At 41.4% G+C, this 57671-nt stretch carries 40 protein-coding genes, 1 pseudogene and 1 riboswitch (2 of these 42 only partly in view); of the genes and pseudogenes, 25 read left to right on the top strand and 16 right to left on the bottom strand.

What is annotated here, in order from left to right; genetic code table 11:
* Positions 1–463 carry the 3' portion of a LysR family transcriptional regulator gene (locus L2730_RS03555; RefSeq protein ID WP_248973338.1) on the top strand. The gene continues 416 nt to the left of window position 1, outside the view, so 463 of the gene's 879 nt are visible here — the last part of the coding sequence; its start codon lies off the left edge, out of view; it ends in the stop codon at positions 461–463.
* An 81-nt stretch (positions 464–544) separates the two neighbouring features.
* Here L2730_RS03555 and L2730_RS03550 read toward each other — a convergent pair whose 3' ends face one another.
* A complete protein-coding gene (locus L2730_RS03550; RefSeq protein ID WP_248973337.1) occupies positions 545–1747 on the bottom strand; it encodes a YibE/F family protein in 1203 nt (400 codons plus the stop codon).
* Between the two features lie 116 nt (positions 1748–1863).
* A complete protein-coding gene (locus L2730_RS03545) occupies positions 1864–3996 on the bottom strand; it encodes a bifunctional metallophosphatase/5'-nucleotidase (protein ID WP_248973336.1) in 2133 nt (710 codons plus the stop codon).
* Positions 3997–4810: 814 nt separating this feature from the next.
* Here L2730_RS03545 and L2730_RS03540 point away from each other — a divergent pair.
* Complete coding sequence (locus L2730_RS03540) at positions 4811–5752, top strand: alpha/beta hydrolase (RefSeq protein ID WP_248973335.1); 942 nt, start codon at positions 4811–4813, stop codon at positions 5750–5752.
* A gap of 164 nt (positions 5753–5916) precedes the next feature.
* Positions 5917–6960, top strand: coding sequence for a flavin-containing monooxygenase (locus L2730_RS03535; RefSeq protein ID WP_248973334.1), 1044 nt, complete (start codon positions 5917–5919; stop codon positions 6958–6960).
* Between the two features lie 127 nt (positions 6961–7087).
* Here L2730_RS03535 and L2730_RS03530 read toward each other — a convergent pair whose 3' ends face one another.
* From L2730_RS03530 to metH, 3 genes are all read right to left on the bottom strand, one after another.
* Positions 7088–7285 carry a hypothetical protein gene (locus tag L2730_RS03530; protein WP_220740119.1) on the bottom strand — a complete coding sequence of 66 codons (198 nt, stop codon included), beginning with the start codon at positions 7283–7285 and terminating at the stop codon, positions 7088–7090.
* 89 nt (positions 7286–7374) lie between these two features.
* Positions 7375–7734 (bottom strand): hypothetical protein, encoded by a 360-nt coding sequence (locus L2730_RS03525; protein WP_248973333.1) that lies wholly within the window; start codon positions 7732–7734, stop codon positions 7375–7377.
* Between the two features lie 416 nt (positions 7735–8150).
* Positions 8151–11894: a methionine synthase gene (gene metH / locus L2730_RS03520; RefSeq protein WP_248973332.1), complete on the bottom strand. Its 3744-nt coding sequence runs from the start codon at positions 11892–11894 to the stop codon at positions 8151–8153.
* 243 nt (positions 11895–12137) lie between these two features.
* Here metH and L2730_RS03515 point away from each other — a divergent pair, with 243 nt between their 5' ends.
* From L2730_RS03515 to L2730_RS03465, 11 genes are all read left to right on the top strand, one after another.
* Complete coding sequence (locus tag L2730_RS03515) at positions 12138–12773, top strand: histidine phosphatase family protein (protein WP_248973331.1); 636 nt, start codon at positions 12138–12140, stop codon at positions 12771–12773.
* Positions 12774–12856: 83 nt separating this feature from the next.
* A riboswitch (cobalamin riboswitch) is annotated at positions 12857–13003 on the top strand.
* Between the two features lie 57 nt (positions 13004–13060).
* Positions 13061–13900: an ABC transporter ATP-binding protein gene (locus tag L2730_RS03510; RefSeq protein WP_248973330.1), complete on the top strand. Its 840-nt coding sequence runs from the start codon at positions 13061–13063 to the stop codon at positions 13898–13900.
* Positions 13893–14942, top strand: coding sequence for a FecCD family ABC transporter permease (locus tag L2730_RS03505; RefSeq protein WP_248973329.1), 1050 nt, complete (start codon positions 13893–13895; stop codon positions 14940–14942). Before L2730_RS03510 ends, L2730_RS03505 begins: the two co-directional genes overlap by 8 nt.
* 52 nt (positions 14943–14994) lie before the next feature.
* Entirely contained in the window at positions 14995–16023 is a 1029-nt protein-coding gene (gene cobT / locus L2730_RS03500; protein ID WP_248973328.1) for a nicotinate-nucleotide--dimethylbenzimidazole phosphoribosyltransferase, read from the top strand.
* Positions 16023–16802 carry an adenosylcobinamide-GDP ribazoletransferase gene (locus tag L2730_RS03495; RefSeq protein WP_248973327.1) on the top strand — a complete coding sequence of 260 codons (780 nt, stop codon included), beginning with the start codon at positions 16023–16025 and terminating at the stop codon, positions 16800–16802. The genes cobT and L2730_RS03495 overlap by 1 nt, the downstream gene beginning before the upstream one ends.
* On the top strand, positions 16799–17350 hold the full coding sequence (cobU, locus tag L2730_RS03490) for a bifunctional adenosylcobinamide kinase/adenosylcobinamide-phosphate guanylyltransferase (protein WP_248973326.1): 552 nt from the start codon (positions 16799–16801) through the stop codon (positions 17348–17350). Before L2730_RS03495 ends, cobU begins: the two co-directional genes overlap by 4 nt.
* A 64-nt stretch (positions 17351–17414) precedes the next feature.
* Entirely contained in the window at positions 17415–18971 is a 1557-nt protein-coding gene (locus L2730_RS03485) for a cobyric acid synthase (protein WP_248973591.1), read from the top strand.
* A gap of 50 nt (positions 18972–19021) precedes the next feature.
* Positions 19022–19663: a cob(I)yrinic acid a,c-diamide adenosyltransferase gene (cobO, locus tag L2730_RS03480; protein ID WP_248973325.1), complete on the top strand. Its 642-nt coding sequence runs from the start codon at positions 19022–19024 to the stop codon at positions 19661–19663.
* Positions 19664–19884: 221 nt separating this feature from the next.
* On the top strand, positions 19885–20514 hold the full coding sequence (locus tag L2730_RS03475) for a TnsA endonuclease N-terminal domain-containing protein (RefSeq protein WP_248973324.1): 630 nt from the start codon (positions 19885–19887) through the stop codon (positions 20512–20514).
* Positions 20514–22358: a transposase family protein gene (locus L2730_RS03470; RefSeq protein WP_248973323.1), complete on the top strand. Its 1845-nt coding sequence runs from the start codon at positions 20514–20516 to the stop codon at positions 22356–22358. Before L2730_RS03475 ends, L2730_RS03470 begins: the two co-directional genes overlap by 1 nt.
* Positions 22358–23350 carry a TniB family NTP-binding protein gene (locus L2730_RS03465; protein ID WP_248973322.1) on the top strand — a complete coding sequence of 331 codons (993 nt, stop codon included), beginning with the start codon at positions 22358–22360 and terminating at the stop codon, positions 23348–23350. Before L2730_RS03470 ends, L2730_RS03465 begins: the two co-directional genes overlap by 1 nt.
* Before the next feature lie 2 nt (positions 23351–23352).
* On the opposite strand, the gene L2730_RS22035 is transcribed toward L2730_RS03465, so the two are convergent.
* A complete protein-coding gene (locus L2730_RS22035; protein WP_248973321.1) occupies positions 23353–24747 on the bottom strand; it encodes a DEAD/DEAH box helicase in 1395 nt (464 codons plus the stop codon).
* A gap of 4 nt (positions 24748–24751) precedes the next feature.
* Positions 24752–25276, bottom strand: coding sequence for a hypothetical protein (locus tag L2730_RS03455; protein WP_248973320.1), 525 nt, complete (start codon positions 25274–25276; stop codon positions 24752–24754).
* A gap of 220 nt (positions 25277–25496) precedes the next feature.
* Between L2730_RS03455 and L2730_RS03450 the strand changes: the two genes are divergently transcribed.
* Positions 25497–25814, top strand: a complete 318-nt coding sequence (locus L2730_RS03450) for a helix-turn-helix domain-containing protein (RefSeq protein WP_248973319.1) — start codon at positions 25497–25499, stop codon at positions 25812–25814.
* Positions 25815–25832: 18 nt separating this feature from the next.
* Here the strand turns inward: L2730_RS03450 and L2730_RS03445 are convergent, their stop codons facing one another.
* The 7 genes from L2730_RS03445 to L2730_RS03415 all read right to left on the bottom strand — a co-directional run bounded on the left by L2730_RS03445 (position 25833) and on the right by L2730_RS03415 (position 43653).
* Entirely contained in the window at positions 25833–28514 is a 2682-nt protein-coding gene (locus tag L2730_RS03445) for a DEAD/DEAH box helicase (RefSeq protein ID WP_248973318.1), read from the bottom strand.
* Positions 28515–28530: 16 nt separating this feature from the next.
* On the bottom strand, positions 28531–36015 hold the full coding sequence (locus L2730_RS03440; RefSeq protein WP_248973317.1) for a sacsin N-terminal ATP-binding-like domain-containing protein: 7485 nt from the start codon (positions 36013–36015) through the stop codon (positions 28531–28533).
* A 166-nt stretch (positions 36016–36181) separates the two neighbouring features.
* Positions 36182–38794 carry an EcoAI/FtnUII family type I restriction enzme subunit R gene (hsdR, locus tag L2730_RS03435; RefSeq protein ID WP_248973316.1) on the bottom strand — a complete coding sequence of 871 codons (2613 nt, stop codon included), beginning with the start codon at positions 38792–38794 and terminating at the stop codon, positions 36182–36184.
* Positions 38795–38828: 34 nt separating this feature from the next.
* Positions 38829–40028 carry a restriction endonuclease subunit S gene (locus tag L2730_RS03430; protein WP_248973315.1) on the bottom strand — a complete coding sequence of 400 codons (1200 nt, stop codon included), beginning with the start codon at positions 40026–40028 and terminating at the stop codon, positions 38829–38831.
* Positions 40028–41512, bottom strand: a complete 1485-nt coding sequence (locus L2730_RS03425; protein WP_248973314.1) for a type I restriction-modification system subunit M — start codon at positions 41510–41512, stop codon at positions 40028–40030. Before L2730_RS03425 ends, L2730_RS03430 begins: the two co-directional genes overlap by 1 nt.
* Before the next feature lie 108 nt (positions 41513–41620).
* Positions 41621–43366, bottom strand: a complete 1746-nt coding sequence (locus L2730_RS03420; protein WP_248973313.1) for an N-6 DNA methylase — start codon at positions 43364–43366, stop codon at positions 41621–41623.
* A gap of 14 nt (positions 43367–43380) precedes the next feature.
* A complete protein-coding gene (locus L2730_RS03415; protein WP_248973312.1) occupies positions 43381–43653 on the bottom strand; it encodes a hypothetical protein in 273 nt (90 codons plus the stop codon).
* 202 nt (positions 43654–43855) lie between these two features.
* On the opposite strand from L2730_RS03415, the gene L2730_RS03410 reads away from it, so the two are divergent.
* The 8 genes and pseudogenes from L2730_RS03410 to L2730_RS21935 form a co-directional block, all read left to right on the top strand.
* The gene (locus L2730_RS03410) at positions 43856–44902 is read left to right on the top strand and encodes a hypothetical protein (protein WP_248973311.1); all 1047 of its coding nucleotides are present in this window, start codon (positions 43856–43858) and stop codon (positions 44900–44902) included.
* Positions 44903–45081: 179 nt separating this feature from the next.
* On the top strand, positions 45082–46317 hold the full coding sequence (locus tag L2730_RS03405; protein ID WP_248973310.1) for a TniQ family protein: 1236 nt from the start codon (positions 45082–45084) through the stop codon (positions 46315–46317).
* On the top strand, positions 46311–48416 hold the full coding sequence (locus L2730_RS03400) for a type I-F CRISPR-associated protein Csy2 (RefSeq protein WP_248973309.1): 2106 nt from the start codon (positions 46311–46313) through the stop codon (positions 48414–48416). The genes L2730_RS03405 and L2730_RS03400 overlap by 7 nt, the downstream gene beginning before the upstream one ends.
* Before the next feature lie 9 nt (positions 48417–48425).
* On the top strand, positions 48426–49523 hold the full coding sequence (gene csy3, locus L2730_RS03395; RefSeq protein ID WP_248973308.1) for a type I-F CRISPR-associated protein Csy3: 1098 nt from the start codon (positions 48426–48428) through the stop codon (positions 49521–49523).
* Position 49524: 1 nt separating this feature from the next.
* Complete coding sequence (gene cas6f, locus L2730_RS03390) at positions 49525–50136, top strand: type I-F CRISPR-associated endoribonuclease Cas6/Csy4 (RefSeq protein WP_248973307.1); 612 nt, start codon at positions 49525–49527, stop codon at positions 50134–50136.
* A 797-nt stretch (positions 50137–50933) separates the two neighbouring features.
* Positions 50934–52328 carry an HNH endonuclease gene (locus L2730_RS03385; protein ID WP_248973306.1) on the top strand — a complete coding sequence of 465 codons (1395 nt, stop codon included), beginning with the start codon at positions 50934–50936 and terminating at the stop codon, positions 52326–52328.
* A gap of 60 nt (positions 52329–52388) precedes the next feature.
* Positions 52389–52649 carry a hypothetical protein gene (locus L2730_RS03380; RefSeq protein ID WP_248973305.1) on the top strand — a complete coding sequence of 87 codons (261 nt, stop codon included), beginning with the start codon at positions 52389–52391 and terminating at the stop codon, positions 52647–52649.
* 11 nt (positions 52650–52660) lie between these two features.
* Positions 52661–52780, top strand: a pseudogene (locus L2730_RS21935) (antitoxin Xre/MbcA/ParS toxin-binding domain-containing protein); the annotation flags it as partial.
* Between the two features lie 296 nt (positions 52781–53076).
* Here the strand turns inward: L2730_RS21935 and L2730_RS03375 are convergent.
* Positions 53077–53496, bottom strand: coding sequence for a hypothetical protein (locus tag L2730_RS03375; protein WP_248973304.1), 420 nt, complete (start codon positions 53494–53496; stop codon positions 53077–53079).
* 915 nt (positions 53497–54411) lie between these two features.
* On the opposite strand from L2730_RS03375, the gene L2730_RS03370 reads away from it, so the two are divergent.
* Positions 54412–55236, top strand: coding sequence for a cobalamin-binding protein (locus L2730_RS03370; RefSeq protein WP_283105637.1), 825 nt, complete (start codon positions 54412–54414; stop codon positions 55234–55236).
* A 71-nt stretch (positions 55237–55307) separates the two neighbouring features.
* Here L2730_RS03370 and L2730_RS03365 read toward each other — a convergent pair whose 3' ends face one another.
* A complete protein-coding gene (locus L2730_RS03365) occupies positions 55308–57116 on the bottom strand; it encodes a hypothetical protein (RefSeq protein WP_248973303.1) in 1809 nt (602 codons plus the stop codon).
* Between the two features lie 365 nt (positions 57117–57481).
* Here L2730_RS03365 and L2730_RS03360 point away from each other — a divergent pair, with 365 nt between their 5' ends.
* Positions 57482–57671, top strand: the 5' end (the start) of a protein-coding gene (locus tag L2730_RS03360) for an MAPEG family protein (RefSeq protein ID WP_248973302.1). The gene runs 194 nt beyond the window's last position; only the first 190 of its 384 coding nucleotides appear in the window; its start codon is at positions 57482–57484; its stop codon lies beyond the right edge, outside the window.

Here is a 57671-nt window from a genome sequence, read left to right as displayed (position 1 = left end):
TAAAGTGGATTTGGGCTTAATGTTTGCCAGCAGCGAGTTTCCACAGAAAGTCGATGTTTGTTATGTTGGAAACATGCCATTTAATGGTGTGGTCAGTCCCGGGCATCCTTTGGCTGAGCTTAAGATGGTATCTGTTGCTGATCTAATCCCCCACCGCCAGCTGTTGATCCGTAGTCTTGATGGGCAAGCGTTAGCCCACAGCCCAAATGTTTCTTCACATATCTGGTGGGGCAGCAGTTTTAATGCAATCAACGCCTTGGTTAAACAAGGGTTAGGCTGGGGATATATTCCGGCTTACATGGCAGAGCAATATGAGCGTCAAGGTGAGATGGTACGCTTGCAACTTAGCTTTGATCATAAGCCATGGCGTGTGCCCATTGACCGAGTGATTGCTAAACAAAAAGCCAAAGGGCCGGCGTTAAGCTGGTTGGCTGATGCAGTGACAGATCTACTTGACGACTAGTGAGAAAAATCAGCTGCTAGCCTGACCCCATATCGCAATATGTCTTTGCTACATGAGGCCAGTTTTGCGACTCCATTTAGCTCAACACTGGGTCTCTGCAGTTAACGTTGGTGTAGACGGGTTTGCTGGTGCTGGCGTTGCTAATGCTTGGCTTATTTCGCTTGTTTGGATCGTATCGTTGAGCATATACCTTGCTAACCAAGCCGTTAGAGGAATGGTTAGCACTATACCAACACTGCCAGCTAGCGCATGAATAATGCTTAAGGCGATAACGGGAGTATTGATAAACTGCGTGAGCGGCATATCTAAACCCCAAACCATCATAATGGTGGTTAAAGAGCTGCCAGCAAAGGCGAGAATGAGCGTGTTAGTCATGGTACCCATAATATCTCGTCCGATATTCATACTGGCTTTCATTAGCTGTTTTGGGCTGAGTTTTGGGTCGGTGATCTTTAACTCGTTATAGGCCGATGCAATGGAGATCGCGACATCCATGACTGCGCCCAATGCTGAAATCATGATGGCAACAAACATTAACCAGCGGATCTGAATAGGCTGGGTAGCAAGGTAGATCACATCCTCGCCTTTATCTAAGTAGATGCCAGAAAGGTTGGCAAATTCACCAAACACCTGCGCCATAATACCGGCCGCAATGACCCCGAGTAAGGTGCCACCCATGGCGCAAAAACTTTTGCGATTGTAGCCGGAGACTAATATGAAATTGACGACGATTTTCAGTCCCATCAGGATGATGGTAATGACAACTGGATTCCAGCCTGCAAAAATTGCAGGGATTAACACGCCGACAATCAGCGCGGCGGTAAAATAGAGTGAGATAACTGAATTCAATCCCTCTTTCTTGCCGAATGACAGCAGTAATAATAGAAAGGCAAAGCACATCCAGTAGATAGCGGTGGAGCGTTTGTGGTTATAAGCCCAATACACCGTACCGTTTGGCGTCTCTCTTATCATCATGATAAAGATGTCTCCTTCAGCCACAAGCACATTATGCTGTCGGCTGAGAGGATTCTGAACTTCGACGATTTTACCTGTTTCATTGCCTTGTAAGATCTCTGCGGTTATAACCTGTAAGCCCGTTAATATAGAGGGGACACGGGGATCTGGAGCAAGGTTATTAGAGATAACTGAGACTACACTAGCCTCTACGAACTGCTGTTGTAGCGGTGTCTTTGGTTTTAAACTGTCGCTTAAGCTTGGAGAAACATAAAAGATAAGTGTTGAAACCAAAGCAATAAATAGGGTGAATCGATATTTTTTTAGCATAGGGTATTAGTCATTCGTTGGCGCTAATATTGTTAAGTTAACGGCGAATTTGTCGGTAGGAATTCGCCATTAACTTAAACAGAATAGGCCTGCGAACAGGCCTTTTTTACTGCGATTTACTCAGTAACACAACCAGCATAATCTTGGGTTGGATTCACAGTATATGAGTTCACGTCATTGACATTGACCGCATCCAAAATACCTGGGTATTTAGGGTTATCTGGATCAATGTTGACACAAATTTCTTTGCTAATCAGTCTATTCCATAGAGCCTGACCTGAACCATTATCGGTGCGGAGTAGGGTAATAGCACCGTTATCTTGGTACTGCTTAATTTCCCAGTTAGGGTTAGTGAAATCACTGGCATTTACGCCTTTGTTGTCTGCCACGTACTCAGTCAACATATCGCGGATAGCGTAAACAGGTTCATTCACTGAATCATAGAAAACATCTTCACCGCTTGCCCAGCCAAACTTCTTAATGTTTGAACCCCAGCGATAGCTGTTTAGCGCAACCTTGTAGATAGCCGTTGCATCGAATGGTTTACCATCAATTTCGATGATCTCGATGCGATTACCTTCATTAGTGACGGTATAGTTGTCATCCATTGCGAATGAATCACCAGCTAAATCAACCACGAACTCAATTTTTCCATCGAACTGATCGTACATGTACGCTTTAGCACCTTTGCGGAACGATACGGTAATGTCACCGTCTTTGTAGGTATTGAAGTAAGTGTAAGACCACTCCATATAACGCTTAAGGTTGGCGCCTGTCATATTAATACCGATAAGGGTATTGTCATACTTATACAGGTTAGTTGAATCTTTCTTAGCGTACTCTTGACCGTCAATGAGATTAGAGCTATCTGAGAACAAAGACGCGGCAGAGACGACTGCTCCAGATTTCTCTAGCTGGATTTGGTTAATGAAATCCATTAACGCAGTATCCATTACTTTAGCAGTATGAATGGTTGAATACAGGCGGCCTGATTCATGGTCGTAATCTTCATGAACCGCTTCGTCTGCACCTGTGCCCGGTGTAAAGTCGCCACCGACAAGGCCTAGAACCAATTGAGCGTCCGCTTTAGAGATGTCATGAACATACTGGAACTGTGCAGTGGTAATTTGGCTTTCTTCGATATTCTTTGAGGTGATATTGCTCAGAGTGGTATCGACCATTTCCCATTTACCATCGTTTTTCTTAAGCTTAATATCGGCCTTAGCTAGCGCCCAGCCCCACTTGCCTGGTTCAATGATTTTAACGCTCTGAGCACGATTGCTTTCATCATAAGTGCCAGACAAGGTTTTATCTTCAGTGGTATCAGCACCTTCAATTGAGATATCTGTAGAGGCTATCTCTGCACCCTCAGTAGCTTTTTGGATACTTTCAATATAAGTCGCGTGTTCATGTCCTGCTAAAATCACATCAAACTTATCGGCCATTTCTGCAGCAATTTTATGCACGCCAGCGCCGCCTTCGGAGCTACGTCCGATATGGAAAGCACCGATGATGACATCAGGACTGAATTTCTCGATCAACTCATCAACTGCTGCACGCGTTGAGGCAAGTTCTTCATCAAACTTAAGACCTGCAAAGTGGCCTGGTGCAGAGGCTTCCCAGTTAGGTACGTTTGATGGGCTTACACCCACGATTGCTACTTTGGCACCATCAACTTCGAAAACTTGGAAGGCACGGATGTAGTTGGCATCGTTCTCTTCCCATTTGATGTTGTTTGATACAACAGCACCATTGAAATGGTTTAGGTTACGATCGATGAAGCTTCGCTCGAAGTTAAACTCATGGTTACCTGGAACCCAAAGGTCATAATCAAGTGAATTTAAGGTTGCAACGACAGGGTGAGTAGGATCGTCGTTGAAAAGTTGTGCTGAGTTGCCTTGAACGGTATCACCGATATCAATCAAGATCATGTTTGGATTGTCCGCTTTTGCTGTTTCAAGCAAAGTGGAAATACGTGTTAAACCTGCATCTGAATCTACTGCATCTAGCGCATAGTCATAGCCAAAAATTCGGCCGTGAAGATCTGACGTTGCCCCAATAGTAATGGTGACTTCGTCGACTTCATTTTGACTCTTTACGATGATGTCTGGTGTATTGGTTAGTGTTTTTCCCTGCGTAACAACAGGTGCATAGCCGCTATCGGTATTAATAATTGTTTCATCATCCGAACAGCCAGCTAAAGCCGCTAGTACTGCTAAGCACAATACACTGCGAGTAGTTTTTTTCATGTTCAACCCCGTATTATTTTAAATAGCGCATTATTTGCACCAATATGAATAAGGCTAATTCTTATGGTTTAAAATATTAGAATTAATGGGTTATCCTAATGCTTTATTAAAGCCAAATCAGAGTCGTGTTATTGAAACTATATAATCTCTTTGTAAATAGATAAGAGATAGAATGTTTCGCTCTGTTTTTTCTTTAATAAGATTCCTTAGCCTTTAAGTAAATTACGAAATAGTTAATTAGATACTTTATAGTAACTTTTAATTAACTCTGTTGAATTGTATCGGCTTTAATATTAATGGTCGTGATCAGCTTCACACATAATGCGTTACAAATGGATACATGTTGGTTGTAAAAGAACATTTTCGAAATGCAGTGACAAAATCTCAGTGTTTACAACGAGTAATGAAATCCATAAGCGGTTAGATTAGATTTTATCTGTTTTTACTGTAATTCGTTGACCGTTTATCATTATTTACAATCTCATTTAAAATGAAATTATCGACTAATATACTTACTGCTGATGTAGTAATACTTAACACAAAGTTTATAATGTCGATGCCTTTAGAATATTGCCAATATTTACGCTCGCTAATAAATAGTTCTCTAGATATCCTATAGCTCAGTATATAAATACTATGGTGTAAACAGATGGGTTGAGTCAATTGTATTTGTGAATATGAGCATTATGTCTTGACTGTTTTCGTTAAACTTTATAGGGAGAGTAAAGTGAAAAAAATATCGAATATAATACTGACGGCATTCCTAATCAGTTTTTTGCTGTTTACTTTTAGCATAAAAGCTAATGGGGAAGTTGTGGATGATAATAAGCCCAGCGATTTTTTCTCCCTTAATGAAATAAAAAAAGTCCCCGCTGCGACAGTTCCTCCACTTGAATTTATCGCTGCCAGCGATGGTGAAACTCTGGCGCTACGCAGTTATATTCCACAAAAGCCTAAAGCTGTCGTTCTCTTTTATCATGGGGCTGGTGCTCATAGTGGCTTAATCTATCCACATGTTGGCGTGGGGCTGCGTGATAGTTATAACATTGCGGTATTGACTCCTGACATTCGTGGACACGGTTCATCATCTGGCCCTAGAGGCGACGCTCCTGAACCAGAACAGGTTTGGCAAGATATCAACAGCATTATCGAACATGTGCGTAAACGCTACCCGAGTTTACCGCTTTACTTGGCTGGCCACTCTTCAGGTGCAGGGCTAATCCTTAACTACTCAAGCTGGGAGCAACAAAAGAGTACTGCTGGTTATTTCTTTGTGGCCCCTTATTTAGGATTTCGCTCAGAGACTGAACATGATGAACCCAAGCTGTACTCCTTTAGCTCTGTCAGTGTTTACCCGTTTGTGATCAATGCTATGAGTGGTGGCTTACTTATGGGCCATTCAAAGGCTGTTCAATATCATTTTCCGCAGCAAGTGCTGGATAGTAATCCTAAAATTGTATCTTTCAATACGGTTAATATGTCTAACGCACTGACTCCTGAAGCGCCAGATGAACAGCTGCAACAACTGCAAAGTTACGACTTATGGATTGGTGATAAGGATGAAGCGTTTGATGCGAGTAAGGTTATTGCATTTGCTGAGGCTAATCGGCCAAGGCTTGCAGGAAGTTCTTTAAAAAAATTAGCTGATGAAAATCACTTTTCTATTTTACTCGATATTCACCAATATATTGGCGATGCAATTCAACAGCAAACAAATGAGCGTAAAGCCGAGGCTAAAACACAGCAGCAAAAGTAATAATGGCTACCTGCTTTCGATTCATAACGTCTTGAATAACTGGTTAAATAAGCCAATGTTTACACTAGTGCTTATACTTCATTTACTGCAACGGTCAGGCCTAGAGGTCATATTCTGTTAGAATAGCGCGCATAATAAAAACAATATGCACGCATTTGGGAACCATGAAAGAATTTATTATTATCGGCGCAGGTCAATCTGGGCTGTCTATGGCTTACAACCTATCAAAAAATAACAAAGATTACCTGATTTTAGATGCCAACGAACATATTGGTGCACCTTGGCTAAAACGGTGGGATTCACTAAAGCTTTTCACCCCTGCTGAATACAACCACCTTCCAGGAATGCCTTTTCCATTCCCTAAAGGCTATTACCCGAATAAATATGAAGTTGCTGATTATCTAAAGAGCTATGTAGATAAATTTTCGATGCCGATTGAGTTCAATCAAAAAATTAGTTCCGTAAAAAAAGTGGATGGTATTTTTGAAATCAGCAGCGATAGCGCAAGTTATAAAGCTAAGCAGTTGATTATTGCCACAGGTCCGTTCCATACCCCTTATACCCCCGCTTGCCATGTTGATATTGCGCCAAATATTACCCAGCTTCACAGTGAGAATTATAAGAGCCCTGAGCAGTTACAAGATGGCGATTGCCTAGTGGTTGGAGCGGGTGATTCTGGGGTACAAATCTTATCGGAGATTGCCGAAACTGGGCGCAAAGTGCACTTTTCTGGGACTGATAAAATAGCCTCTATTCCACAATCGTTTTTGGGGAAAACCTTATGGTGGTGGTTTACCAAGATAGGCTTTTTATCGGTTTCTCGTTTTAGCAAAATAGGTAAGTGGCTAAGCACCGGTGTGCAGCCAGTAATTGGCACTGATGTGAAGTCCGTTTTGGCTAAAGACAATGTTATCCATATGGGTAGGACTTTATCCGCTGATGAAAGCAGCATCAAGTTTCAAAAAGGCAACGTGAGTAGCATCAAGAATGTCATCTGGGCGACAGGTTTTAAACCTAATTTCTTTTGGATTGAAGATATCTCTTTTGATGAAATGAACTACCCGAGTAACTATCGCGGCGTGAGTAATGACGTCGATGGCCTCTATTTCATTGGCTTGCCTTGGTTATATACCCGCGGCTCTGCAACCTTAGGCGGTGTTTGGAAAGATGCCAAATACTTGATGAGCCATATTTTGGAGCAGCGCTAAAGCGCTTAGCGTTAGAAGGGCTGCAGTTGTTTATGGTGTTTTCTGAGGTGTCAATAAGCAGGTAGATAGATAATCATGAGCTGATTTTTCATTCCATCAGCTCATGAGACATATTAACGGGGCAATGCTAGTTCATCTGGCAGTTAGTACCTGAAGCACTCACACATTGTCTAAATTGGACTAGGCATTGTCTAGCACCATTTTCCTGCATTAAGCAGTCGTCAAACTGATTCGCACATTGCTGACAGCTCATTGCATAAGCTGATGCGGCGATAGATAGCCCCAATCCAATTAAACCCACTTTTGCTATATTTTTAAATTTCATATCAAATCCTTTGAATGTGAATAGCCTATATTGGCACTGGTTAAGCTATGGCTAAATTATGTCCATCGCAATAGCCTAAAAGCATGACTTTAGCTGGGCTGACTTTCTTGGCCTTTTAGTTTGGCATTATATGACTCTACGATGGTGCGTAGCGGTAGAGATTTTATTTGCGAAATGAGTAAGCTGACAAGTTGAATCACCGCTACTGAGATAAACAGTGACCCCATAAAAAGGCTTTGTGTTTGTAATAAATATATTCCATAGCCACAAAAATAAGCGATTGTAATACTTAGGTAAGTATCTTTATCTGATAGCCGAAATCGGTTTAAGGCTATGTCCCATTTGATATGTGCGGAGTTAGTGAGTCCACCAAGCTTAACCTTAAGCTGGTCATTTTTTAATTCAGTTCTATAGCCATTCAACTGGATCTCTTTTTGTAAGTTTTCCACCGTACCAATATCCTTATTAATCTCGATGCTTCCTATCTTAATCTACACTCTACGTTAAATCGATTAGTGAATATAGTTAACTTGTTTTTACTTTAGCTAAATTCAATTCAGAGCCGTTTAGTGAATTGAATACATATGCTGTAGCACTCTATCAATCTATGCGTCAACGTGAGGAAAAGGTTTAGTTAGGAGGGATAACGCGTGCCGAGTAAACCCTATTACCGCGCGCAAGGTTTGTTTTTCAGCTGGATAAATGAGCCCGCTGTGAGGTTGCTACGTTTTAAAGGATTTAGCGAGGCTGCGTGGCATAGCTAAAAGGGGAAAGCGCTTTCCCCTTTTAGTGAGTGCAAGATGGATTCTTGCACTCTGCGATCATTGAGTAAACAAGTTTTCCATGCCGCTTAAGGCTGGGCTTTTTATTCTGGATCGTAATCCAAAACTGGCATTAACCAACGCTCAGTCTCTTCGATGCTCATGCCTTTACGCGCGGCGTAATCTTCTACTTGATCGCGACCAATATTGGTCACGCCAAAGTAGCGTGATTTAGGGTGAGCAAAGTACCAACCGGATACTGCTGCGGTTGGGAACATGGCATAGCTTTCGGTGATGTTTAGTCCGATAGTTTCATCTGGCTTTAATAAATCCCATAGCAGGCCTTTTTCGGTGTGATCCGGACATGCAGGGTAGCCAGGTGCTGGACGAATCCCTTTGTATTTTTCACGAATAAGCGCTTCGTTATCAAGAGCTTCATCACTCGCATAACCCCAGAACTCTTTACGTACGCGCTCATGCATCCGCTCGGCAAAAGCTTCGGCTAAACGATCGGCTAAACATTTGAGCATAATGGCGCTGTAGTCATCGTGATCCGCTTCAAAGCGTGCCACGTGTTCATCAATACCGTGGCCAGCAGTAACCGCAAAACCGCCCATGTAATCGGCAACGCCTGAGTCTTTTGGCGCTACAAAGTCCGCTAAACAGAAGTTATCGTTACCTACACGTTCTATCTGCATCCGTAGATGATGAGTGGTCATCTCAAGCTCGCTGCGAGTTTCATCGGTATACAGCTCAATATCATCGTGGTTAACTGTATTGGCTGGGAACAGTCCGATAACGCCTTTGGCTGTGAGCCATTTTTCATTGATGATTTTTTGCAGCATGGCTTTACCATCTGCAAACAGTTTACGCGCCTCAATACCGACCACTTCGTCCTCTAAAATACGTGGGAAATGACCATGTAACTCCCAGCTTCTAAAGAAGGGCGTCCAATCTATACGTTCAACTAAATCTTCCAATGGATAGTCATCAAAGACTTGTCGTCCAAGTTGATTCGGCACGAATGGCGTATAGTTTTCCCAGTCATGCTGACAACGGTTTTCACGGGCAGCTTCGATAGAGGTGATAATTTTGCGTTTGGTTTGCGACAGACGCTTTTCGCGCATTACATCATATTCTTGATAGGCTTCATCAATCGTTGCTTGGCGGGTATCGTTATTAATCAACTTCGACACCATAGGTACGGCGCGTGAAGCATCGGCGATATAGATAGCACCTTCAGGTGAGTGAGGCGCTATCTTGACGGCTGTATGGATTTTAGAACAGGTCGCGCCGCCAATAATCGATGGAATAGTTAAGCCCGCTTTATGGAAGCTTTTAACGTTATGTACCATCTCATCTAGACTTGGGGTGATTAGCCCTGACATGCCAATAATATCGACATTTTCAGCCTTGGCGACTTCAATGATCTTCTCAACTGGTACCATGACGCCTAAATCAATCACTTCATAGCCATTACAGGCGAGTACCACACCAACAATATTTTTACCTATATCGTGCACGTCACCTTTAACCGTCACCATCAAAATTTTGCCGTTGGACTGGCTGGCGACCTTTTCAAGTTCGATATAAGGGTTGAGGTAAGCAACGGCTTTTTTCATCACTCGTGCAGACTTGACCACTTGCGGCAAGAACATTTTGCCAGAGCCAAATAGATCGCCGACGATATTCATGCCATCCATTAACGGCCCTTCAATCACATCGAGTGGTCGACTGGCTTGTAGGCGTGCTTCTTCGGTATCTTCATCAATAAAGTCGGTAATACCTTTTACCAGTGCATGAGCTAAGCGTTCATTAACTGGCTTTGTACGCCACTCTAAATCTTCTTTCTTAGCAACTTGACTACCATCACCACGGAATTTTTCGGCGACTTCTAATAACAGCTCTGTGTTACTTGAGTCGCTAACGGTGCAAGGCAAGTTCTGCACAATGGCTTCGACCCGCTCTTTTAGCTCAGGGTCAATATCATCGTATATCGCTAGCTGTCCGGCGTTAACAATGCCCATGTCCATACCGGCTTGAATGGAGTGGTAAAGGAATACAGCATGAATCGCTTCACGTACCGGGTTATTACCGCGGAACGAGAACGACACGTTAGATACACCGCCAGAGATCATCGCGTGGGGCAAGGTACGTTTAATCTCGGCAGTGGCTTCAATAAAGTCGACCGCGTAGTTGTCGTGTTCCTCTATTCCGGTAGCAATGGCAAAAATATTTGGGTCAAAGATAATATCTTCTGGCGGGAAGCCCACTTTGTCGACCAGCACGTTATAAGCACGGGTACAGATTTCTACTTTACGCGCTTTAGTGTCGGCTTGGCCGACCTCATCGAATGCCATCACGATGGCGGCGGCGCCGTAGCGTTTCACGAGTGTGGCTTGCTCGATAAACTTCTCTTCGCCCTCTTTTAGGGAAATAGAGTTAACGATGCCTTTACCTTGAATACACTTCAGGCCTGCTTCAATCACCTCCCACTTTGAGGAGTCGATCATAATAGGCACTCGAGATATATCGGGTTCAGAAGCGATAAGATTGAGGAACTTATGCATGGTTACAGCGCCGTCGAGCATGCCTTCATCCATGTTGATATCGATGATCTGCGCGCCATTTTCGACTTGATCGCGGGCAACACTGAGCGCTTCTTCATATTCGCCGGTTTTAATCAGGCGTAAGAACTTAGCTGAGCCGGTGACGTTCGTACGTTCACCGACGTTTAAAAACAGTGAATTTTCATCAATCGTCAGCGGCTCAAGCCCTGATAGGCGGCAAGCTACTGGAATATCTGGCAGCTTTCGCGCAGGATGCTTAATAACGGCTTCGCGGATCGCACGAATATGAGCGGGCGTGGTACCACAACAGCCGCCAATTACGTTTAAAAAGCCTTCTTGCGCCCACTCTTCGATTACATCGCTCATCTGCTCAGGTGTTTCGTCATAACCACCAAACTCGTTGGGAAGACCAGCATTGGGATGCGCTGAAACAAAACACTCTGATATTTTGGACAGCTCCTCCACATATGGGCGTAGTTCTTTTGGCCCTAATGCACAGTTAAGCCCGATAGTTAGTGGTTTTACGTGACGCAGTGAGTTGTAGAACGCTTCTGTTGTTTGTCCTGTAAGTGTGCGACCAGAGGCGTCAGTAATCGTGCCTGAAATCATAATCGGTAAACGGAAACCTTGGGCGTCGTACACGGTTTCAATGGCAAATAGCGCAGCTTTTGCGTTGAGGGTATCAAAAATGGTTTCAACCATAATGATATCGGCACCACCGGCAATCAATGCATTGATTGATTCAATATAGGCTTCTACGAGTTCGTCAAAACTCACATTACGGAAACCAGGGTCGTTAACATCTGGGCTGATTGAACAAGTTCGGTTGGTCGGGCCTAGCACACCTGCAACATAACATTGCCGGCCAGTTTCTGCTTCAACTTCATTGGCAGCCTCACGTGCAAGGCGAGCGCCCTGTAAATTTATCTCCGCCGAATGTGCCTGCATATCGTAGTCAGCCATGGCGATGCGGGTAGCATTAAAGGTATTGGTTTCGATAATGTCGGAGCCAGCCAAAAAGTAATCTTTATGGATCTGCTTAATAGCTTCTGGCTGAGTGAGAACCAACATGTCGTTGTTGCCCTTTACATCACAATGCCAGTCTTTGAACTGTTCTCCGCGAAACTGTTGCTCTTCAAATTTGCGATCTTGGATCATGGTGCCCATTGCACCATCAAGCAGTAGGATCCCTTCCTCTAGCTTTTTAGTCAGAACAGCTAACACCTTGTCGGCAGTATCTTGGGTGTGCGGGACTGGGCTCAGGGTATGTGTTGCCATAAAAAATTCCTACCAAATACAGAGTCGCAAAATATAAAATGCAGTTACTTTGTCCATTCTTATCAACTAAAAGCTAGCATTACTAGCTTAAGTTAATTATGTTTGGACATTTATACGTATAGACGTCCATAATACGTGAGTCGTTAGCGAAAGTGCAACCCCTAAAACCTGATACTTTTTCACTTAGAATTTGTGACGATTTACTTTTAAGTAATTGATAAATATAGTTGGTTGGATTATTAAGTGCTGAATACTAAGATTGTTTTACTGCGTCATGGCGCCTGCGAAGGCGGTAATATTTTACGTGGACATACGGATGTTGTGCTGAGTTTGGCTGGAAAAGAGCAGCTAAATGTGGCGTTTTCGACACTTGAAAATAGTAAAACCTGTAATTTGGCTAAAAACAGCACGGCGGATCTGGTGGTGAGTTCACCATTATTGCGCTGCTCAGAGTCTGCTCAAGCTTTTGCCATGCAGCACAATATAGATTTTGTTGAACAGCCTGGCTTTATGGAGCTTAATTTCGGCGATTGGGATGGGCAGCTTTTCAGCGAGCTTTATCTGCAATTTGCTGAACAGCTAGATAGCTATTGGGCCAACCCATGGCAACATACGCCGCCAAATGGCGAAACAATGCAAGCTTTTGAATCTAGAGTTGATAAGGCTTGGGACGCCTTACTTGAGCAACATAAAGGCAAAGTCATTGTGCTGCTGACCCATGGCGGAGTGATTAGGCACTTAATGGCAAAATCACTGGGGCTAAAACAGTGCTCAGGGATCTACAGCGCACTTAAATTGCCCTATGCCGCTACTGTGGTTATCGATGCGTTAGATGATGGCAACCAGCGTTATTTAACCCTTAATTGGGGGCTGGAGTAGCGAGTAATTGATCAAGTGCAATGCCTTATTGGCTTTGCATGATAAACTGTCGGATTATTACCTCAAAAATGAGGTAAACCACACAAACTAAATTTGAGTTAGGTGCCTAATCGCACAAATTGGGAACCGGTGGCCGAAAACGGCCAATGAGTCCGGACTGTACCCGCAACTGTATGGGGCGATAATGTTTTCGCCTCAAGTCAGATACCAGCCTAACTTAACCATATTGAATAACTTGAGCGGGCGTCTCAAGGGAGTTTATTAGCACATGCTTTGCAGTTTATTGAATGTCTAGTCAGGCATCAGAAACAGTACTTACTGTTCGCGGCTTAGGCTGGAAATTAAATGGCCAGTCCATATTATCAGATATTGAATTTAGTTTAGCTAAAGGCCAGATGCTGGGGATTATTGGTCCCAATGGCGCGGGTAAATCCAGCTTACTGCGCTGTCTCTATCGTTTTATCAAACCTACAAGCGGTGAAATTCATTTATTTGGTCAACCGATCTCTGTGCTATCGGCAAAGGCGTTTGCTCAGCAGATTGCTGTTGTACTGCAAGATACACCGCATCATTTTGAGATGACCACTTCTCAGCTTGTTAATCTTGGTTTGACGCCCCATAAAAGTGCTTTTGAATTCACCAATGCTGATGATCGAGACGTTGTCGCTCAGGCTTTAATTAAAGTGGGCTTGGCAGATAAAGCTAACCAAGCTTATGAAAGCTTATCTGGTGGCGAGAAACAGCGAGCGCTGATCGCTCGGGCAATTGTTCAACGACCACAGCTTTTGATTTTAGATGAGCCTACAAATCATCTTGATATCCGCTATCAGATCCAAACGTTAGAGTTACTGCACACCCTTAACATTACGGTTATCACCTCTATTCATGATCTCAATCTCGCCAGTGCCTTGTGCGATGAGCTATTGCTGCTTGATAACGGGCGCTGTTTGGCAAAAGGCACGCCCAAAACCGTGTTAACGGAGCAACGTATCGGCGAAGTGTTTGATGTCTGTTGTGAAGTGAAACCTCACCCGCAACACGGTAACCCGCTTATTAGCTATTTCTACGGTTATGAACCGGGCAGTAAATCGCATCATGGATTAGATGCTGGGGGCAACAATGTCTAATTCATTGTCTGCTATTGCTCAGACTAAATGGCAGCAGTCCTACCAATTACTATTAATAATCTCGCTATTGCTAATAGCGGTTGTCACGCCATTTGCCGCAACCAGTTATGGTGCGGCGAGTATCTCAGCTAATGATGTGTTACAGGTATTTAGCCACAAAATTCTCGGCCTAGGTGAAAATCAAGGTGTGACTGAACGTATTATTTGGGAGCTAAGATTACCGCGAGTCATACTCGCGTTTATTGCCGGAGCTGGCCTGTCGATTGCGGGCAGCGTACTGCAAACTGTGACGCGTAATCCGTTGGCGGACCCTTATCTATTTGGGATCTCTTCTGGTGCGTCTTTTGGCGCTGTGGTGGTTTTGACCTTATTTAGTCAAAGTATATTGTGGCTAAGCTTACCTCTTGGTGCATTTATTGGTGCCAGTTTGTCGGTATTAATGGTGCTTGGGCTATGTGGTCGTAATTTGTCGACCCAGGTGGAGCGGATGCTGTTATCTGGTGTCGCTATTTCATTTATGTTCGGCGCCATGGCAAGTTTACTGCTGTATTTTTCCAGCCCTCAAGCAGCCGCTTCAGTGCTTTTTTGGAGCTTAGGTAGCTTTGCGAAAGCCAGTTGGACAGGGTTAATTCTACCCGCGATTATTGTGTCGATTTGTACGCTCGTTATTCTGCTATTTAAGAGGCAGATCATAGCGATGCGAGCCGGCGATGAGACCGCGCACACTTTAGGGATAAACGTTGGACGTTTGCGTTTATCTATGTTGTTACTGTGCTCTCTTATCACGGCGATATTAGTCGCAAATTGTGGTGGCATAGGTTTTATCGGTTTAATGGTGCCTCACACGGTGCGTTTACTTTTTCCTGGTCGCTACCCGTTGCTGTTAACTGCAGCGATAGGCGGGCTATTTATGGTTTGGGTGGATGTATTGGCGCGTACGTTATTGAGCTATCAAGAGTTACCCGTTGGGATTATCACCGCGGTGATGGGAAGTATATTTTTCCTGTTTATTTTAGGCAGCCGCAGTGCAAAACGCACTTAACGAGGTTGCGGTTTAATTTATCCCTTTTGGGATGTTGGGAGCAAAAGGTTAGATGTTTAATATAAAGCCATTGGGTTCAGAGTTTGATGAAGCAATTCAACAGAAAATTGATACAAAAACTAAACCACTAGGCGCGCTTGGCGATCTAGAAGGACTCGCGCTGCAAATTGCAAAAGTTTTAGGTAAAGACAACCCACAAATCAATAATCCAAAAATGATGGTCTTTGCCGCTGATCATGGTATTGCGGATTCTGGTGTATCAATAGCGCCGAGTGAAGTTACAGCGCAAATGGTCAGGAATTTCATGGCGGGCGGGGCGGCAATAAACGTATTTACCCGCCAAGTTGGCTTAGAACTTGAAGTGATAGATTGTGGTGTTTTACAGCCCTTTGAAAGTGAGAGTGGTGTTATTGATCAGCGTTTAGGCGCTGGCACTGGCCCCATTCATAAACGTGCTGCGATGACACTTGGAGCGGTAAAGCAAGGTTTCGAGATGGCGGCAGCTCGCATTCAGCAACATCACCAAAATGGCTGCAACCTGATAGCCCTCGGTGAAATGGGGATAGGCAATACCTCTTCTGCTGCAGCGATTATGTCGGTGTTAACTGGGATCCCTGCAACCGATTGTGTTGGCCGCGGCACGGGAATCGATGCTGCCACATTTAAGCGTAAACAGATGTTGGTAGAGCAAGCTATATTGTTGCACCACAGTGAGCTTGATGATCCTATGCAGATTTTAGCTTGCATTGGTGGCTTTGAAATTGTGCAGATGACAGGGGCTATTCTCGCTGCCGCTGAGCGCGGCATGTTAGTGGTCATTGATGGTTTTATTGCATCGGCTGCAGCGCTAGTGGCGATAAGTATTAATGTCGATTGCCGTGACTATATGATTTTCTCTCATCTGTCAGATGAGAAAGGGCATTACTTAATGCTTGAATTTATGCAAGCCAAACCCTTACTGAATCTGGGCTTGAAACTCGGTGAAGGCACGGGCGCAGCCCTAGCATTTCCGTTAATTCAAGCTGCGGTCAATTTTTACAACGAGATGGCAAGCTTTGAAGACGCAGGGATAGAGATCTAATGGCACCTTGGCGGCAACAGCTCAATCTGTTTTTTATCGCAATGGGGTTCTTTACACGGATCCCAATGCCCAAATGGATTGAAGTCGATGCTGATAAGCTGAATCAGGCCAGCCGCTATTTTGGTTTGGTGGGCACGCTTATTGGCGTGCTCAGCGCTTTAGTTTATAGCTTAATGCTTCCTTGGGTGTCGCCAAGTATTGCGATTATCTTTGCCATGATTGCTAGCGTGTTATTAACTGGCGGATTTCATGAAGATGGTTTGGCTGATACTGCTGACGGTTTAGGTGGTGGTTGGACGGTTGAAGCTAAGCTTAGCATCATGAAAGACTCTCGCCTCGGCAGTTATGGCGCGTTAGCGTTGCTGTTGTGTTTATTGCTCAAATGGCAACTGCTCAGTGAGTTGGCGCTTTTTGATCCCAGTAGCGTTAGTCTCGCACTAATTGTTGGCCATACCTTAAGCCGTGTAGTTGCATCGAGCCTTATCTTTTCTGAGCAGTATGTTTCCGATGATGCCAGCAGTAAAAGTAAGCCGCTGGCAATGCAGCAAAGTATTAACGAACTGTCGATTTTACTGGCTACAGCGGTAATTTCGTTATTGCTAATATCATTTGTGCAAGCTTTAGTGCTTATCTCGGGTCTATTGATTGTACGGATTGCATTAGCGCGGTGGTTTAACAAACAAATTGGCGGCTACACCGGTGATACGCTTGGGGCGACTCAGCAAATTGCCGAAGTCGTTTGTTACTTGTTACTACTCATTGTAGGAGCGTCTTGGTGATCCATTTAGTACTTGGTGGCGCGCGCAGTGGTAAGAGTAGTTTTGCTGAATCACAAGTGATGCAACGTGTGTCTGATAATAAAAACAAAAAAGGAAGCCGTCAGTTAGAGTGTCTTTACTTTGCGACTGCAGAGGCATTAGACACTGAGATGGCAGCACGTATCGTACAGCATCAATCTAAACGGCAAAAAGAAGCCATTGATTGGTGCACAATTGAATCTCCACTCGCTCTGTCCGCTGCATTAAAGCGTAATGTGCAGCAAAGCAGCCTAGTACTGGTTGATTGCTTAACCTTGTGGTTAACCAACCATTTGCTGCAAGCAACAGATAATTGGCAAGTTACAAAAGCCGAGTTTTTACAGACCATCGCCGAGTTACCTGGCGAGATCATTTTGGTCAGTAATGAAGTCGGCTGCGGTGTTGTACCAATGGGAGAGATCAGTCGCCGCTTTGTGGATGAAGCAGGTTGGCTACATCAAGATATAGCTGCAATTGCTGACAGAGTGACTTTGGTTACAGCGGGCTTACCTTTGAGACTTAAAGGTTAGGAGAATCGTTTTGTCGACTTTAGAAAGCAAAAACAAAAATCATAGAAAGCCCGCTAAGGTGTTGATGGTACAAGGTACAACCTCGGATGCTGGTAAAAGTACCTTGGTTGCTGGTTTGTGCCGCTTGTTTGTTCGCCAAGGTTATAAAGTCGCTCCTTTTAAACCGCAGAACATGGCGCTTAATAGCGCGGTCACTATTGATGGTGGCGAAATTGGTCGCGCCCAAGCTTTGCAAGCCGTGGCTTGTTATCTTGAACCGCAAATCGACTTTAACCCCATTTTATTAAAGCCTAGTTCAGATACTGGCTCGCAAGTTATCGTCCACGGTAAAGCGTTGATGAAAATGGAAGCTGAAGATTACTTTGGTAAAAATGCTCAAGGTTATCGCGTTAAAGCGATGGCTGCAGTTAAAGAGTCATTCAAGCGTTTGAGCGATGAATATCAAATGCTGTTTGTTGAAGGTGCTGGTAGCCCTGCAGAGGTCAACCTGCGAGAGGGAGATATTGCCAACATGGGCTTTGCTGAAGAGGTCGACTGCCCCGTTATCATTATTGCTGATATCGACAAAGGCGGTGTCTTCGCGCACTTAGTCGGTACGTTGGCACTATTAAGCGAGTCAGAACAAGCACGAGTAAAGGGCTTTGTGATTAACCGTTTTCGCGGCGATATCAGCTTACTGCAGTCAGGTTTAGACTGGTTAGAATCCTATACCCAAAAGCCAGTATTAGCGGTATTGCCCTATCTACATGACCTGCATTTGGATGCTGAAGATGCCCTGATCGCTGCGCCAGATAAATCGACTAACACTAAACTTAAGGTGCTGGTGTTGGTATTACCTCGTATTAGTAACCATACAGACTTTGACCCACTAAGGCTCAATCCTCAAATCGAATTTGATTATGTGTCATTGCAAACTCAATCCCAGAAGCATGCGCAAGGCACAGGCCAACAGAGTCATTCTAGTTTGCCGCCAGCGGATTTGATTATTATCCCTGGTAGTAAAAATGTTCGCGCCGATCTGGATTTTATTCGTGAGCAAGGCTGGGATAAAGAGATCGAAAAGCATCTGCGCTATGGCGGTAAGGTACTTGGGATCTGCGGCGGTTATCAAATGCTTGGGCACCTGATTGATGATCCCGAAGGTATTGAAGATAACGCCGGAAGCAGTGAAGGCTTAGGTTTATTGCCTGTGGTCACGGAACTTACCAGCGACAAGGTGTTGTTGCAAGTCGAGGGCGTACTGTCGCTGCTAGGGAAACAAACTGAGGTTAAAGGTTATGAAATTCATTGTGGCCGCTCTAACTCGCTGATGAAATTGGAACAGCCATTAACCCTAACACGACGCACCAAAGAGAACCTGCAAAATGAGTCTACAGCGGTAAAGCGTTGGCAGAGTGAAGGTATGTTATCTGCTGATAATCAAATTTTTGGTACTTACATGCATGGCCTATTTGACTCACCGCAGGCCTGCCAATTGTTGCTGCAATGGGCGGGAATGCAAGATGCTAATAGTATTGATGTCGACCAAATTCGAGAGCAACAGTTGGACCGCTTAGCTGACGTGCTTGAGCTGCACTTAGATGTCGACACGTTAACTGATATATGGAAAAAATCGATTTAAATGATGTGCGAATATAAATGCACAAATAACCCTACGCACAAGGATATGTAATGAGTGATTCAAAGCAAGCTGACAATGGCGAGAGCAAATCAGCAGAAGCAGTAAAAGCTGAGCGCCATAAAGCGCGCCAACAACGAGTCAAAGAAGGCGTTGATGCCAAGATTGCCAGAGCAACAGAAGAGAAAGGTATTCTTCTTGTGTTAACAGGTAATGGTAAAGGTAAGTCTACATCGGGTTTTGGTACTGTAGCACGCGCTGTTGGTCATGGTAAAAAAGCTGCTGTAGTGCAGTTTATTAAAGGCAACTGGGAGTGTGGTGAGCGCACGCTACTTGAAGGCGCTGGAGTCGATTTTCATGTCATGGGTACAGGATTTACTTGGGAAACCCAAGACCGCGAAAAAGATACTGCAGCAGCAGTAAAAGCTTGGGATGCTGCCGAGAAGCTACTGCAAGATGAGAGCTTAGATTTGGTCATGTTAGACGAGCTAACTTACATGGTGAGCTACCATTACCTAGATGTGGAGCGTGTGATTAAGGCGTTAGAAAACCGTCCTAAGATGCAGCATGTGATTGTAACTGGGCGAGCGTGTCATCGAGCGATTGTCGAAATAGCCGATACTGTGAGTGAAGTGCAGCCGATAAAGCATGCGTTTGAGGCTGGTATAAAAGCCCAGCCCGGCTTCGACTACTAAATTTCTTCCTGTCGCTGAAAGCATACATTGACATAAGATAACCATAGTCTGACAAATTTAAAGCATAGTTTGACATAAAATGATGTTTTGTATTTTAACTACATAATTCAACTTCATATAAATCAATTGTTTAGGCTTTAAATTAAAGCATACCCTGACAAATTTGACAAAATATCGAGCAACTGTACACTAAGTGTACTTAAGTTGCTCGAGTTTTGCGCATGTATATTCGAAATTTACGTAAGCCTTCGCCCAATAAAAACGTCTTTAAATTCGCGAGTGCAAAAGTGAGCGAAACGATAATGTGTGAGAGCACATTGGAGTTCGATGCATGTTTCCACCATGAATATAATGAGACAATCGAGACTTTTGGCAGCCAACCCAAAGGGTTTTATTACTGTTTTGAGGGTAAAAGATTACCTTATACGCCGGACGCGTTACTTCACTACATTGATGGGACGACAAAGTTTCATGAATATAAACCTTATAGCAAGACATTCGACCCTATTTTTAAAGCAAAGTTTGTCGCTAAGAAAGAGGCTGCTCAGGCACTCGGCACTGAGCTTATACTTGTTACAGATAAGCAAATTCGTGTAAACCCAATCTTAAATAATCTCAAATTATTGCACCGATATTCTGGCATCTATGTTGTGAGTGATATTCAGCGTGAATTGCTACAGTTGATTCAAAATTCAGGAAAAATCCAGCTGGATGATGTTGCCGATGAATATGCGCTTTCAGTCGGTGAAACTCGCTCGTTTCTCTATTCGCTAATAAATAAAGGCTTATTAGAGGCTGATCTAAGTCAAGATGACCTAACTTGCAATCCATCTGTTTGGTGTCATGCATAATGGACTTTGAAGATGAATTCACAGAGTCTACGTCTGCCAAAAAGCCTGATGCTCCAGCTCAATACGTCAAGTTAGAAGATTCAGTGTTAGTTAAGCGTGATCTTGATACTTTCCCTGACTTCCTTAAAGAAAAAGCGCTCGATAAATACAAACTAATTAGTTTTATCGAGCAGGAAAACTCAGGTGGCTGGACGCAAAACAAACTAAACCCAATCCTCGATAAGTTGTTTGTCGATAATGTAGATAAACGTCCCAACTGGCGAACGGTAGTTCGTTGGCGTAAGAGTTATATCGATAGTAATGGTGATTTAGCTTCTTTGGTTGTTAAGCGCCATAAAATGGGCAACCGAAAGAAACGAGTGGAAGGCGACGAGGTATTTTTTGAGCGAGCATTATCTCGTTTTCTAGATGCCAAAAGACCGAAAGTGACAACTGCCTACCAGTACTATAAAGATGCCATCACCATTGAGAATGAAACAATTGTCGATGGGAAGATACCTATTATTTCCTATACAGCCTTCAATCAGAGAATAAAGTCACTACCACCTTACCCAATAGCTGTCGCTAGGCATGGTAAGTTCAAAGCTGATCAATGGTTCGCCTATTGCTCTTCTCATATACCGCCCACTCGGATTTTAGAGCGAGTTGAAATAGATCATACGCCACTCGATTTAATTCTTCTCGACGATGAATTACTTATTCCCCTCGGAAGGCCTTACCTGACTTTAATCGTTGACGTCTTTAGTAATTGTGTTTTAGGTTTTCATTTGAGCTATAAAGCTCCATCTTATGTTTCAGCGGCTAAAGCAATTGTGCATGCCATAAAGCCTAAAACGCTGGGTAATATCGGAATAGAGCTTCAAAACGATTGGCCTTGTTATGGAAAATTTGAAACCTTGGTTGTTGATAATGGAGCTGAGTTTTGGTCAAAGAGTTTAGACCATGCTTGTAAAGAGGCTGGCATAAATATTCAATATAACCCGGTTCGTAAGCCATGGTTAAAGCCGTTTGTTGAGCGTTTCTTTGGCATGATTAACCAATATTTTTTAACTGAACTACCTGGGAAAACGTTCTCAAATATTCTAGAAAAAGAGGACTACAAACCTGAAAAAGACGCCATTATGCGTTTTTCAGTATTTGTCGAGGAGTTTCATCGTTGGATTGTTGATATTTACCATCAAGATTCAGACTCTCGTGACACGCGTATTCCAATAAAGCAGTGGCAGCATGGTTTCGATATATATCCACCGTTACAGATGGAAGTGGAAGATGAAGAGCGTTTCAATGTGCTGATGGGGATCACTGATGAAAGAACGTTAACTCGAAATGGTTTTAAATATGAAGAGTTGATGTATGACTCAACGGCATTGGCTGATTATCGTAAGCACTATCCGCAAACTAAAGACTCTATAAAAAAACTGATTAAGATAGACCCTGATGATCTCTCCAGTATCCATGTTTACCTAGAGGAGTTAGGGGGCTACCTCAAAGTACCTTGTACTGATACTACTGGGTATGCCAATGGTTTGAGCCTTCACGAACATAAAGTAATTAAGAAAATTAATCGTGAAACAATACGCGAGAGTAAGAACAATCTAGGTTTAGCTAAAGCCCGAATGGCAATCCATGCTCGAGTACAGCAAGAGCAAGAACTCTTTAATGAATCTAAAATTAAAGCCAAGCTCTCTGGAGTTAAGAAGAAAGCTCAATTAGCTGATATTAGCTCAACAGGTAAATCCACAATAGCCCTCCCAGAAAGTGAACCGCAGAAGTCAATTAGCTGCAATCAAGTAGAGGCAGAAATGGAAGATGATGATTGGGATATGGATTTGGAAGGATATTGATGACTAGATTGACGCTTCAACAGGACACTGCACTTAAAGAGTTTGGGCTTTGCTTTATTGAATTACCAATAGTGTCAGAAACTTTTGAAGATTTTGATGATCTAAGATTCAATAGAGATTATCAATCAGATCCTCAATGTATGATGCTTACTGGTGAAACAGGGTCAGGTAAAACACGTTTGATCCAAGAGTATCGGCGAAGGGTGAATGCTAATAGTAGCTTTAGGCATTCAGATGTTCCTGTGCTCATTACAAATATTTCGAGTAATAAGGGGTTAGAAAATACTTTAGTACAAATATTGTCAGATTTAGATACTTTTGGATGTCACCAAAAAAAACGTGGGATGAAAACCGACTTGACCAAAAAAGTGGTGCGAAATTTAACAGCAGCTAATGTTGAATTACTTATCATTAATGAATTTCATGATTTAATTAAGTTTAAAAGTTACCAAGAGATCCAGATAATTACGAGTGCACTAAAATTTATTAGTGAAGAAGCAAATATACCGATTGTATTAGTAGGAATGCCTTGGATGAAAGATATAATTAATGATTCTGAATGGGGGTCTAGACTTCGGCGTAGGAAGCACTTGGAATATTTTAGTTATATACGTAAAGAAGATCGTGAACACTTTAGATTGCTTTTGGTTGGCTTTTCAAAAAGAATGTCATTTGATACGCGTCCGGTTTTGCATAGCAAAGAATTAACTCGTGCACTCTTTGCTGTTTGTCGAGGGGAGTTTAGGCAACTCATGGTTTTTCTATATGAAGCTTGTAAAATGGCGCTTCTGAATGAAGAACCTACTATAAGTAGAAAAATACTTGCTGAAACTTTTGAGAAACTAGGTTGTGAACACTTAAGTTCAAACCCATTTACTATAAAGTTTAAGGAAATTCCTATTCCAGTGCTATCAATCCCTTCAAGGTATAACCCAAATGCTCTAGAAGAGAAAGATGAAATTATTGATAGGGTGTTTGAATACATTTATTAATGTTAATGAGTATCAAATATTCTTACAATTTGCTCTTTATATCCGCCTAGTAAGGCCAGGTTGTAGTTGTTTTCTTGTTCAATAACAGATGTTTGAGTTTGTTGTTGCATGTTGAATTTGGTTAATAGCGATAAACCTGAGATTTGCAGGTTAGTGCTATTGTCATGATTAAGTTCGGTTGAACTTGAGTTATTCGATAGTGCCAAATTTAATTCTTTCGACTCAGTTTGTTCAACAATCACTGAGTTTTCCGGTAAATCTTGATCGATCCTATAAGCAAACTCAGTAAGGCTAGCTTCAGCTAAGGTAAATAACCAAGCTTGTTGAACCGCTGTGGAAGTGATTCTTAATATACGGCCTAATACTTGGCGATAATGCATTTCGGTTTTGATGCTACTTAGGTGACAACATACCTGCAGCCGTGGAATATCTGTCCCTTCTGAGATCATACCAACACTCACTATCCATTGAGTATCGTTCTGTCTAAAGGCTTCAATAGTGTGTGAAGGATGCTTCAACTTAGAAGTTACTAGACAGGCTGTTTGATTAAAATCAGCAACAAGAATTTGGTACAGCTGTTTGGCATGTTTGATTGACGAAGCAACAATCAGCCCGCCAGCTAAGGGATTTTCTTGCCGTATTTGTTCTAGTTTTTTAATACCTTGGCTCAGCATGTAATGCATCACCTGTTGATTATTAATTAATGCCTTATAGCTGAATCCAGACCCTTTTAATAACTCAGCAATAGATGAAAACGTTTCTGACTCTAGATCATCATCTAATCTTATTTTGTCATTATCAATGAGCGCGATATTGGGTTTACGACATACGTCATCGGCTACAGCTTGTTTTAGACCATAGACAAAATCACAATGTATGGTGTTATCGGGTTCAGTAAATCTGGAAAGTACTATAGGTGCAGCATCAGACCGCCATGGAGTGCCAGATAAAGCCAATGTATAGCAAGCTCGGTTTTGAATGTTGAGTAGTACCTCCTCACCCCAGGCGTTGGCATTACAGAGTTCAGTGCCTTTTAAGTGATGCACTTCATCCATAATGACAAAGACATTGTGACTATGAAGAAGTTGCCAAAATTCAGGCGTTAATGAGGACATGGACTGATAAGTATAAACACCTCCGATAGCTCCCATTAATCCATCGAAACGCTTGAGTAGTCGTCGTGAGAAGCTGGCTCTTATACTTTCGTTTACTTCGGAGGATGGTGAGAAACATAAAACAAAATCAACTTTCCCCATAGTAATTAATCTAGCCGCCAACTCGGCTGCCATTACAGTCTTGCCCGCTCCTGGAGTGGCCAAGCACATAAAGTGGTTTTGTGTTTGGTAGGATACTAGTGCCTTTTTAACGCAATCGTGCTGCCATTGTCTTAACTTCACGATATTAACTCTCTAGCGTGTTGATACAGGCTTCTACGGCTTTAATTTTACCAACCATTGATGAGCTTTGGTTGCGCGCATGCATATAGCGGGAATATAAGCTCGTTTTCGTTTCAGGGAATTCATTGAATAGCCGTTTGAACTCTTCTGCTTCACCAATATGGCCCAGCAGATCAATTTGGTATTGGTTAAGCGTAGTTTTAAGTTTTTGTAACTTAGGAGCGTTGTCGTTAACAATAGGCTCTTTTGAGACTTGTTTGCGTGGCATACTTGCATAGAGGCGGCTTTCATCAAACATGGGAGTTTTGATAAATAATACCTTTTTGCCATCAATTTTTTTTTGAATGAAGTTAGCGTTACATAGTTTGTTCAATGTTCTATGCACTAATTGGCTAGCATCTTTGTTTTTTGTGTCAGGTAGCTCTTCTACATACATTTTTTTTAGCTCAATTGCAGAAAATTGAGTCAGACTTTTACTTTTCAGTAACTTGATAAGTAATTTGTTTATTCGGATTGTTGACTGAGTCATGGTATTTGCCAATTACTAATGTTTTCAATATCTAATGAGCCAATCCGTGACGTTTCTATAATTAATTTCCTCTAACTATTTGTCCTCTGATCTGTTCAGGCCTAATCGAATTTGGTTAAAACTTGACAATGCAACCTAAAAGGCTAAGGATTCCTTAGTATACCTTAAGTGAAAAAACTAAGACAATCTAAGTTATCTAGGATCAGACAATAATGAACTCGTGTCAGAAAAGCAGATCAATCCACTGCCGCTTAGGCTTAAGCAGGCAAGAACAGCGCTGGGCATCAGCCAAAAGCAACTGGGCATTCAGTTAGGAATGGAACCTGGTACGGCGAGCGCACGCATGAATCATTACGAGAAAGGTAAGCATACACCTGATTATGCGACGCTAAAAGCGATGGCCGATGAGTTAGGTGTGCCTGTTGCTTACTTTTTTTGTGAGTCAGAAAGCACAGCTGAATTGCTGTGCTTGCTTGAAAAGATGACAGAAGAAGAGAAGGCTGATTTAGTTAAAAAGGTAACAAATACTGTTCTGTAATAACCATTCCACCAGAGCTTATGAACATAATATCAGTGTGACTAGTTTATATTGTGGAAGTCTATACATTGCCCCGATCTCGGTTACTTTTAGTGCTAACGCCTCTTCAATAGTTGATTGCATAGCAAGGATATCTTCTTTAGGGGCATGCGAATCAACAAACACCTCTTTTGACTTAGGCATATTCGCATTTAAATCGTTGAGGAGCCTGAGAAGTTGCTCACTATCTAGAATCTCGATATCACTTCCGACTAACTGAGCACCAATCATCAGGGATGAGATATTGCCGCTTGAGCCAGTCAGTTGATCTCTTATTTGATATACAAATAGAGGCGAAGTTAAGTGCGTTGAAGCTGCAACTATGGCCTCAAAGTTTTCAGCCTGGTTTAAAGCGTTCTCTACGATGGGATGTCCTACGCCCAAAATATCCACGGCCTCTCTTTTATCGGAGCGGTCAAAAAGTAGTTTGTCATATTTTCGCTTAACCCCGTAAGACGTTATCCAGTTTTTTGGGGTTTTAAAGCTTATAAGTCCTTCATCATTAACTTCCATTCGATGGTGATTAAGCTTTAGCATACTTTCAAAAAACTGCGATAAGTCATTTAAGTCTAACCTTGGAACTTCGGCTAAGTTGTCGTATTCAAACTTATCAGCGTGCCCAACAAGGCTTTTTACAGTTTTGATGGCCGATTGTCCCCCAAATGTTCCCGCTTTAGAATCAAACCACTTACTAAGTTTTTCGCTATTCTTTCCAACGCCACCTGAAAACAGTTCGTTAAATACTCTTGCGTCAGTCATTCCTAGAATCAACTGCATCAAATCTTCAGGCTCATCCATTGCTGAACCCAGGGCGCGCATTACATTTTCGATTTTATCGTTTAATAAATTCCAAATTCTCGACTCAACAGTGTCAGGGTTCCTTAAGGTGATGACCTCTACTTGTTCGGTTTGACCATAGCGATTTAATCGTCCAACACGCTGATGCAATCGCATCGGGTTCCAGGGAAGATCCACATGGATCATAGAGTGGCATTTATCTTGGAGATCAATTCCTTCGCCGCCAGCTTCAGTACAAATTATGAATCTGACTTTTCCCTGATTAAATTGTTTTGCGGCATCATATCTGTTCATGTTCAAAGAGAACACATTGCCATTCTTATCTACGACTCCATCTAGGCGGCCATCACCATTGATGAAGCTGACAGTATTGTGACCAAAGTTTTCATGTAGTTTGTTGAGAAGAAGAGCCTGGGTTGATTTATACTCTGTAAAAAAGACAACTGTTCTGTCTTTGAATTCATTTTCCAAGACATCAATTATGGATTCTATTTTTGTTTCAGAAGTAACGTCGTTTGCTAACTCTAAAAGTTCTTTTAGCCTAGGAAGCTCATCTTCCATGAGTAATACTTTTATCTGGGTTTCTGCGAACTCGGCCTCCAAAGCGACATATCTATCATCTAACTCTGGATTACTCGTATCTTTCTCATAATCAGTTAAAGTTTTACTTCTGGAGGAGAGCTCTTTCTCTAGTTCAACGAGACGTTTTTTACTTAGGGCTAACCTACCTATTCGGCCCTTAATTGCTGCTTTAATTGCTGCAACAGAGCTAGCTGCCAACTTTTGCATGGCAATCAAAACCAGCTGAACAGTTCGTTGTTGGCTTTGGTTTAAGGAAGAAGCATATGCTTGCCCAGACATGATAAAAGCGGTGACTTGATCATAGAATCGTTGCTCTTCTGGTGTAAATGAGTAGGTTTTAGCGGTAACTTTCACTTCCTTAAACAGCTTCTTTCCATTCATGTCGGTAACTAGCTGTTTATTATTTCTGATAACTAACTGGTTAAGATGTTGACGCTGTAGATTTAAATCTGCACGAGGATCAAATAGTTCAGGTCTTAATAATTTCATTAGTGCGAAAAAGCCAAAATCCTTTCCTCTGTGAGGGGTCGCGGTAAAAAATAATTTGGATTTAAACTTATCGTTTTCAATTAGCTTTTCGACAAACCTATACCCTTGTGTGGCACCCTCTTGTTCCTGGTTATTCAAATGATGTGCTTCATCTATTATCAAAAGATCCCAGTCTTCAGCTTCCAGCATTCTTTCGTGGCGGTCGTGCAGATCTTTTCTCAAGGTAGGTAGTGAGGCGACAACTTTATGGTGGGTGTTCCAGTAATCGGTTGTTTTGGTATCTGTCGAAGGGGTATATAAAGTTAAACGAATATCAAACATCTCCCTGAGGCGCTGTTGCCATTGCTCGACTAGTGATGCGGGAGTAAGTACTAATAGCCGTCGAACCCGTTTTTTTGCAATTAGCGGCCATAGAATAAGCCCAGCTTCGATAGTTTTACCAAGTCCTACATCATCAGCTATTAACTTATTTACTGGCCACTCACTCAGTGTTTTATGGCAAACCCATAACTGGTGGGGTAGTAAAGAGATTCTAGACTTTGAAAATACCCCCCAACTATCATTAATTGAGCGAATCGTGAGCGCCTGACTTTTTGCAATAACTTCCCTTAAGTTATCAAGATTGGCTGACTCAAGAGACTGCTGGATATCTTTTAAAGGCTTAAGCTCAGCCACCAGGCAATCTTCTATGCCATGTTCAAATCGAACTAAGGCACTTACCCCTTTATCAAATTCTACCGTACCAGCACCAAACTTTTCGTGGGTAACTAAACAACCTGTTTCCAATGTCATCACTTCGATTCCTCGGTTACTCACTATAGCCAATACCTAATAATTTTTCTCGAAGGTCTCGATATTTATCGCTCATTAGAATTCTAAAGGGAATATCAAAACAGTCAGAAAATGTCACGAAATCTTCGCCTATGTGCTCTTCAATAAAATCGTAAATTTCAGCAGATTGATATGGTGACCAAGTGTTGTCATCTAAATTACAGCCAAGCTTGGCAAAGAACTCTCTCACTTTTAGTGATGGCACATAACTGAAGCGTTTTAGGTTTTCGACATCAAATACCTTATTTCTAATCAGTTCTCGGAATACAAAATTGGTTCCGATTCCCAGTGTTGCTTTAAGCTCTGGAACAGCCATCCCGCTTCCATCAAGTTTAGAGCTTGACCCCGGCCTTAAGAAGTCATCTAAATTTTCTAAGAATTGTTCTGAACTGTAGAGTAGCTCTACATAGTCTTCTAAATCCCTTGAAAGGCGGTAAATGGGGAGTAATTGTAGCCAATTTCTATACTCTTCATCGTTAATAGAGTCATCCAAATACTGATCAATAACTTCAAACCAAGCTTGTGCATTAGTTTTTTCAGTATTAATAAAGACATCCCACCAACCCTTTCTTTCAAACAAGGCTATAGCGCCTTTATGCTGTCTCTCTCTGGTTCTGCCTATTGTTTGACAAGAGCCTAAGTAAAGTAGCTTTAGCCAAGCTTTGGCAGTATTAGGGTCGTTGAGATCATCTTTCAATATTAAATCCCAGGTAAATATCCCCTCAGGATACATTTCCCGTTCGTATTGCGGTAATAGCTCACCTTTATTATCTTCCCACCAATCAAAGACATTCATCAAGGCTTCTTCAGCTGAAAATGTAGCCTTACCTTCAACTTTTAGCTGCTCATTTACACGGTTATACCTTTCAAGATCGGTTACCATTCGAACATTTATAAACAAATCTATCTGTTTTTTATCCCAGCCCCAACTTTTTAGTTGATGTATATCGATACCTAAAAGCCAGCGTGGTGATGACGATAGCTTAATTTTTTCAGCAAGAGCTTCACCATAGCTTCCTTCTACTAGATACCGACACACTGATTGCTGCTTGTCCGCATTAGCTGCAATATCTCCTCGGCAGACCCAATGAAATAGTTTTTGTATGTCATACGGAGTTACGTCTCTCCGGCATAATTCTAACAGTTCAGTTGAGCTCTTATATTGGAGGGAAGCTATGTATTCGCTCGGAGCAAACTCGATAATCATAGCCTCATCCGCATTAGGCTTATTAGGCTGATTAATCAATGTCTCATTAATTGAGCGGTGAGATCCATTTTCAGCTAGTACGCTTAAATTGTTGAGCTGGCCTCTGAATTCATCTACTTGCTCTTGTGTTGCTTTGCTTTTCTTTAATTTTGAATCAAAATTAGAGTCGAATACGTGACGAAGGGTTTCCGCATCTACAGGGGATAAAAAGTTATTGTCCAGCGTTTTCTCAATGAGGGTCCCAAGCTCTAGGGTAGATATTTCCTTGCCAAGGGCCAACAGAGATTTACCATTATCAAATCCAACAATTTGCTGGGCCTCTAGTAGAACAACCATTACAGGCAGTTTTGCTACATACTTGAGCATACTATCGAGTAGCTCTCCTGTACGATAAGAAACAGAGGCTAAACAAACTAATTTAGTCTTACTTCCCTTCAAACCAATAGGGAACGCCTGGTAAGAATCATAGAAAGATAAGATTCCACCTTTAGTAGTGAAGAGACTGTTTGTGTAATTTGCGTAATTATCAATATCCTCTTCACCAGGTTGTCTAGCCTTAGATACGCTCCCAAAATGTAACGCATTCCAAACGCTCTCCCAGAAAGCTGTAACCTCTAAGTCTTCTTGGAGCCCCCACTCGACCTTGAGTGCTTCCCAATCTGAATTGCATTGAAAATAGAGTTTCGATAGAAACTTATTTAACTCTTTACCAAGATGCTCAAACAAACTTCCATTTATTTGAGACGATATTGCTAATTGATTACGCCCAATATCAACTTCAAACGCTGCATTAATAGCAAAACCAAGGTTAAAATCACCCATCAGTGGGGATAGGTTCCAGAGCTTAGGTAGGTTTGGATTGAGAGGCTTTAACCCCTTATCTCCGAGGCCAAAAACAAAACAACCTGATTCAGTGCTCACGACAACAACCCTAACTTCAGAGTTTCTTTTCTTAGTGGGTATACGAGTCACACCTAAAGTAACACCGTCAATTAGCCTGCTATGTATTGGTTTCCATTGAAAAATATCCTCATCAAGTTCTATTGTACGAATGCGCTTGGAAAATATTGTCAGTAAACCCGCTTGTTTTTTAAAACGACTTAACACTTCATTAGAGCCGATGCCCTCTCTAAGCGTTAGTGAAATTACTGTTGGGCGAAGACCAGATTGTAGCTTTTCATCTTTGGCCAGCTGGAATAAGTACTCGTGATCATTGCTGAGTGATGGTAGAAGACCGCCTTCTATTTGAACGGCCAATCGTCCCGACACAATGTGTGGCGTATCCGTCACGAGCAGGCAACTCTTAAACCCTAAGCCAAACTTACCAGTAGTGGTAGCACCTTTGTCAGACTGGTTTCTTACAATCATTTTCTGTAAGTCAGTCTTAAAGCCAAACTCGCTACCATCAATATTACTGCTAGATGTGCGGTACTGGTTGACCTCTCGTCCCCAGTTGAAAAAAGTTATCTTATCTTTGGTTGCTTTGACCCTAAATATACCTCGGTGATCGGAATCTACATCATCAATACCAAGTTTACGCAACTCGACAACTGCATCATCAGCATTTTGAAACAACTCAAATGGGACACTATGAGCATGGTACTGTGCTTGCTCAATTTTTTGCTTTACCGCATCCAACACCTGACTCTTTACGTTATTTGTCTCTACCTGATTACAGATCTTCTCCAGAATAGATCTTCTTTCATCACCGCCTACATTTTGGTTGCTCTCTGCTGCGGACGTAACTAATTGATCATACTCTTTCAGTAGCTTGGACATTTCAATGTCTTTCAGCTGAAGCTCTTTCAACTGATGGACAATTCCATCCATCACTGTCAGTTTTGCTGCTCTGATATCGAGTTGCTCCGCACCAGAAAATTCATCCCAGATATGGTCCAACGTTAAATTTTGTCGATATACTTTAGCTAGAAATAATTCTGCACTATTTTTTAAAACTGTAAGTAACTGAGTTTCATCCATTTCAGCAACAGCTATCTTACGAACCTCTATAGAGATTGGTTCGGAATAAAATAGACGCGTTGTGTCCCATACAAAAATGGATTCATTATCTGTCTCAAGTTTCACCTTGATTTGCTGATTTAAAATTGATGTAACCGTTGTCGTTTTGCCGATGACTGGCTTAACATCAAATTTTACTAACGACACGAATTTTTCTAATGTTTCAGGAACTCGAGCAAGCAGTGTTTCCTGTTCATGTACCCAGTTTTTCCCAATTTCTTTGATAAAGTTACTGTAAGTGCGCTGACCTAAGTAATCTTCACAGATCTTCTTTATTCCTGGTGTCCCTGACATTAAAGCAAGAACAGCAGCCAAAGCAGTTTTATTGGTGATATGTGGTTCCCAATCAGCGAAGTAATCTTCAACCACAGTCGTTGACGCAGCCATTAAATTTGGGTCTAGATCTGAATATTGAATACTGTCCAGCTCCGTAGGAACAACCAACTCAGATACATTACTATTTGGAAGCGCATGTTTTATTGCTTCATAATCATCATCATGAAGAAGGGCTGAGTTTGCAACACCAGCGACTCCATGACATAGCTGTTGACTAGAGGCAAATTCGTCGCTTTGCGTACGCAACGTTAATTGCTCAAGATGCTTGTTTTGTGAGCTAGTGTTCGAAATCATACTCAGAAGTGTATGCCTAAGTTTTGAAATGACGCTTGCGCTTGAAGCTTCTTTTACTAAACGTTCATGTAAACCAATAAGCTGACTAGAGTTAACAATGTCGTGCTGTAAACCTACTATGCAATCTAAATTTAAACTCGCCTCATCAGTAAGTGAAAAACACTCAATAATAAGCTCCCACCCATAAAGCTCAGCATTTTCAAAAAGGGTTTTGTATTGGAGAGCCTGTTTTAAGACATCGTTGGTAACGTTTCCCCGTCCAATGAAAAAGTCAGGCAATTTGGCCGCTGATTCTATAGCCAGATAAGCAATATCACTCAGATTAGAAATGAATAGATCTTTGATAAGATCAAAACGAGAATCTTTAAAAAGATCAAGATACGCAGCAAAATAGAGGCTATTGCTAATTTGGCTTAACCTATGGGTGACACGCCATGTGTCTTTATCAGCGAGTAGTACCATATTTGGAGAAACCGAAAACTTACCAGCGACTAACCAAGGTACTGTTCTAAGCTTTTCAGCTATTGGCTTTAGTGAGTTCAATGTATCAAGTTTTTCAAGAATGAAGTTCTGGTGCTGCGATGGAGTATCTTGAGATAGTGCTAACTCTATTGCTTTGCAGGCATCCAACTGCTGAACATTTTCCTTTTGCTGAGTTTGAACAGCTTTTGATATTGCAGGACGAATCCAAACAACTTCATTTTCTAACTCTTCTGGCAGCTCAATGCTAGTCTCTAAAAAACAATGGGATATTATGGGATGAAATTCACCTGTTCGTGTTCTATGTAGCGGCAGTGCTCTCCAAGTATCGCTATTTTCAATTCGTTGGAGGACTTCTTCAGCTTCATTCTGAGTATTAATTACCTCAGAAAAGTCAATGTACTGTATATCATCACCTAAATTATCAACTACGGTCGTTGCATTAACTTCCTCAAGGTTAACTACTTTCTTTTCTTGAGGATTCAACTTAAGAACATTGGACAATTCATGTGGGATAATTGTCCAGCGTTGCTCGTTACTCAGCGAAGCTTTATGAATCCTTGACCATACCGCATCGTCTCCACCAACAGACCAAAGAGTCGTTGAAGTATTGGTATCTTCTTGACGGCCATGAATCAAATAACGAATAGATAAACGTTGCTCAGAGCTTAGGTGGTCTGTGATCTCTAACTTAGATATTAAATTGGCTCTTGCTTTGGGGGATTTTAGTAATGGCCTAGTTGACAGTAAATCAAGAACTGGTCGAATTTCACAAGGTTGAACTTTCCCGCCAAATAATTGTTGATTTACTTTGTCACTAATAAATACCAGCGTGGAATCAGATAAAGCCTCTCGCAGATGGCCTCCATGAATAAATGACCCTGAATTCAAGCTAGCTCGACAAAATAAGCGCTTTCTCTGTAATAGACGTTTCAGGTTATGTATCGACTCACGATAAGGTGTATTGTTTCCGGCCTCGTAAGCTCCAAATAGCTTCAAGCTATCATGACGCTGAAATAACCTATCTTTTTCACTTCCATTGAAGGATGCAAGAATCGATTCTGTTGCTTTAGATAGTTGCCTATCATTCAACTCTTGCTTACCCAATTGAGCAAGTAATCTATCAGCATCATCAAAGTCGAGAGCCTTAGTGCTATCACCAGTATCAAGGAAAGCAGGGATAAATAACTTACTTGTATCAACCGATGAATACATATTCCATAGAGGTTGCTCACTTTTCTCGACCTTAACAGCCCAACGATAAATAGGACGAATAAGGCTAACAAACTCGCGTATTGCACTTTGATTCTTGGATAGTTCTACCAATGGTGTTTTTTTGAAAGCTGATTGAGTTATTCTGATAAGTGCCACTTGGCAGCGTTCGGAGTAAACAGGGACACTCCGCAAGAATGTGTTTAAATAGCTCAGTAATTTCTGAGATTCAAAAACATCAGTTTCCACTGAATTAAAAAGATCAACTAACTCATCATCCTGCCAATTAGCATCTTTTAGTGAGATAATGTTTGACTTGCTGTCATCAATAAACACAAACTCATCTCGGATAGAAAATAAGCTAGGGAATGTGTTCCAAATTCTTTCATACTCATCCGACTTTGGTTTAGGTAGCTTTCTGATTGGTAGCGAAGAACAAACCAAGTTCCAGCGTCTAGACTCTTTAGAAACTTGATAAACCCACTGATGTGCAGAAGTAACATGATAATGACAAGATATACCTATACTATCTTTCAAGAACTCACGAATTCCTCGTGACAACTCTTCGACCTGCAGTTGCGTCAATTTTGGCGATGCCAAACTTACTGAAGAAAGAAGCCTAGGAAGCGTCCCCTCATTGGCAACCAAACGATTCCATTCCTGGGTTGCCGAATCTTCTGAATCAACAATCAAAGGCTTTTGATCACCTATCGATTTACGTCCGTGTATGCCGACTCTACCAGCGTCAATAAAAAAGTAACCATGTAACAATATATCGAAACTCATCCCACCATCGATATCAATCTCAAACACTTGCTTTTCTTCTGCTGTATCTTGCTCTCCCAGGGGGAGGAAAACCGCCCACCCAACAGTAAATTTAGCTTTTTGTTCGGTGGGTTTTGTCAATAATATCGCAGCAGAGTGTGGCTGAGTTTTATCGGGGTTTACTACTTCTTCTCCGGCGTCATTCCTCCCTCGAGTAATAGGCCAGAACTCATTTTGTTTTAAGTCACTCAATGCACTTGACTGAAGAACGGCCTCTGTACCTACGTAGCTAACTTTAGAACGAAAACCTTCTTCGAGGGTATTGAGATTTATTGAGCCTTGCCACTGAATTTCTCCTTCCAAGTTTGGAAATTGTATACGTTCAGATGAAGGTTCGATTTCAATAGTGAAATGTGTTGTTAGAGTTTTACTTGAGGGGGAAAAAGTAGCCCCTTTAATTGAACGTAAACACTTTAACATTGGCAGTAGCTTGCCTAGTTGACTAGCTAAATTAGGAGCGAGTAAAAAATCAGGTACTTCCATTCCATAATCTTCACTACTCCGAATGAAGTTGGTCGCACTCTCACCACGCTGTTGCGAAATGGATGTTGAGCGTAAAGGAATCCAAACGATGAACTTATACGCGTCACTTTCAAAATTATCAGTGATCGCGCTTAGCTCTTCTTGAATTCTTTTTTTATCTTGGTTTGAAAAGCTCTTCCACTGAGGTCTCTCAAAATCCCATGGGTTCAAAATATCAGCTTTTGGATAAGGACCACTATATTCCTCCCAATCACTACCAATAAAAAAGTAAAGCTCACCAAAGTGAAATAAACTCTTCATACCTAAGCCAAATTTGCCTACAGCGTTGGCATCACTCGCTTTTGAACCTAAGCCAAGAGTCCGAATCCCTTTTACATCAGCCTCTGTTAATTCAGCATCATTTACGATAAATATGGCAGGGTCTTTAAGAAGGGGGTGTGAGGCTGAATTAATACCGGGATGCCAGCCAATAACCAGGTTATTAGCTTTAGCATCATCTGCATTTTGAACCATCTCTTTTAATATGGGGAACCCGCTCTTATAACGATCTCTCAGGTTATTCGCAATTAACTCAATATCACTAAGTGGATCGTGTAAAAGAGACATGTTACCTCTGTTTATTAAAATTTAATTATTAAAAGATATTCAAAGATTGCTGTCTTTCTATCTCTAAGCACTCTGGCTTTCTTCAATGACTGCATTGGCATTTACTGTTCGTATCGCACTGAATAGGTCTACCATTGTCCTTTCATCAAAAACCATTAGCGCCCACTTAGTAATCTCCGTACAAATACTTCTGAAACCCGATAAATGTGTCTCGTATTGCTGCTGGAGAGCCAAACTCTGCGGCTGCGTCACTTATGGTGTTGTATTTAAGTTCGACTAAACTGCGCATTTTTTTGGCTGCTAGTTCTTGTACACCGTCTTCAATGTATTTATCTAATATGAATTCGATAAACTCAATTTGTTTGCTGGTGAATTCACTTGATATTCCAGGCTTGGCCGTTGCAACACGTTCTTTACGCGTATGGGTTTCTCTGGCGTAGGCTACAAAGGCTAGTAGGTCGTATACGTCGCTGTCTTTGGCGTCGATGATGTCTTTCATGCTATCAAGTTTTTCATCGTCGTAACCTGCTTCGTGTAAGTCAGCTAATAGCTTTTCACGGGTGCTGGGGTTGCTCCATATTTCGCGTAGCTCATCTTCGTTACCAAAAAAGCGTGGTAGCTCTCCAAATAACTGCTCGACAAACTGGTGAGCGGTGAGCATGTCACCATCAGGCCCCATAAACAGTACGCTTTTCATGTGTTGAATTTGGCGTACTTTCCCGTCTTTTAGGGTGATGAATATCTTTTCTGGTCTGTCAGGTTTATCTTCGCCACCTTCATCACAGGTACATGGTTCGTTACCACAATTATTGCAAGGCTCATCAAGGCACTGACAAGGAGACTGATTGCAATCGATACACGGCTCGTCTTGGGTATCATCAACACAGTTACATGGGTTAAATTCACAGACTTCACATACACAAGTACATGGTTTGGCATTACAAATATCACAAGGCTCTTGATCAGGCTTGTCTTCAGGAGGAAGTGGCTCGCCATCCCATTCAGGATCAGAAAAGTTATGATGCGCTTTTACAAAGTCATACACGGTGAAGAATGATTTACCGTCGTACATACGCGTACCACGGCCAATGATCTGCTTAAACTCAATCATGTTTTTACATTCACGCATTAGTACAATGTTTCGCACATTACGGGCATCTACCCCTGTCGATAACTTACGTGAAGTGGTTAATATAGTAGGTATGGTTTTTTCATTGTCACAGAATGTGCGTAGGTCATTCTCACCCGCAGCGCCATCGTTTGCAGTAATACGCACACAATAACTTGGATTAGTCGTCCAACCTTTTTTAACCGCGTATTGATTAATGTAATCTCGCACCATGCCTGCGTGCTCTTGTGTGGCACAAAATACAATGGTTTTTTCCTGCGGATTGATATGGTCCATCCAATACTGCACACGTTTCTGTTCGCGTTGAGGCATGGTGACGATGCGATTAAAGTCACCTTCTTTATATACTCTGCCTGCTTCAGGTTCGCCTTTAAAGGTTACCGCATCGCCAGGGGTATACACGTATTCATCCATGGTGCCGACAATCGGATACACTTTAAATGGTGTTAAGAACCCGTCGCTAATACCTTCTTTTAAGGTATAGCTGTAAACGGGATCGCCAAAGTATTTGTAACTATCAGCATTGTCGGTACGCTTTGGCGTAGCGGTTAAACCTAGTTGTACGGCAGGGGCAAAGTAGTCAAGAATATCGCGCCATGAGCTCTCATCATTTGCGCCGCCACGGTGACATTCGTCAATAATAATAAAATCGAAGAAGTCTTCAGGGTATTGCCTGAAATTACAGTTGCTGGTATCAGTTATCACTGCTTGTTCATAATCTTCATTTTCTAACTCTTCTGCGCTGTTTAGCTTGGCACTGTTCTGAGCAGAATCTGTCATCAAAGTTTGAAAAATCGCCATAAAAATACTGGCGTTTTTAGGTACACCGTTGGCTTTTTTGATTTCTTTTGGGGTAATGCGCACTACGGCATCTTCGCCAAATGCACCAAAGTCGTTAAAGGCTTGTTTGGTTAATACATTACGGTCGGCTAAAAATAAAATACGTGGACGTTTTTTAGCATTACTTGGATTCTTAGCCGCTTGCAAACTCCAACGGCTATTGAACAACTTCCATGACAATTGAAAAGCAATGCAGGTTTTGCCTGTACCTGTTGCAAGGGTGAGTAAAATACGGTCTTTGCCTTTGGCTATTGCTTCTAACGCTTGATTAATGGCGTTTTCTTGGTAGTAACGAGGTTGCCAATCGCCTTTGCATTCAAAGGGGATTTTTGCAAAGTTTTCACGCCAAGTGCTGGTGAATTCAGGCTCAGCTTTTCCATTCCCGTCTATAGAAGAACTGCCATTAAATGCAATCGCCCACATCTCTTCAGGGCTTAAGTAGCGCTCTACTAACTGCTCGTCGCCCGTCAGCATATCTATTTGGTAAATGTCATGACCGTTTGTGGCATAAGCGAAACGGCACTGCAAGCGTGTAGCATAGTCTTTGGCTTGGCGCACACCTTCGGTGTAACTTAGATCTTCACGCTTGGCTTCAACCGTTGCGAGCTTACGACCTTGAAACTCTAAAACGTAATCAGCACTCAGTTTTGAGCCACGTTTACCGCCGCCTAAAATCCGCCCCGCAGTGATACTGACTTCACGGCGAATAATGCTGTTGTCACTGTTTTTGGAGGAATGAGTACCCCAGCCATCTAACGCCAGTTTAGGTGAGATTAACTCGGCACGGGTTTCAGATTCGTTTCTACTCATAACACTACCTTGTGATTACGTTTTAGAGGGTGATTTAATCGTGCGTTAATTTACCGCTAAAGGCTTTTTGTAAAATTGATTTTTTTAGTTCGTCTATTGAGTTTAATTTCTGCTGATAAATTAACTCAAGTTCAATGACTCGCTCTTTCGCTTCAAATAATTTTTGGGCAATAGCTTCTTGGGCTGCTAAATCTGTTAACAACGGAACTGATATTACCTGCATTTTTTTGGGAGATGTATGCCTTACCTTTAAGCCTGAAGCTGTTTCTTGTACTTTAGCTCTGAAATGTTTTGTATTAAATAGATGGAATAAAAACGCCAAATTGACTTTATTTTCATATTCAGGAGTCAGCTCAACTAACCCTAAACGCTGGTTATGGAGAAAAGTATCATTTTCAGGCACTAAAGCTGAAGAACCTAGTAAACCAACTGCTTGTTCTGTCATAGCAACAAGAAGATCTCCTTTTGATAGTAAATATTCTTCTGGAAACTCACCTTTATAGTACTTTGTTTTCTCCTCCCGATCCCTATAACCACCGTCTTCGAAAAAACTACCAGGTGTCAATAATACTAAGTTGGATTTATCTACAAAAAATTCAGATTTAAATGCAAAGCCATGCTTAAAGTTACAGATATTACCAAGAGGCACATCAACCCATCCTTCACCTTTTTGGCTGAAGACTTGTTGCAGATAGCTGTCGAATAGCTCGCGGGCATTTTTTAGGTTTTGTTCGGTTTTAGCGCGGGTTTGTTCTAAATCGGCAAACACGGTATCGAGCAATGCCACAATGCGTTTTTGTTCTGGGATTGAAGGGAGTGGAACCTCAGTATTTTTAATCTTCAACTGAGAAATATTAGGCTGAGCATTTCCAACCGCTTGTGCAATTAGTAAGTCTTTATGATTTAAGAAAAAGTAATATAGGTACTCAGGTAAAACCTTTTCGTTCGGAAGAATGCCACATACCGCTTGGTTAGTCGAAGCTTCGCAACGTAGAATACCAACTTCACCTGCGGTTGCACCATACATAGCAATCAAAACAGTATTAACAGGGAACAACTTGGCAGATGAACCATCTAAACCTTCTTGTGTGATAAATTTTTTTGTTTCTGTAATATCACGATTTCCCACCTCACCACTAAGTAACCAAGGAATTTTTCCTCCTTCGTAAAAACTACGATTACTTTTTAACGGTGTTCCACCTGCACCTGTTTTACAAAAATCGCCGACCTTCATTACAACAACTCCTGAATCTTAGCTAAAATCGCTTCAGATTCTTTATCAAGCGCAATAATGTCATCAATAATGACTTTAGGTTCACGCAGTGGTGCCGCTTCTTCAACATTCGGATTTTTAACCGATAAGTCATAAGTAGCTTGGTCAATATCGCTAATAGGCAATGACCAAGATTTTTCTGTTTCACCTTTTTCAGCATTAGAGACAGCTACTTTTTGTAGCTCAACAAACTCAGCTAAATCTTTATCATTTAGTGGATTAGTTTTACCCATATTACGGCCAACGTTTAGCTCGTAAAACCATGTATTTAAGGTCGGTTCGCCTTTGGTGAAGAACAGCACCACGGTTTTAACTCCAGCGCCTAAGAACGTACCGCCGGGGCAATCTAGTACAGTATGTAAATTACAGTTTTCGAGTAGCTCTTTACGTAGGGCAATAGCGGCATTGTCGGTATTACTTAAAAATGTATTTTTAATCACAACCGCAGCACGACCGCCGGGTTTAAGCATTTTTATAAAGTGCTGTAAAAACAAAAAGGCGGTTTCACCGGTTTGAATAGGGAAGTTCTCTTGTACCTCTTTACGCTCTTTACCGCCAAAAGGTGGGTTAGCCAGTATAATGCTGTGTTGGTTACTTGGCTGAATGTCTTGTAGGTTTTCACTTAAGGTATTGGTGTGCAATACGTTAGGTGCTTCTATGCCGTGCAATATCATGTTCATGATGGCAATAACGTAAGCCAGTGACTTTTTCTCTTTGGCGTAAAACGTATCGTTTTGCAGCGTTGCTAAATCCGTTGTACTCAACCTAGTTTTATCGCGACCACCTTGGCGTAGGTAATCAAAGGCTTCACATAAAAAGCCTGCAGAACCTGCAGCGCCGTCGTAAATGGTTTCGCCTATTTTGGGTTGCACAACGTCGATCATCGCACGGATTAACGGACGTGGCGTATAGTATTCGCCACCGTTACGACCTGCGTTACCCATGTTTTTAATTTTGGCTTCATATAAATGGCTTAGCTCGTGTTTTTCTTGCTGCGAGCGAAAGCGTAACGAGTCAATCTTCTCAAGTGCGTCACGCAGTGAATAACCACTTTGAATTTTGTTTTTTATCTCGCTAAAAATCTCACCAATTTTATATTCAATTGTATTGGCGTTATCAGCACGTTGCTTAAAGCCTTTTAGATACGGGAACAGTTGACCGTCGACAAAATCCATTAGGTCATCACCCGTTAAGGCGTTGTTATGGTCAAACTTGCCTTCTGCGTTTTTAGGTGCAGCCCAATTACTCCAACGATACTCTTCATCGATGATGTAATCGTATGTTTCCATCATCATTTCAGCTTCTTGCGACTTGGTATATTCAAGATCATCGAGATATTTTAAAAACAGCATCCATGATGATTGCTCGGTGTAATCGAGCTCGGAAGAACAGCCGGCGTCTTTGTGAAAGATGTCGTCGACGTTTTTGAATACTTGTTCAAACATTATTTTTCCTAGTGAGCATTTGCTCTATTTCTAAATAGTTTTCTTTAGCCATGCTTTTATTACTGAATACGGCATGGCTATAAATCATTTTGTTATGAGTAATTTGTTTTATAGCCAGCTATCGTTTAGCTCGCTTATAGTGTCATTTAACTGCTCAATCGTGTTGTAAGTATCTACTATTTCTTTTCTAACTTCTTGTGCTTTAATCAATTTTTCAGCATTTAAAATAGGTACTTGTAACATGCTTAAGTCTTTTGACGAAAGCATTAATGCGCTTGTGCCTGTTGCCACTGACGTTAACTGCAATTGTCCATATTCAGAGACTAAATATTGGAACAGTGCTTCGCTAGTGATTGACTTGACATGTGGTTTAATACGCAAGATAGCAAATGCTTGGCTTGCAATGCTATTACCTGACATCTCCCTATCTGCAATGGCGACTTTACCTATAGCCCCCTTGCAAACTACAAGCACATCATTCGCTTGAATTTGTTGCTTTTTGACTTTAGCTACGTCAGCGTCTTTAACGTTAATAGTCTTTCCTGGCTTAGCTAAACTCCCAATTCGGTTCATACTAGCTAGGTTAAATTCAATAAAGCTATGAGCTCCATCTTCATGATGCTTCACGGGTTGTGGTCGAATTATCTCAACTAGCTCTTCTAATCTTGCAGTTTCATGGTCCTGTAAAAAATGATTAAGCGCTTTGTCCTCTTCGTTTAAAACGTAGCGATTAGGTGAGAGGTTAAGCTCATTGTCCACAATTTCGGTTACCGTAACATTTGCAGAATTCCTACTGTCACTCTTTGACTGATAGGTAGATACAATCTCTTCAATACCAATTAGTTTATTTCTTGTGCGTGCTACTTTTTCGATAAACTGTTCGTCACTGGCATCAATAAATTGCACTGTGTTATCGGTTTTGGTTTTATCTAGAACGATGACATTAATTGGAATCATGGTCATCGGTAATAAATTACTAGGCAAAGAAATAACAGCCTTTAGCCAATTTTTATCTAGGATATCTTGCTTGAACTGTTTTTCACCTGCTGAAGCCCTAAACAGAAAACCACTTGATACGAAACAGACGACTAAATCAGTTGTTTGAGCTAACATATGGCGCAGGTGATAAACCTCCCCCATTAATGACTTTTCAGGAAAACGACCCCAAATATCATTGATTCCATTATTACCGTATTTTTGATTTATTGGGGGGAAAGCCAATGAACTTTGGAACTGCTTTAGGCCTCCTTCTTCAATAAAGTTTGGGACGAAAACAGGGTTTGTATGAGTAACTTCATAATCACAATCTAATAATACATTATGAATATCTGCAAAAAATACATCTGTACCCGTTGCTGCTTCACCAGCTTTAGTACTTTCTTGGGGTAACTTATGTGCAAATAAATAACCTCCATCAAAGGGGCAATACACATCTGTATTCTGACGGCCTAATAATGAAACACCTAATTCACAGAGTTCATCAGGGATACTAGTATCATAGGAGTGTTTACCTTCAATAGTCAGTAGTTCCTTTATCGCCTCAGATAAATCAATGAAGGTTATTACCTTTGCTTGAATAAGCCTCTGCAAGGAGAACATTAGGGCCGTTAGATCTTCATCTGAAAGAGGAGAACTCTGAAATCCCCCGTACTGAACTGATACTGTATTATTAATAACTTCGTTCAGTTTATCTGCGCTGGCAGTTCCATTAAATGCGCTGTACTCATCTAATTCATTATTCTCTGTCATTTTTATCCATGCAAAACATGCAGAAAACTGTTGAATGAGCTCTCTTTGGCTCATCGAAAACGGATTTTGAAATACCTGAATTAGTGCTAAAAGTTCTTTTTTCAAGGTCGCCTCCTTTTTTAATGTATTATTTTTGAACGATTAAAGCTGTCTAAAGCATATGTAGTGAGTTCTGTATCACCTGACTCAACAAGCACTAAACCTCCACGACTTTTCATTTTTTGCATTGTCTTAGCCAAATCATTTAGTTCCACCAATGCTGCGTCGATCCCTTTTTTGTTCAGGACGGTTTTGTCACCTTCATCGACACCAAACATTTTTACTATTTCTAGCATTTGCTGAGATATAGCTCGCTGATTCATTCGTTGATTTATATGTCTTGTTTTAGCCACTTTGATTCCCTCCATTGCTTTGATGTGAGAAGTGTATGGTGAAATTATTAAAATATCAATGTTATTTTAATAATTTTCAACTTATTATTTTAATTTCCGGTAGGGCCTTATTATTTATCTGGCTTGTAACCTCTTATTCTTGCACTGTATATGATGAATAAATGGAAAAACTCACCGTATTACATGTAAATAGGAGGCTTCATTGAAAGGTTGTGCATTATTTCAGTTCTTTTACCCTGGCAATATTCGAGTCATGCCAGGTGAAGGTCCTTTCGATTATGAAGGGGATCGTTTTGTTGTAGGCATAGGTAAGCCTATGAGTTCCGTAAAAACTTTATCTGTGAATGACAGGATAATCACAGTTACCCATGATAATGAAGAAGGTTTTAAGTACGATTTTGAAGCCTCACGACAGACTGGAGATAATCAGATTTGCAATGCTGTTCATCGGGCTGATGGTTCAATTGATGTTAGTTTGTTGGTGGATACCGACAATGGGCACACACAGTTCAGTAGCTCTTGTATCACTACGCTTGTTCGTATTGCTGTTGAAGCCGATGAGCTTTCCGAAGTTTTAGAAATTAAAGCTTTAAACGCCCTGAATCACTTTATCAGGATCTATCGCTACGCCACGAGAGACACATCAATCAAGGAAGTAGGCTTTATGACAGGTTTTAAGCCTTACATCGTCACTGGGTTTAAGCCATACAGCAAACAAGACTTGATGAAAGACACCGATCAACGAATCTGTGAACTGTTCGATGATTGGGAACCTGATGCTCAAAGGTTCACTTCTTTGCAACCGCAGAACTTAGCAGATAATGAATTACCTAACTTCAACCGTGCTAAAAGCACTGGCCATATAGCACATTACCTCTCAACAGGAGATTTTCCTCTCTGGCGTGTAACTCTGATGCGGGCTTATGAAATGGCAAATGAACAAGATAATTACAGTGCGGCGGTGTTGGAGTCTTTCATTGCACTGGAGCTGTCCTTATACCACTTACTAAACGTATACAGAGCTAAAGGTAATAAGATTAAAAAGTACGGCCGTATTCATGGTGTGATAACTGAAGCTTTGCCAAACTTGTTTGGTAAAGAAGTTGATGATTTAGCGACGCGGTTGCTTAGGTTCAAGGGGATAAGGAACGATGTCGTTCATGATGGCTATAAACCTACTGAAACTGAGTGTTCAGAATGTCTTTCGATAGCTGAAGATGCATTCAATTATTGTGATGCTAAAGCCTGAGCATTTAAGGATCACTAACTAAAATAATCTAAGGGAAGCGCAATGCTTCTCTTTTTAGGCACCAATTCAAAAAGAGTAGATGCATAAAAAGTTGAATTATTAGTAGGCATTAATTTCCCTTGCAAAAAAACTACAAACTATCTAAATTAAAGCTAAGCATTCCTTAGTTTGAGTTGTTTGTGGCCTTTCTCTTTTCTCCTAAAGCACGCGCGTTCAGTGATGAGTCATTAGAGAGTTACCTGCTGCGAGTTGTGGCGGAGAACTTCTTTGATTCCTATCAGCAGTTGAGTTTAGCGATTCGTGAGGAGCTTCACGAGCTGGACTTTGAGGCACATGGGGCTTTCCCTATAGAACTTAAACGCCTCAATGTTTATCACGCTAAACATAACAGCCACTTTAGAATGCGGGCGTTGAGCTTGCTTGAATCCCTCCTCGATTTACCTCCACATGAGTTACAAAAACTAGCCTTATTACGATCGAATAGAAGGTTTGTGGGCGGTATGTCGGCAGTGCATCGTAATGGTGTAGACATTCCATTGAGCTTTATTCGTTGCGCTGATGAAGACGGTATCGAAAGCCTGCCTATTTGCCCTCAATGCCTGAAAGAAGAGCCCTATAATCGCCAGGTTTGGCATTTGAAACCTGTTAATGCATGTGCCAAGCATGAGTGTGAACTGATTGATCATTGCCCTGATTGCCAGCAGCCTATTAATTACATTGAAAATGAATCTATTGCTCACTGCTCATGCGGTTTTGAGTATGCTACCGCTCCGAGCGTGAAAGCCGATAGCCAAGCGGTTGTATTGTCCCGTAGCTTGTTTGAAGGTGACGCCTTATCTAACAATCCTCTGTTATTTATGGGCACATCTGCGACTCAGCGATTTGCTGCTTTGCTTTGGTACCAGAAGCGTCATGCTAGAAATACTGAATGTATTGCGTATAGAGCCGTTGGCTACTTTGAAGACTGGCCTACAAGTTTCTATCGAGAACTCGATGCCGTGACTACTGGTGCTGAGGCGAGGCTTATTGACCTATTTAATCGCACATCATTTAGGTCAATTTACGGTGAGCTGATTTTAGATTCCCAGTGTTTACTGCCTGAAGAGAAAGAGCCGCATTTTATCTACCTTGCTTTGATGGAATACATCAGCAAAATAGTAGAGTCGCACCCTAAGTCAAAAAAGCCAAATGTGGCTGATATGTTGGTCTCTGTGGCTGAAACCGCAGTATTACTATCGACCACCCATGAGCAAGTGTATCGGCTCTATCAAGACGGCGTGTTAATTGCTGGATTTAAACAAAAGATTCGCACACGAATCAGTCCTCATATTGGTGTGTTCTACCTAAGGCAAGTCATCGAATATAAGGCGAGTTTTGGTAATGATAAACAAGGGATGTATTTATCAGCATGGTAGATAAACTGAAATTCCAAGAGTTGTTAGACATTGACGATATCGCTGAGCGTAATATTGCATTAAGGCGAGCATTTACCGCTTATACCGCACCGATAGATGTGACGGGCAGTGAAGCTTCTGCATTAACCATTCTACTTAATCTGACTTACCCTAGAAAACGGGTTGATGATCTACTTGATAAAAGGTTAGCCAAGCAAACACTCAATACAGATGCACATCTTGACGCCTGTATTGACGAGGTTAAATGGTTACATACGCATAATTTGAAGTACCCTGATATACGAGTCAGCAAACAAAGGCTGATTGCACTATCTCCGCTTTCACATCCTCATGTATTGAGTAGCGCAAATGGCACTAGGGCTTTAGGTTGGTCACATGACAGTGCCAAAGTGAATCTAGCAAAGTTATTTAGCTGTCATTTTATCTGGCAAGAGCGTGTTTGTTGCCTTGCTACTTTGCTGTCAGATCCTCCTAAGGAATGGAAAGAAGCTTTTCAAGCGTTAGGCATGCTTGTGAAGGACTTCATGAACTTGTGTGGCAGGGTTAAAGCTTCATTGCCTAGTGATGAGAGCCCCAGTCGTGTCGATAAATATTCGATTCAAGTTCGTCTGCCTTATCGAGATGGCTATTTGGCAATCACGCCAGTTGTTAGCCATGCACTTCAAGCTGAAATACAACAAGCAGCAATGGCTAAGCAGGGCCGGTACGCCAATATTGAGTTTACTCGTCCTGCGGCTGTTAGTGAGTTGTCGGCCTCTCTTGGTGGTAACGTCAAAGCGCTAAATTATCCACCTAGGATAGGAAATGCTGTGCATGGATTAAGTGACTCTTGGGTATTAAAAGTTCAAGCTGGTCAAACTGTATTAAACCAAGGCGCGTTATCACAACCTCGATTTAAGAAAGCATTAGAGGGTCTTCTATCAAAGAATTTTGAACTGGCATTAAAGCAACGTAGACAGCAGAAAGTAGCATGCATGAGGCAGATAAGAGCAACCCTGGCTGAATGGTTATCACCTCTATTAGAATGGCGTTTAGAGGTAGAAGAGAACAAGGTTAACACTAGTGAACTCGCCTGTATTCATGGTTCATTTGAATATCAGTTTTTAACTACGAAAAAAGAAAATTTTGTCGAATTACTAAGCCCAATGTTTAGCCTGTTAAATACAGTCTTGTCTAACTCAAATACGTTACAAAAATATGCCTTCCATCAGCATTTGATGAAGCCATTAAAAAGTAGTTTGAAATGGTTACTCGATAACCTCTCGAAAGAACCGAATGCATTAGCAATAGATTCAGATGAAGACAATCAACAACGTTATTTATATTTGAAAGGCATACGAGTGTTTGATGCCCAAGCATTATCTAATCCCTATTGTGCTGGCATCCCTTCGTTAACTGCAGTATGGGGAATGATGCATAACTACCAACGACGATTAAATGAAAGGCTGGGTACTCAGCTTAGATTGACCTCATTTTCATGGTTTATTCGCCAGTACTCATCTGTAGCGGGTAAAAAACTGCCTGAGTACGGTATGCAAGGGCAAAAAGAAAACCAGTTTAGACGGGCTGGGATTGTAGATAATAAACATTGCGATTTAGTGTTTGATCTTGTGGTGCATATCGATGGCTATGAAGAGGACTTAGATACACTCGATAATTCTGTTGGTGCCTTAAAGGCAAGCTTTCCTGCTAACTTTGCTGGAGGGGTAATGCATCCTCCTGAAATAGGCTCAGTCGATGAGTGGTGCGAGCTGTATCGTAGTGAAGCATTGCTTTATTCAAAGCTAAGGCGGCTTCCAGCATCCGGTAAATGGATAATGCCAACTAGGTATCAAATCGCTAGCTTTGATGGGTTGCTGCAGCTATTGAAGCTAAATGTAGCACTCTGCCCAGTCATGTCGGGATATCTGATGTTAGGATCCCCTGAAAGCCGCAAGAATTCGTTAGAGCCATTACATTGTTATGCTGAGACTGCAATAGGAGTGGTTGAGTGTGCCACTGCTATTGATATAAGGTTGCAGGGGATGAGTAACTTTTTTAGGCGAGCCTTTTGGATGCTCGATATAAAAGAAACTTCAATGCTACTAAAACGGATTTGAGGAAGCTTTATGGAGTTATGCAATGTTTTAAAATATGACCGTTCCTTGTACCCAAGCAAAGCGATTTTCTTTTATAAAACTGCTGAAAGTGATTTTGTCCCTCTTGAAGCTGAAATTAACCGAATTCGTGGCCAAAAGGCGGGATTTACAGAAGCCTTCACTCCTCAGTTCAAATCTAAAAACTTAGCACCACAAGATTTAGCCCACTGTAATCCCCTTATCCTTGAAGAGTGTTATGTTCCGCCAAATGTCGAGCATATTTATTGCCGTTTCTCATTGAGAGTGCAAGCTAACTCCCTTAAACCAGCAGGTTGCAGCGAACCTACTGTATTCGCGTTACTTGAAGAGTTCGCAGCCACATTTAAAGCGTGTGGTGGTTACAAAGAGTTAGCCACTCGATACTGTAAAAACGTGCTGTTAGGCACTTGGCTCTGGCGTAACCAAAATACCGGGAACTCTAAAATAGAGATTAAAACTAGCTCTGGTAATTGCTATCAAATAACTAATACCCGCCAACTTGCTTGGGACAGTAGCTGGCCTGCCGATGCTCAAAAGGTGTTAGAGGAGTTAAGTGATGAGGTTCATCAAGCGTTAACAGATCCTACTGTATTTTGGCATGCCAAAATCACAGCAAAAATTGAAACGGCTTTCTGCCAAGAGATCTATCCAAGCCAGTCTTTTGGCGAAAAGGCGGCACAGGGTGAAGCCTCAAAACAATTTGCTAAAGTGAAGTGTGTTGATGGCCGTTATGCTGTGAGCTTTAATTCAGTAAAGATCGGCGCTGCACTGCAATTAATTGATGATTGGTGGGATGTTGACGGTTCCAAGCGATTACGTATTCACGAATATGGTGCAGATAAAGAGATAGGTGTTGCGCGTCGTGCTCCTGAATCTAAGCAGAGTTTCTACTCACTGTTTGTTAACGCTGAGCTCTATCTTGCAGAGCTTAAGCAACAGCTAGCTAAGGATGAATATTCGATTAGCCCAAATGTCTACTATCTTTTTGCAGTGCTAATAAAGGGCGGCATGTTCCAGAAAAAGGCTGAAGCTAAAAGTAAATCAAAAGCTGAAACCACAACCGCTAAAACAACACCTGTGAAGGCCTAGTATGAAGCGTTATTATTTCATGGTGCGATTTTTACCTGAACAAGCAAACCTCGCGTTGCTTACTGGACGATGTATTTCAGTCATGCATGGCTTTATTTGTAAGCATGACATTCAAGGGCTTGGTGTGAGTTTTCCAGCTTGGTCTGATGCATCCATCGGCAATATGATTGCTTTTGTCCATACTAATATGGATGTGTTGAAAGAGTTGAGCCTGCAAGGCTATTTTCAAGATATGCAAGAGTGTGGCTTTTTTAAAGTTAGTGATGTTGAGGCTGTTCCCGATGGTTGTGCAGAGGTCAGGTTTAAGCGTAATCAAGCTATCGCAAAAATGTTTGTCGGCGAAACTCGAAGACGGTTAAAACGTTTAGAAAAACGGGCACTAGCAAGAGGGGAAGTTTGTACTCCTAATAAGAGTAAAGAACCGAGAGAGTTGGATTGCTTTCATTGCATAGCAATAGCGAGCACAAGTACCGAACAGGATTTTCTTTTGCATGTTCAAAAAGAAAGTGTACAAAAGCCTGAAGAGGCTGAGTTTAGCCAATATGGATTAGCTACGAATAAGGTACTAAAAGGTACGGTTCCTGATTTTAGTATGATTAGACCTTATTTATAGGGTAACTAGTAACTAGTAACTTTGTTTTGTATTGGGTTAACAAATGGTGCAGGACTATAGGGTAAAAATAAAATTCTTGGTTTAGTCGTTGAAGAAAAAGAGCTTATTGGCTATTGTTGATAGTGAACTGCCGAATAGGCAGCTGAAAAGATTGTACATTGCGACAACAAATACGACGTTGGGTGAACTGCCGAATAGGCAGCTGAAAATGTCAGTGAAGTACAACCTATTAATCATGCTTTGATATCTGCCGAATAGGCAGCAAAACCTCTTCTTATTCTTATGAGAAGAGGTTTTTTATTGTTTTAACATTGGGCCTGATAATGATGTTATGGCCTAAGGTTTACCTTTTTAGTTCTAAACAACTTTTGCCCCAAAATCATTTTCACTGATAAAAGTGGTAAATAGCAGAATTAAAGCTTTGGGCTTATAAAAGCTTATGCGGGGCGCAAGATACACGACCTGCCCCGGAATTATCATATAGGCCGGAAGCCTAGTGACTTTTTTCTTGCGTGAACATTGCACTTCATGCAATGTCGGAGGTTCTTTGTTTCACTCAGGCAAAGAAACAGGGGATTAGTTCTTCCCATGTTATAACTCATTGATAATAAGCTGGTTTATTGTTATTCTCGAGTGGTTAAAGTATTGGCAATTTGTTCTTATTAAGACCGTTCTTATTCGGAATTCAGCCAAATATACTTTAGATTTCTCCGAGGTATTAGCTATACCTAATACTTAACCTATAAACGAGCAGTGCGTTAGCATTGAAAAACTCAACCACTATATAGAAGAATTGAATGGATAACTGTTACCTTTGTGGGAATGAATTCGATACAGATAAAGTATTAAGGCATGATGAACATATACTGCAGCAAGCAATAGGAGGGGTACTTTCAAACAAAAATATCCTTTGCTTGACTTGTGGTGAGTCTCTAGGCAGAGATGTTGATGTTCCTTTTAATGAAATATTTCATAGTATAGCCACACGTTTAGACATTAAGAAAGATAGGAAATCAAATAAGAAGAGTGCAATAAAAGGTACGCTAGTTAGTCAATCGGATAGATTTGGTCTCGATCTAAGTGGGACAGAAATAATCTGGAAAGACTTTAAAGTAACTCCTGTTGTACCTATGCACCGATATTCTAATGATAATAGTAAGGTGATTATTTATGCTAACAAAAAACAAGCTAAGAAATATTTAAAAAAAGTAGAAATAGAAGTAGAAACTAAATTCAAAGATAATAAACCAAAGTTTATTTTTTGCGACGATATAGATGGCTCTGTTCTTTATCAATTTAAACTAGATAATGATGCTTTCAAAAAGGGCTTGGCTAAAATTGCTGTTGGATTTGCATCTAGTATTGGTATTTCAAGACATGAAATGCCATTAGCGCTAAAAGTAAAACCTGATAATAGAGCAGAAATTAAATCTGATATAAAACTGCTTCAATATTTTCCTTTGGGGGAGCTAGATTCATATTTAGAGTCACAGAGCTCTGAAATTGGTTACTTTCCAACTCATACACTGATAATTTTTACTGCCGCTTCAGAACCGTCAAAGCTGGTTTGTTATATTGAACTTTTTTCTACTTTTCAATGGTACGTAATTCTAAATGATAATTATCAAGGTGATGCGGTATATGAATACCATTATCAGAGGTTATTGAAAACAGAAGATTATCTATTTGAACCAGGAAGACACTATTATAAAGAAAGAAGTCATACTCTTGCTTATTTAGGGGTTTCTAAAGAACGAATCCAAAATGCATATGAAAAACAACAAGATAGTAAAGATGCAAAAACAATTGAAAGTGTAGAAATTGAAATTGTTAAAGAAGAGTACATAAAGAAAAAGTATCGAGTAGAATTTGAGCAAGAGATTGAGAGAGGCTTGAATGTTATGACGACAAATATCATCAAGCAAGGGCTAAACAGCTTTAAAAACCCTATGGATTTAAAAATGAATGTTGATCTTTTTTATGATTTTCAAGGTGATGACGAAATTTTCAATATTTCGAGTTATAAACGATGTTATACACAAGACTTTCAGAATCGTGACTATATTTTATCATTAATGGATTCGTTTCAGTCATTGTCTGATTCTGGTAAATTGCAAAAATATAGTCATTCTAAATTTAATAAATTATCAGAGTTTATAGAGGTTGAAGGTATAAAGAAAAAGTTAGCTTAACCTGTTGATAAAAAATCTAACAAGGCATTAGGAACTAAGACTGAAACCATAGGTACATCCATGAATTTTGACTTTGAAAAAGATATCCTAGATTGGAGTAATGGCACTATTTCACGGCTTGGGTATGAACACTCGGAGAGACGTGAAGCATCTTCTCGCCTTGCTCAAGTCTTTGGGATTCTTAGAAATCGAATTCCTCCAACTCCAAGAGAAGTAAAAATTGCAAAACATTTTTCTTGTCCTCAAAACCACCTTGAGGGATACAGGCAAGTTATTTCCGAGATAAAGAGTGGTAGAGATCTAGGGGCTTACCAAGCCTAGCCGAATCATTATTTAACAGTGACGTTCCGGCACTCGGTAACAAAAAGCCCAACGATTTACTCGGATCTCCGGAAGGACGTAAACAGGTCAACGAACTACTCAATAAAATGGAGTGCGGAGAGTTTTCTTGAATATCAGGATTACCATCCTGGCACACTTTTGCCCCAAAATTGGTTAGGGCTAAATTTCGTTTAAGCTGAGTGACTTTGTCACTTTTTGGCTTGCCAGCCGATTAAAGTCGTAGAACTCCATTCCTCATGTGATGTCAGTCTGCGACCGAAGAAAGTCGTGGGCTTTCCACCCACACCCGAGGCGAAGGGACCTCAACAGCATGCCTTCTCTGTTTGAAGTATCTGGTTGATACGACAAAGTCGTTCGATAATTAGGCCGACAAATCCCCTGAGAGTCACGCTAATACACCTAAAATTTACTGTTCTTTGATTAGTTGGAGTTGGTTAAATGCCTTTGTAAAGCCCTTAGCGCTTTTCTTGCCACCATAGAAAAACACTTCATTTTGCTTAAGAAACTTTCTTATTATGCGATCATTAGCTACCACTGACGAGACATAGAAAATACAGGCTCTATTCTCTGCACTCCAATAGTAATTGAATCTCTCTACATCCCTATCTATCTGAAAATCGATGGTTCCCCCGTGATAACAGCTATCAGGAACAGAAAGTAACCATAGCTTAAATACGTAACTACCTTTAATATCAGACGGTTCAACTCGTAGAGTTGTATATTCACTAACGTTTAAGTAGATACCCTTATGGCTGTTTCCTAACTTCCAATCATCCGCGATAGAGACAAAAGAAAGCAACGATAAAGCTAACAATAATTTCTTCATAAGATACTTTCTCGAGGCTATAGCGATATAAATAAATGGTTAAGGTTGTGTTTACCTCGATATGCTATTCAATCCAATATTTAACTACAAATTAGAACCTATCGGTAATAGTGATAGATATTATTAGATGCCTTATGCAAATTAGTAAGGTAGTTTTATAATTAACAGCTGTAGTGAGTCCCATTACTATTGCAAGTTGAAGGCATTCCATTATGTAGAGGATAAAGTCTCGCATCTTGCGCTTTGTAATTAGCGTTTGGGTAAAGTTTAACTGGAAGGTTTAAAGGGTCATTAGTGAAAGCATGTTTTAGGAGGCGTAGTGAATTTTGGAGCTAAGATGCTCTTCCTAATGATTCCCGAGCAAACTAGAGTAGTAGCACCAACTGATTTCTGTCCAAAAGTGAGCTAGAAAGTGCTAGTGTCTTAGCCGTAATAAAAGAACATATAGCCGTTTTCGCTTAGAGAGTGGCAGCTTCAATTTGTCAGCTTATGGTTATATTTTATGTCAGAATATGGTTATATCTTTAAGCTAAGCGCTTGAAAGTCAGATAAGGGTTATGTCAGCTTATGGTTGCAGCGACACTTCCTGCTAGCTTCTGTAGCGTTATTGTCTGCACTTTCTCACCCAATCACATACTACTCGTATGCTCATGGGCTGAGAAAGCTTGACGGCTTAGCTACAAAAGCAATCAGTTTGAAATTACTTTCTTAGCCTTCTTTGTTATGGCGTTATTGTCGGCACTTTTCCACGGTATCGCATTGCTTGTGCCTGTAAAGCTATTAGTAACTCTAGCTTATATGATTCTATTGGCCTAGAACCTAGAACCTAGAACCTAGAACCTAGAACCTAGAACCTAGAACCTAGAACCTAGAACCTAGAACCTCTATATCTTGAATCTAACTAAAAAGGATTTTATGAATATCTTGTCCAAATGTTTAATTGTATGCAGCGTTATTTTTAGCTGTAGTGTTTTTGCTGCTGAGCCAGCAAAACGTATCGTTGCTTTATCTCCCCATGCGGTGGAGATGTTGTATGCCATCGGTGCTGGTGAATCGATTGTGGCAACAACTGACCATGCCGATTACCCTGAAGCTGCATTGCAGATCCCACGTATTGGTGGGTATCACGGTATTCAAATCGAGCGAGTGCTTGAGCTTAATCCAGACTTAGTTGTGGTGTGGGGCGGCGGCAATAAAGCGGAAGATATTCAACGAATAAAAGAGCTAGGCTTTCAAGTCTTTGATAGCACGCCAAAAACACTGCAAGCAGTTGCAGATGAACTTGAAGCGCTTGGTGAACTCACTGGCAATCAAGCAAAAGCAGCTACCGCTGCTCAGGCATATCGACAAGAGTTAGCTCGTTTACAGCAAGTCAACTTGGCTAAGCCTGAGGTGAAGGTCTTCTATCAGCTGTGGTCTACTCCTTTGATGACGGTAGCTGAGGGGAGTTGGATCCAGCAGATAATCGCAGTTTGTCACGGTAATAATGTATTTGTTGATTCTGCCAATGAATACCCTCAAGTTAGCTTAGAAACAGTTTTACTTAAGATGCCTGAAGTTATTTTACAGAGCCAAGATGAAGGCAACATTCAAGGAATTAATTGGAAGCAGTGGCCAGAGATCCCGGCTGTGAAGCAACAACATATCTACCAGTTAAATGCAGACTTACTGCACCGAGCCGCACCGAGAGCTTTACTTGGTGTAGAAGCTTTATGCGAGGCATTAGATAAAGCTCGCTAGGTTAGTGTGATTTAAATAATGATTAAAAAATAGCGCCCAAGGGCGCTATTTTTATTGGGGATGAAAGCAAGTTAAAGCTTTAAAAATGACTCTCTTTCTTGCTGACATTTTGCCAACTTAGCCTTTAAAGATGCTAATGAATGACTCAGATCTCTTTTTCTATCCTTACTAAAGCCTCTGGCGAGAAAAATGACAAATATAAAGAACACAGTAAATACACCCATTGGTAAAAGGTAAGCTGGAATGGAGAGTTCATTAGCAAAGCCAAGAATACTTCTCAATATGCCATGGGGGACGAAGTTGGCAGCCAAATCCACTAACTCATTAAAATAAACGCTGCAACCAATGGCTAAAGCAAACATCAGAAATACAAAGGTCTGGCTTTTAGCTGAGACTCTGCTCCATTGCGTGACAGACTCTGGTTGTATAAGGTTATCTTTACTGATGTTGTAGTAAAACTCATCATAATCTAGCTGCTCTGCTTTTCCTTCTAGGCGGCTGCTACCTAGCATTATCCAGTCGCCTACATCTGCTGTGGAGAGTAGCGATCTTGCCGCTTTATAGGTTTGTATTTTACCGTCAGGTGTTTCAATGGTTAGCTCGCCATACAAGTTGGAGTTTCTTTGCCTATGGCTCGATGTTTCTGTTCTGTACTCAGAGCGCACCGTTGAGCCATAGCGATTAGTATAGTCAGTGCGAGTGGTACTCGTGTAAGTATTAGTTTTATCACTCACACTGGTTTCTACCTCTTTATCCGTCACTCGCACGATAGAAGATGAGGTGGCTATTGTGCAGGCGTAGTTCTTAGCAAAAATATGCTTATTTTCAAATGAATGGCTGTCATAACCCATGTATGGAGCACAGACTTGCATGATCTTATCTCTACGAGTCATACGTTTGTTGCTTGCCTGAGTGATAGGCGTAACATTACCATTGTTAGCTGAAAGGGCGTGAGATTGCGATGATATCTGCTCATTGACTGCTGAAGAATCAGCGTCAGTAATTAAGCTAGGCTGTGCGACCTCGGTAATATTTTGAGGCTGGCCACAGCAGTGACAATAGTGATAACTGCTGTTGATGAGATGTTCGCAATTGATGCAGTAAACATCGTCATTGTTAGCTGTGCGGCCACGTTTGTCATAACCCATTTGGCTAATCGAAACTCCTAAGATCCGTTTAACGGTGCGTTTTATCTCAAGTAGTCTGGCACTCTCTGTTTCAAATTTATTGGTCTTACTATTAATTCTAAAAACTGAGCCTATGACGGTAATCGCTGCAGCGATAAAACCTGCCACTTCAAATGTGTAGAGCTCAGCAAACGCTCCGGGCAGTGATACCAGTGCTGCGAGAAACAAAGTGCTTAAAAAAGTGCCAAATTTTGAGAAATCCTCGACCTCATAGGCGGGTAGCAGAATCGATTCCTGCCCCGAATGGCGGTGGAAAACGACCCCAGTGGCGGCTTCATTGTGGGTCACTATTTGGCGGTCACTTTTGTCGGCAAGTTGATAATTCAGGTAATAACCAGTCGGTTCCAAAAAGGTGATTACATCGCCCTTGGAGACACTGTCAAGCGAGCTATCTTCAGAGCTAACGCTAATGGTTTTCTCTATACCTTGTTCATTATTGAGGGTTAAAAACCAATAAGAGTAGTACAAGGTTTGGCTGTCTTTACCACCACTGCGATGGACACGTTTATAGTGATGGGTTTTTTCTACCCAACCTGTATATATGCTTGCCTCTGGGCAGTAGGTTTTCAATTCATCTAGTATATCGGGGATACATTGAGCTACAGGCGTGATAGTGAGCTGGTTGTCAACTTTGTCGCCGCAATCAGGGCAGAAGTTATCATTAATAAAAAGTGGGCTTGTACAGTGCTGCATCTATAGTCCTTTATATACTGTTTGATCTATGAGGCTGTAGTTATAAATGGCCTCAAAAATGACATGCGAGAGTCTTAATTGCTCTCCTATCCATGATGTCCATTATTGTTTTTGCTAGATAAATGTCAATAAAATTAATGGTCTTTGTTGATGGTTGGCTGTTTTTGTTTCTGCGCTGTGACAAGAGTCGTATTCGTTAGTATTGCCCCATAACATGGTTGGGCTATCTGCTCAAAGTGGGATACAAAGTTATTCACGCTGTTTGTTATTGCCTGCTTCGTGTTTGACTTGGTTTATATGCTATGGTCGGTGCTGTTTTATCGTTAAAAAAATCAAAACAATAATGAATTATCAAGGACTTTTGAATGACCACTTTACTAACCTGTTTACTTATAGCCATGTTGTTACCTTACTTCGCGAAAGGGCCCGTTGCCGTGGCGATGGCAAAGCTTGGCGGTTACGACAATAGTCATCCGCGTGAGCAGCAATCCAAGCTAACAGGGTTTGGAGCTAGAGCTGTTGCTGGTCACCAAAATGCGTTTGAGTCACTGCTTA

This window comes from Shewanella kaireitica (assembly GCF_023284045.1).
Taxonomy (GTDB): Bacteria; Pseudomonadota; Gammaproteobacteria; order Enterobacterales; family Shewanellaceae; genus Shewanella; species Shewanella kaireitica.
The sequence above is the reverse complement of the archived record's forward strand: the minus strand, read 5'-3'. Positions and strand labels throughout refer to the sequence as shown.

What these genes read in the sequence shown, in the direction of transcription:
- L2730_RS03545 (WP_248973336.1), bottom strand. Translation starts at nt 3,996, where the DNA reads ATGAAAAAAACTACTCGCAGTGTATTGTGCTTAGCAGTACTAGCGGCT.
- metH (WP_248973332.1), bottom strand. Translation starts at nt 11,894, where the DNA reads ATGGCAACACATACCCTGAGCCCAGTCCCGCACACCCAAGATACTGCC.
- L2730_RS03470 (WP_248973323.1), top strand. Translation starts at nt 20,514, where the DNA reads ATGGACTTTGAAGATGAATTCACAGAGTCTACGTCTGCCAAAAAGCCT.
- L2730_RS03430 (WP_248973315.1), bottom strand. Translation starts at nt 40,028, where the DNA reads ATGAAGGTCGGCGATTTTTGTAAAACAGGTGCAGGTGGAACACCGTTA.
- L2730_RS03510 (WP_248973330.1), top strand. Translation starts at nt 13,061, where the DNA reads ATGTCTAGTCAGGCATCAGAAACAGTACTTACTGTTCGCGGCTTAGGC.
- cobT (WP_248973328.1), top strand. Translation starts at nt 14,995, where the DNA reads ATGTTTAATATAAAGCCATTGGGTTCAGAGTTTGATGAAGCAATTCAA.
- L2730_RS03380 (WP_248973305.1), top strand. Translation starts at nt 52,389, where the DNA reads ATGAATTTTGACTTTGAAAAAGATATCCTAGATTGGAGTAATGGCACT.
- L2730_RS03475 (WP_248973324.1), top strand. Translation starts at nt 19,885, where the DNA reads ATGTATATTCGAAATTTACGTAAGCCTTCGCCCAATAAAAACGTCTTT.
- L2730_RS03550 (WP_248973337.1), bottom strand. Translation starts at nt 1,747, where the DNA reads ATGCTAAAAAAATATCGATTCACCCTATTTATTGCTTTGGTTTCAACA.
- L2730_RS03530 (WP_220740119.1), bottom strand. Translation starts at nt 7,285, where the DNA reads ATGAAATTTAAAAATATAGCAAAAGTGGGTTTAATTGGATTGGGGCTA.
- csy3 (WP_248973308.1), top strand. Translation starts at nt 48,426, where the DNA reads ATGGAGTTATGCAATGTTTTAAAATATGACCGTTCCTTGTACCCAAGC.
- hsdR (WP_248973316.1), bottom strand. Translation starts at nt 38,794, where the DNA reads ATGAGTAGAAACGAATCTGAAACCCGTGCCGAGTTAATCTCACCTAAA.
- L2730_RS03400 (WP_248973309.1), top strand. Translation starts at nt 46,311, where the DNA reads ATGGTAGATAAACTGAAATTCCAAGAGTTGTTAGACATTGACGATATC.
- cas6f (WP_248973307.1), top strand. Translation starts at nt 49,525, where the DNA reads ATGAAGCGTTATTATTTCATGGTGCGATTTTTACCTGAACAAGCAAAC.
- L2730_RS03465 (WP_248973322.1), top strand. Translation starts at nt 22,358, where the DNA reads ATGACTAGATTGACGCTTCAACAGGACACTGCACTTAAAGAGTTTGGG.
- L2730_RS03485 (WP_248973591.1), top strand. Translation starts at nt 17,415, where the DNA reads ATGGTACAAGGTACAACCTCGGATGCTGGTAAAAGTACCTTGGTTGCT.
- L2730_RS03375 (WP_248973304.1), bottom strand. Translation starts at nt 53,496, where the DNA reads ATGAAGAAATTATTGTTAGCTTTATCGTTGCTTTCTTTTGTCTCTATC.
- L2730_RS03370 (WP_283105637.1), top strand. Translation starts at nt 54,412, where the DNA reads ATGAATATCTTGTCCAAATGTTTAATTGTATGCAGCGTTATTTTTAGC.
- L2730_RS03455 (WP_248973320.1), bottom strand. Translation starts at nt 25,276, where the DNA reads ATGACTCAGTCAACAATCCGAATAAACAAATTACTTATCAAGTTACTG.
- L2730_RS03365 (WP_248973303.1), bottom strand. Translation starts at nt 57,116, where the DNA reads ATGCAGCACTGTACAAGCCCACTTTTTATTAATGATAACTTCTGCCCT.
- L2730_RS03445 (WP_248973318.1), bottom strand. Translation starts at nt 28,514, where the DNA reads ATGACATTGGAAACAGGTTGTTTAGTTACCCACGAAAAGTTTGGTGCT.
- L2730_RS03385 (WP_248973306.1), top strand. Translation starts at nt 50,934, where the DNA reads ATGGATAACTGTTACCTTTGTGGGAATGAATTCGATACAGATAAAGTA.
- cobO (WP_248973325.1), top strand. Translation starts at nt 19,022, where the DNA reads ATGAGTGATTCAAAGCAAGCTGACAATGGCGAGAGCAAATCAGCAGAA.
- L2730_RS03425 (WP_248973314.1), bottom strand. Translation starts at nt 41,512, where the DNA reads ATGTTTGAACAAGTATTCAAAAACGTCGACGACATCTTTCACAAAGAC.
- L2730_RS03440 (WP_248973317.1), bottom strand. Translation starts at nt 36,015, where the DNA reads ATGTCTCTTTTACACGATCCACTTAGTGATATTGAGTTAATTGCGAAT.
- L2730_RS03495 (WP_248973327.1), top strand. Translation starts at nt 16,023, where the DNA reads ATGGCACCTTGGCGGCAACAGCTCAATCTGTTTTTTATCGCAATGGGG.
- L2730_RS03535 (WP_248973334.1), top strand. Translation starts at nt 5,917, where the DNA reads ATGAAAGAATTTATTATTATCGGCGCAGGTCAATCTGGGCTGTCTATG.
- L2730_RS03505 (WP_248973329.1), top strand. Translation starts at nt 13,893, where the DNA reads ATGTCTAATTCATTGTCTGCTATTGCTCAGACTAAATGGCAGCAGTCC.